Origin of the sequence: Leptospira hartskeerlii (assembly GCF_002811475.1) — a bacterium.
GTDB classification, from domain to species: Bacteria; Spirochaetota; Leptospiria; order Leptospirales; family Leptospiraceae; genus Leptospira_B; species Leptospira_B hartskeerlii.
Map to the genome: position 1 here is coordinate 403,701 of NZ_NPDL01000004.1, position 57,671 is coordinate 461,371.

58 protein-coding genes (2 of these 58 cut by a window edge) are annotated in these 57,671 nt (G+C 40.8%); 39 read left to right on the forward strand and 19 right to left on the reverse strand.

The annotated features are described in order from the left end of the window. On the reverse strand, positions 1-446 hold the 5' end (the start) of the coding sequence (locus CH352_RS09575) for a COX15/CtaA family protein (protein WP_100705064.1). The gene continues 493 nt to the left of window position 1, outside the view; only the first 446 of its 939 coding nucleotides appear in the window; it begins with the start codon at positions 444-446; its stop codon lies off the left edge, out of view. Positions 447-769: 323 nt separating this feature from the next. Here CH352_RS09575 and CH352_RS19030 point away from each other — a divergent pair, with 323 nt between their 5' ends. From CH352_RS19030 to CH352_RS09620, 10 genes are all read left to right on the forward strand, one after another. Continuing rightward, complete coding sequence (locus CH352_RS19030) at positions 770-928, forward strand: hypothetical protein (RefSeq protein WP_165780131.1); 159 nt, start codon at positions 770-772, stop codon at positions 926-928. A gap of 22 nt (positions 929-950) precedes the next feature. Beyond that, on the forward strand, positions 951-1,796 hold the full coding sequence (locus CH352_RS09580) for an SCO family protein (protein WP_100705065.1): 846 nt from the start codon (positions 951-953) through the stop codon (positions 1,794-1,796). Positions 1,797-1,822: 26 nt separating this feature from the next. Continuing rightward, on the forward strand, positions 1,823-2,848 hold the full coding sequence (coxB, locus tag CH352_RS09585; RefSeq protein ID WP_207766625.1) for a cytochrome c oxidase subunit II: 1,026 nt from the start codon (positions 1,823-1,825) through the stop codon (positions 2,846-2,848). A gap of 11 nt (positions 2,849-2,859) precedes the next feature. Further along, a complete protein-coding gene (gene ctaD / locus CH352_RS09590) occupies positions 2,860-4,443 on the forward strand; it encodes a cytochrome c oxidase subunit I (RefSeq protein WP_100705066.1) in 1,584 nt (527 codons plus the stop codon). Beyond that, a complete protein-coding gene (locus tag CH352_RS09595; RefSeq protein ID WP_100705067.1) occupies positions 4,430-5,209 on the forward strand; it encodes a cytochrome c oxidase subunit 3 family protein in 780 nt (259 codons plus the stop codon). The genes ctaD and CH352_RS09595 overlap by 14 nt, the downstream gene beginning before the upstream one ends. 161 nt (positions 5,210-5,370) lie before the next feature. Next, complete coding sequence (locus tag CH352_RS09600; protein ID WP_100705068.1) at positions 5,371-6,015, forward strand: hypothetical protein; 645 nt, start codon at positions 5,371-5,373, stop codon at positions 6,013-6,015. Between the two features lie 112 nt (positions 6,016-6,127). Further along, positions 6,128-6,691, forward strand: coding sequence for a CarD family transcriptional regulator (locus tag CH352_RS09605; RefSeq protein ID WP_100705069.1), 564 nt, complete (start codon positions 6,128-6,130; stop codon positions 6,689-6,691). 41 nt (positions 6,692-6,732) lie between these two features. After that, a complete protein-coding gene (locus tag CH352_RS09610) occupies positions 6,733-7,998 on the forward strand; it encodes a PIN/TRAM domain-containing protein (protein ID WP_100705070.1) in 1,266 nt (421 codons plus the stop codon). 128 nt (positions 7,999-8,126) lie between these two features. After that, the gene (gene pckA, locus CH352_RS09615; RefSeq protein WP_100705071.1) at positions 8,127-9,725 is read left to right on the forward strand and encodes a phosphoenolpyruvate carboxykinase (ATP); all 1,599 of its coding nucleotides are present in this window, start codon (positions 8,127-8,129) and stop codon (positions 9,723-9,725) included. Positions 9,726-9,868: 143 nt separating this feature from the next. After that, positions 9,869-10,135, forward strand: a complete 267-nt coding sequence (locus CH352_RS09620) for a phasin-related domain-containing protein (RefSeq protein WP_008595105.1) — start codon at positions 9,869-9,871, stop codon at positions 10,133-10,135. Between the two features lie 60 nt (positions 10,136-10,195). Here the strand turns inward: CH352_RS09620 and CH352_RS09625 are convergent, their stop codons facing one another. The 4 genes from CH352_RS09625 to CH352_RS09640 form a co-directional block, all read right to left on the reverse strand. Continuing rightward, on the reverse strand, positions 10,196-10,912 hold the full coding sequence (locus CH352_RS09625; RefSeq protein WP_100705072.1) for a hypothetical protein: 717 nt from the start codon (positions 10,910-10,912) through the stop codon (positions 10,196-10,198). Positions 10,913-10,915: 3 nt separating this feature from the next. Continuing rightward, the gene (locus CH352_RS09630; protein ID WP_100705073.1) at positions 10,916-12,754 is read right to left on the reverse strand and encodes a CHAT domain-containing protein; all 1,839 of its coding nucleotides are present in this window, start codon (positions 12,752-12,754) and stop codon (positions 10,916-10,918) included. 77 nt (positions 12,755-12,831) lie between these two features. Next, entirely contained in the window at positions 12,832-13,572 is a 741-nt protein-coding gene (locus CH352_RS09635; protein WP_100705074.1) for a hypothetical protein, read from the reverse strand. A 39-nt stretch (positions 13,573-13,611) separates the two neighbouring features. Continuing rightward, positions 13,612-14,517, reverse strand: a complete 906-nt coding sequence (locus CH352_RS09640) for a sigma-70 family RNA polymerase sigma factor (RefSeq protein ID WP_100705075.1) — start codon at positions 14,515-14,517, stop codon at positions 13,612-13,614. Between the two features lie 34 nt (positions 14,518-14,551). Between CH352_RS09640 and CH352_RS09645 the strand changes: the two genes are divergently transcribed. Then, positions 14,552-15,460, forward strand: a complete 909-nt coding sequence (locus CH352_RS09645) for a M23 family metallopeptidase (RefSeq protein WP_165780132.1) — start codon at positions 14,552-14,554, stop codon at positions 15,458-15,460. 49 nt (positions 15,461-15,509) lie between these two features. Continuing rightward, positions 15,510-16,574 (forward strand): histidine kinase dimerization/phosphoacceptor domain -containing protein, encoded by a 1,065-nt coding sequence (locus CH352_RS09650; protein ID WP_100705077.1) that lies wholly within the window; start codon positions 15,510-15,512, stop codon positions 16,572-16,574. Between the two features lie 24 nt (positions 16,575-16,598). On the opposite strand, the gene dnaE is transcribed toward CH352_RS09650, so the two are convergent. Then, positions 16,599-20,120 (reverse strand): DNA polymerase III subunit alpha, encoded by a 3,522-nt coding sequence (gene dnaE / locus CH352_RS09655; RefSeq protein WP_207766637.1) that lies wholly within the window; start codon positions 20,118-20,120, stop codon positions 16,599-16,601. Positions 20,121-20,491: 371 nt separating this feature from the next. Here dnaE and CH352_RS09660 point away from each other — a divergent pair, with 371 nt between their 5' ends. From CH352_RS09660 to CH352_RS09675, 4 genes are all read left to right on the forward strand, one after another. Then, positions 20,492-20,962 carry a GNAT family N-acetyltransferase gene (locus tag CH352_RS09660; RefSeq protein ID WP_100705079.1) on the forward strand — a complete coding sequence of 157 codons (471 nt, stop codon included), beginning with the start codon at positions 20,492-20,494 and terminating at the stop codon, positions 20,960-20,962. A 143-nt stretch (positions 20,963-21,105) separates the two neighbouring features. Further along, positions 21,106-21,915 carry an efflux RND transporter periplasmic adaptor subunit gene (locus CH352_RS09665; protein WP_100705080.1) on the forward strand — a complete coding sequence of 270 codons (810 nt, stop codon included), beginning with the start codon at positions 21,106-21,108 and terminating at the stop codon, positions 21,913-21,915. 9 nt (positions 21,916-21,924) lie between these two features. Next, on the forward strand, positions 21,925-23,178 hold the full coding sequence (locus CH352_RS09670) for an ABC transporter permease (RefSeq protein WP_100705081.1): 1,254 nt from the start codon (positions 21,925-21,927) through the stop codon (positions 23,176-23,178). After that, the gene (locus CH352_RS09675; RefSeq protein ID WP_100705082.1) at positions 23,175-23,891 is read left to right on the forward strand and encodes an ABC transporter ATP-binding protein; all 717 of its coding nucleotides are present in this window, start codon (positions 23,175-23,177) and stop codon (positions 23,889-23,891) included. The genes CH352_RS09670 and CH352_RS09675 overlap by 4 nt, the downstream gene beginning before the upstream one ends. Positions 23,892-23,920: 29 nt before the next feature. Here the strand turns inward: CH352_RS09675 and gatB are convergent, their stop codons facing one another. Further along, on the reverse strand, positions 23,921-25,378 hold the full coding sequence (gatB, locus tag CH352_RS09680; protein ID WP_100705083.1) for an Asp-tRNA(Asn)/Glu-tRNA(Gln) amidotransferase subunit GatB: 1,458 nt from the start codon (positions 25,376-25,378) through the stop codon (positions 23,921-23,923). A gap of 116 nt (positions 25,379-25,494) precedes the next feature. On the opposite strand from gatB, the gene CH352_RS09685 reads away from it, so the two are divergent. From CH352_RS09685 to CH352_RS09700, 4 genes are read left to right on the forward strand one after another with little or no spacing between them, the layout of a single operon-like run. Continuing rightward, the gene (locus tag CH352_RS09685; RefSeq protein WP_100705084.1) at positions 25,495-26,253 is read left to right on the forward strand and encodes a ParA family protein; all 759 of its coding nucleotides are present in this window, start codon (positions 25,495-25,497) and stop codon (positions 26,251-26,253) included. Beyond that, a complete protein-coding gene (locus tag CH352_RS09690) occupies positions 26,228-26,962 on the forward strand; it encodes a hypothetical protein (protein ID WP_207766626.1) in 735 nt (244 codons plus the stop codon). Before CH352_RS09685 ends, CH352_RS09690 begins: the two co-directional genes overlap by 26 nt. Beyond that, positions 26,963-27,649 carry a toxin-antitoxin system YwqK family antitoxin gene (locus CH352_RS09695; protein ID WP_100705085.1) on the forward strand — a complete coding sequence of 229 codons (687 nt, stop codon included), beginning with the start codon at positions 26,963-26,965 and terminating at the stop codon, positions 27,647-27,649. Positions 27,650-27,655: 6 nt separating this feature from the next. Then, complete coding sequence (locus CH352_RS09700; protein WP_100705086.1) at positions 27,656-27,937, forward strand: hypothetical protein; 282 nt, start codon at positions 27,656-27,658, stop codon at positions 27,935-27,937. Here CH352_RS09700 and CH352_RS09705 read toward each other — a convergent pair. Then, positions 27,893-28,939 carry an LIC_10230 family protein gene (locus tag CH352_RS09705; RefSeq protein ID WP_100705087.1) on the reverse strand — a complete coding sequence of 349 codons (1,047 nt, stop codon included), beginning with the start codon at positions 28,937-28,939 and terminating at the stop codon, positions 27,893-27,895. The genes CH352_RS09700 and CH352_RS09705 overlap by 45 nt on opposite strands. Before the next feature lie 79 nt (positions 28,940-29,018). Continuing rightward, complete coding sequence (locus tag CH352_RS09710; protein ID WP_100705088.1) at positions 29,019-30,029, reverse strand: hypothetical protein; 1,011 nt, start codon at positions 30,027-30,029, stop codon at positions 29,019-29,021. 135 nt (positions 30,030-30,164) lie between these two features. Between CH352_RS09710 and CH352_RS09715 the strand changes: the two genes are divergently transcribed. From CH352_RS09715 to CH352_RS09750, 8 genes are all read left to right on the forward strand, one after another. Next, positions 30,165-31,538: an ABC transporter permease gene (locus CH352_RS09715; RefSeq protein ID WP_100705089.1), complete on the forward strand. Its 1,374-nt coding sequence runs from the start codon at positions 30,165-30,167 to the stop codon at positions 31,536-31,538. Position 31,539: 1 nt separating this feature from the next. Further along, the gene (locus CH352_RS09720) at positions 31,540-32,232 is read left to right on the forward strand and encodes an ABC transporter ATP-binding protein (protein WP_100705090.1); all 693 of its coding nucleotides are present in this window, start codon (positions 31,540-31,542) and stop codon (positions 32,230-32,232) included. Between the two features lie 5 nt (positions 32,233-32,237). Next, positions 32,238-33,062: an ATP--guanido phosphotransferase gene (locus CH352_RS09725; protein ID WP_207766627.1), complete on the forward strand. Its 825-nt coding sequence runs from the start codon at positions 32,238-32,240 to the stop codon at positions 33,060-33,062. Between the two features lie 114 nt (positions 33,063-33,176). After that, positions 33,177-35,717: an ATP-dependent Clp protease ATP-binding subunit gene (locus CH352_RS09730; RefSeq protein ID WP_100705091.1), complete on the forward strand. Its 2,541-nt coding sequence runs from the start codon at positions 33,177-33,179 to the stop codon at positions 35,715-35,717. A gap of 75 nt (positions 35,718-35,792) precedes the next feature. Further along, positions 35,793-36,218, forward strand: coding sequence for a hypothetical protein (locus CH352_RS09735; protein WP_020769211.1), 426 nt, complete (start codon positions 35,793-35,795; stop codon positions 36,216-36,218). Between the two features lie 32 nt (positions 36,219-36,250). Further along, on the forward strand, positions 36,251-37,039 hold the full coding sequence (locus CH352_RS09740) for a tetratricopeptide repeat protein (protein ID WP_100705092.1): 789 nt from the start codon (positions 36,251-36,253) through the stop codon (positions 37,037-37,039). Then, on the forward strand, positions 37,020-38,339 hold the full coding sequence (gene mtaB, locus CH352_RS09745; protein ID WP_100705093.1) for a tRNA (N(6)-L-threonylcarbamoyladenosine(37)-C(2))-methylthiotransferase MtaB: 1,320 nt from the start codon (positions 37,020-37,022) through the stop codon (positions 38,337-38,339). Before CH352_RS09740 ends, mtaB begins: the two co-directional genes overlap by 20 nt. A gap of 96 nt (positions 38,340-38,435) precedes the next feature. Then, entirely contained in the window at positions 38,436-38,897 is a 462-nt protein-coding gene (locus tag CH352_RS09750; protein ID WP_125169463.1) for a hypothetical protein, read from the forward strand. A 6-nt stretch (positions 38,898-38,903) separates the two neighbouring features. On the opposite strand, the gene CH352_RS09755 is transcribed toward CH352_RS09750, so the two are convergent. Further along, the gene (locus tag CH352_RS09755; RefSeq protein WP_100705095.1) at positions 38,904-39,566 is read right to left on the reverse strand and encodes a class I SAM-dependent methyltransferase; all 663 of its coding nucleotides are present in this window, start codon (positions 39,564-39,566) and stop codon (positions 38,904-38,906) included. A gap of 177 nt (positions 39,567-39,743) precedes the next feature. Here CH352_RS09755 and CH352_RS09760 point away from each other — a divergent pair, with 177 nt between their 5' ends. Next, entirely contained in the window at positions 39,744-41,393 is a 1,650-nt protein-coding gene (locus CH352_RS09760; RefSeq protein ID WP_100705096.1) for a hypothetical protein, read from the forward strand. Then, complete coding sequence (locus CH352_RS09765) at positions 41,390-42,541, forward strand: tetratricopeptide repeat protein (protein ID WP_100705097.1); 1,152 nt, start codon at positions 41,390-41,392, stop codon at positions 42,539-42,541. The genes CH352_RS09760 and CH352_RS09765 overlap by 4 nt, the downstream gene beginning before the upstream one ends. Here the strand turns inward: CH352_RS09765 and CH352_RS09770 are convergent. Then, entirely contained in the window at positions 42,538-43,503 is a 966-nt protein-coding gene (locus CH352_RS09770; protein ID WP_100705098.1) for an alkaline phosphatase family protein, read from the reverse strand. The genes CH352_RS09765 and CH352_RS09770 overlap by 4 nt on opposite strands. A gap of 77 nt (positions 43,504-43,580) precedes the next feature. Between CH352_RS09770 and CH352_RS09775 the strand changes: the two genes are divergently transcribed. The 5 genes from CH352_RS09775 to CH352_RS09795 are packed head-to-tail and all read left to right on the forward strand — an operon-like array spanning position 43,581 to position 48,054. Continuing rightward, complete coding sequence (locus CH352_RS09775) at positions 43,581-44,582, forward strand: hypothetical protein (protein ID WP_243396192.1); 1,002 nt, start codon at positions 43,581-43,583, stop codon at positions 44,580-44,582. Then, on the forward strand, positions 44,579-46,816 hold the full coding sequence (locus CH352_RS09780; protein WP_100705100.1) for a hypothetical protein: 2,238 nt from the start codon (positions 44,579-44,581) through the stop codon (positions 46,814-46,816). The genes CH352_RS09775 and CH352_RS09780 overlap by 4 nt, the downstream gene beginning before the upstream one ends. A 28-nt stretch (positions 46,817-46,844) precedes the next feature. Then, complete coding sequence (locus CH352_RS09785; protein WP_100705101.1) at positions 46,845-47,438, forward strand: tetratricopeptide repeat protein; 594 nt, start codon at positions 46,845-46,847, stop codon at positions 47,436-47,438. After that, positions 47,438-47,641 carry a hypothetical protein gene (locus CH352_RS09790; protein WP_036089237.1) on the forward strand — a complete coding sequence of 68 codons (204 nt, stop codon included), beginning with the start codon at positions 47,438-47,440 and terminating at the stop codon, positions 47,639-47,641. The genes CH352_RS09785 and CH352_RS09790 overlap by 1 nt, the downstream gene beginning before the upstream one ends. After that, positions 47,638-48,054 (forward strand): hypothetical protein, encoded by a 417-nt coding sequence (locus CH352_RS09795; protein ID WP_100705102.1) that lies wholly within the window; start codon positions 47,638-47,640, stop codon positions 48,052-48,054. The genes CH352_RS09790 and CH352_RS09795 overlap by 4 nt, the downstream gene beginning before the upstream one ends. Here the strand turns inward: CH352_RS09795 and CH352_RS09800 are convergent. The 4 genes from CH352_RS09800 to serC form a co-directional block, all read right to left on the reverse strand. Continuing rightward, entirely contained in the window at positions 48,016-49,896 is a 1,881-nt protein-coding gene (locus tag CH352_RS09800) for a hypothetical protein (protein ID WP_100705103.1), read from the reverse strand. The two genes, CH352_RS09795 and CH352_RS09800, sit on opposite strands and share 39 nt — an antisense overlap. A 24-nt stretch (positions 49,897-49,920) precedes the next feature. Then, a complete protein-coding gene (gene rpiB / locus CH352_RS09805) occupies positions 49,921-50,355 on the reverse strand; it encodes a ribose 5-phosphate isomerase B (protein WP_086447827.1) in 435 nt (144 codons plus the stop codon). Between the two features lie 79 nt (positions 50,356-50,434). Further along, positions 50,435-51,010, reverse strand: coding sequence for a hypothetical protein (locus CH352_RS09810; RefSeq protein ID WP_100705104.1), 576 nt, complete (start codon positions 51,008-51,010; stop codon positions 50,435-50,437). 18 nt (positions 51,011-51,028) lie between these two features. Beyond that, entirely contained in the window at positions 51,029-52,120 is a 1,092-nt protein-coding gene (serC, locus tag CH352_RS09815; RefSeq protein ID WP_100705105.1) for a 3-phosphoserine/phosphohydroxythreonine transaminase, read from the reverse strand. Positions 52,121-52,278: 158 nt separating this feature from the next. On the opposite strand from serC, the gene CH352_RS09820 reads away from it, so the two are divergent. Then, complete coding sequence (locus CH352_RS09820; protein WP_100705106.1) at positions 52,279-53,952, forward strand: P83/100 family protein; 1,674 nt, start codon at positions 52,279-52,281, stop codon at positions 53,950-53,952. A gap of 50 nt (positions 53,953-54,002) precedes the next feature. On the opposite strand, the gene fliE is transcribed toward CH352_RS09820, so the two are convergent. From fliE to flgB, 3 genes are read right to left on the reverse strand one after another with little or no spacing between them, the layout of a single operon-like run. Beyond that, positions 54,003-54,383, reverse strand: coding sequence for a flagellar hook-basal body complex protein FliE (gene fliE / locus CH352_RS09825; RefSeq protein WP_100705107.1), 381 nt, complete (start codon positions 54,381-54,383; stop codon positions 54,003-54,005). 12 nt (positions 54,384-54,395) lie between these two features. Next, positions 54,396-54,857 carry a flagellar basal body rod protein FlgC gene (flgC, locus tag CH352_RS09830; protein ID WP_008594730.1) on the reverse strand — a complete coding sequence of 154 codons (462 nt, stop codon included), beginning with the start codon at positions 54,855-54,857 and terminating at the stop codon, positions 54,396-54,398. Positions 54,858-54,894: 37 nt separating this feature from the next. Then, on the reverse strand, positions 54,895-55,326 hold the full coding sequence (gene flgB / locus CH352_RS09835; RefSeq protein WP_100705108.1) for a flagellar basal body rod protein FlgB: 432 nt from the start codon (positions 55,324-55,326) through the stop codon (positions 54,895-54,897). A gap of 109 nt (positions 55,327-55,435) precedes the next feature. Between flgB and CH352_RS09840 the strand changes: the two genes are divergently transcribed. The 3 genes from CH352_RS09840 (at position 55,436) to CH352_RS09850 (ending at position 57,327) form a co-directional block, all read left to right on the forward strand. Then, the gene (locus CH352_RS09840) at positions 55,436-55,726 is read left to right on the forward strand and encodes an STAS domain-containing protein (RefSeq protein ID WP_100705109.1); all 291 of its coding nucleotides are present in this window, start codon (positions 55,436-55,438) and stop codon (positions 55,724-55,726) included. 96 nt (positions 55,727-55,822) lie between these two features. Next, positions 55,823-56,227 carry an LIC10301 family lipoprotein gene (locus CH352_RS09845; RefSeq protein WP_243396193.1) on the forward strand — a complete coding sequence of 135 codons (405 nt, stop codon included), beginning with the start codon at positions 55,823-55,825 and terminating at the stop codon, positions 56,225-56,227. Next, positions 56,224-57,327 (forward strand): tetratricopeptide repeat protein, encoded by a 1,104-nt coding sequence (locus tag CH352_RS09850; RefSeq protein WP_100705111.1) that lies wholly within the window; start codon positions 56,224-56,226, stop codon positions 57,325-57,327. The genes CH352_RS09845 and CH352_RS09850 overlap by 4 nt, the downstream gene beginning before the upstream one ends. Here the strand turns inward: CH352_RS09850 and CH352_RS09855 are convergent, their stop codons facing one another. After that, a protein-coding gene (locus CH352_RS09855) for a YbaN family protein (protein WP_100705112.1) crosses the window boundary here: on the reverse strand, positions 57,328-57,671 show its 3' portion. The gene runs 82 nt beyond the window's last position; only the last 344 of its 426 coding nucleotides appear in the window; the start codon falls outside the window, past its right edge; its stop codon occupies positions 57,328-57,330.

The following is a 57,671-nucleotide window of genomic DNA, read 5'->3' on the forward strand; positions in this document are numbered from 1 at the left end:
AGATAAGCGGCCTTAAAAGTCGCAGTACCTATGCAGAGTAAAAACAGAATAGCATTCAATAAGTGAAGATTTACAGTGGCAGGATCTAAAGAAAGAAGGACAGTCAAACCTCCCAATGTAACTTGAGAAGCGATCAGCAGGATCCCTAAGATAAAATAACCCAAAAAAGGTTTTCTTAATTCCGGAACAAATGCAGTCCAGAAAGTACCTGCGATAAGAACGATTCCTAAAAATCCGGAATAATATCTATGCCCGACTTCCATAAAAATATTAAAATCGAAGTCCGGAAAAATTTTACCGAAACAAAAAGGCCAATCAGGACATGCAAGTCCTGAGTCGGTAGCACGGACAAGAGGTCCATATAATAAGTTTATAAAAATTAAAACTGAATAGAGGACCAGAAAGAGAGAAAACTTTCTGAAATGAGAATAAGTAGAAGCGATCATTCTGTTTTTTCGGAAATCCGAGCTCTTCTTTACCATACTTGAGCGCGATTGATTTGGGGCAAGAGATTTGATGTTTGAAAATCGAAAGCTTCAATTTTGATCTGAGACTAATTCTCATGCAAAAAACATTTCAAGAATCTAAAGAACGAACGTTCTAGTATACCGACCTAAGGACAGAAGCTTTTTATGTCGGTTCTAAACGCATGAAAACCCTGAAAAACAAAAACGCTTTCAAAAAAAGGACAGGTCTCCAAAACTGGCTGGTATCTTTCGCTTTCTACAAAAAGTGAAACGTTTTTTTCTGATACTTTAGGAGTCATTCCATGAGCCAAAACGGAGACCATTACAACAAGGCAGGTTTTTGGACATTCGTGGTCGTGTTGACCGCTAACATTCTTTATTTCGTTTATCTTTCTGCATTCCACAAAGGTGTTCAAGATTATAACGAAGTAGTTCCTTCCCACACTTCGGCAGCGAAGTAAGGAAAGAATCCGGGATAGAACGTTGTTCTCCTCCAATCATCCGCAGCGGATTTTTAAAATAGCTGCGGCTCTTATTCTTTTTCTACTATCCCTACCCGTACTATCCTTCGATACCGAAAGAGAATTGCCAGCTCACGCAGTTCCTCCGGAGCTCGAAGGCGTTGGTCTGGAAGAAAAATTAGGAAATCATATAGATACCAATTTATCTTTCGTAGATGAACAAGGTAAACAAGTCCGCATAGGCGACTATCTGAAAGAAGGAAAACCACTTCTTCTTACCTTAGTGTATTATAGATGTCCTACACTTTGCAGTCTTTATCTGAATGAGATCTCAACCGCACTCAAAGAATTGAATTTAGAAGTAGGAAAAGAATTCAATTATGTAGCGGTAAGCTTTGATCCGAAAGAAAAACCGGATCTGGCGAAAGCGAAAAAAGAAGTATATGTGAAAGATTATGGAAGAGGGGACGGTTCCGGCTGGAGTTTTTTAACCGGAAATGATCCGGAAATAAAGGCTTTGTCTTCCAGCTTGGGTTTTACTTACAAATGGAATCCTTATAACGATCAATGGGTACATGTTTCCGTAGCCTATGTGATCACCCCTGAAGGACAAATTTCCAGGTATTTAAAAGGGATCCCGATGGATGAAAGGACCCTGAGATTATCTCTCGTAGAGGCTGGAAACGGTAAAATCGGCGATTTGACTGACAGTGTTGCCCTTTTTTGCTTCCAATTTGATCCATCCAAAAATAGGTATACATTATACGCATTCAATATCATGCGAATCGGCGGTTTTCTAACCGTCCTCGTTCTTGCAGCGTTCTTATTCCGCTTTTGGAAGAAACAAAACTCGTCTAGTACAGTATAAAAAAAGGAAGGAGTGATTTCGATCCGATGAACTGGTTCTCTTTTATTACGGCGACAAGCTTCATGCCGGTTCCAGCGACTAAAGAATCGGGAGATGTAGATAACCTCTATATCTTTCTTCTTGTTTCGGGCCTTATCTCTTTTATCATTCTCATTGGGGGAATGGTAATATTCATATTCAAGTATAGAAGGAAAACTGAAGACCAGAAAAGTGCGTATATCACACACAATACTCTTGCTGAGTTTCTTTGGTCCTTTATACCTTTCGTGATCATGATGGTCATCTTCGCTTGGGGATGGAGTGTATTTCACGATCTTCGCAGAGTCGGAGAGAAAGGTGATGTTGAGGTTCACGTTACTGCTCGTCAGTGGGCTTGGACTTTCAAATATGCGAATGATATCGAGATCAATAGCCCTAGCGATAAAAAGTTAGTGGAGAATGACCCGGATTCTACTCTTCTCAAACCTGAGATCGTAGTAGTTCCAGTTGGTAAAACCATTCGTTTCATTCTTACTTCTGATGATGTTTTACATAGCTTCTATGTTCCTGCATTCAGGAACAAAATGGATGCGGTTCCAGGCAGAAGAACTACTTTCACTTTCACTCCGATCGAGAAAGGGGACTTCACAGTATTCTGTACTGAATATTGCGGAACTAAGCACTCCAATATGATGGCTACGATTCGTGTGGTGGACGGAGAGCAATTCGCTGCTTGGCAGGCTGAAAAACTCGCTGCTTCTGCTGGCGCAAGCAACAAGGGACCTGCAGAAAGAGGTGAAGCTCTTTTCAAAGGAAGCCTTGGGTGTGGCGGTTGTCACTCCATCGACGGATCCAGGATTGTTGGACCTACCTTCAAAGGTCTTTATGGTAATAAGAGAGACTTCGCAGATGGATCTTCCGTAACTGCGGACGACGCTTATATCAAACAATCCATCCTTGTTCCAACAGCTAAGATTGTAGCTGGATACCCTCCTGCGATGTCTTCTTTCCAAGGAAGGATCAAAGAGGACGAGATCAAGGACATCATCGAATTCATTAAGACGCTTAAATAGGATTACGGACAATGGCCCACGAGCAACATAATTACCTGAATCACCAAAAGGGGATTTGGTCCTGGCTTACGACCTTAGATCATAAGCGTATCGGGATCATGTACTTTGTCGCGATCATGAGCTTCTTCTTTTTAGGAGGAGTTTTCGCTCTATTAGTTCGCGCAGAATTATTCACACCTGGAAAAACCCTTTTTTCCGCAGACGTTTATAACAGAATGATGACCTACCATGGAGCCATTATGGTGTTCATGGTGATCGTTCCTGGTATTCCTGCAATTTTCGGAAACTTCGTTCTTCCGATCATGATAGGAGCAAAAGACGTAGCTTTCCCAAGATTGAACCTAATGAGCTGGTACATGCTGATGATCGGAGCTATGATCACTGGATCCACTCTGTTCATGCAAAACGTAGATACTGGTTGGACCTTCTATACTCCATATTCTTCCATTAAAACCGGAATGGGTGTGATCCCGATGGTTCTTGGAGTTTTCATTATTGGATTCTCCTCCATTTTAACCGGTTTGAACTTCATCGTTACCACTCATAAATTGAGAGCGCCTGGAATGACCATGAACAGAATTCCTCTCATGGTTTGGGCGCTTTATTCGACTGCGATTCTGCAAGTATTGGCAACTCCAGTTCTTGCGATCACTCTGCTTCTTCTTATCGCAGAGAAAGCTCTCGGAGTGGGGATTTTCGATCCTCAGTTGGGAGGAGATCCTGTGCTATTCCAGCACTTCTTCTGGTTCTATTCCCACCCTGCGGTTTATATCATGATCCTTCCTGCGATGGGAGTGATTTCCGAGTTAGTTGCCACTTACTCTCGTAAGGTCATCTTCGGATACACTGCAATTGCTTACTCTTCCTTAGCGATCGCCGGGGTTTCCTTCTTAGTTTGGGGACACCATATGTTCGTTTCTGGACAATCAGAGTTCGCGGGAATTCTGTTCTCCTTTATCACAATGTTGGTAGGGGTTCCTACAGCTATCAAATTGTTTAACTGGATCTCAACAATGTATAAAGGAAGTATCCGTTTGGATGCTCCTATGTTGTTCGCTATCGGGTTCATGTTCTTATTCACCATTGGTGGATTGACCGGAGTCTATTTGGCTTCTACCGGTATGGATGTTCACTTCCACGATACTTACTTCGTGGTAGCTCACTTCCACTATGTGATGGTTGGTGGAACTCTGATGGCTCTTATGGGGGCGCTGATCTACTGGTTCCCTAAAGTTACCGGAAAAATTTATAGCGACCTACTCGGAAGAATTGCCTGGGTCTTTATCTTCACCGGATTTAACGTTACCTTCTTCCCTCAATTCATTTTGGGAAATATGGGAATGCCTCGTAGATACTACGACTATCTTCCAACATTCACAGAATTGAACCAAATGTCTACTTTCGGATCTTGGTTGATCGGAACAGGATTCTTAGTCGGACTTTTCGGAGTGTTCCACGCACTTCTGAAAGGAAAAGAAGCAGGCAATAATCCATTTGGAGGAAAAACTTTGGAATGGACCATTCCTTCTCCTCCTCCACACGAAAACTTTGACAAGACCCCAGTAATTTCCGGAGGGCCATATGAGTACCGCTAATCACACAGGTGGTTTTCATCACGCACATCATTTCAATAGCTTAGAGCATCAGTACGATACTTCTAAACAAGGGATCTGGTTATTCCTTGTTACGGAAATCCTAATGTTCGGTGGATTATTTGTGGCTTACGCCATCTACCATTCTTTGTATCCTCAGGTTTTCCATGCAGGAAGTAAGCAGCTTTCCGTGGTCTTGGGCGCAGTGAACACAGTTGTTCTTCTTTTCAGCTCCTTCACTATGGCGCTTGGAATTAACTATGTGCAAAGAGGAATGAAAAATAAAGCGATCATCGCTCTTGCGGTGACTATCGCTTGCGCTGCGATCTTCATGGTCGTAAAGTTTTTCGAATATACTCATAAGTTCCACGTAGGTACAGTTCCTGGAAAATACGCTTACACAGAAGAGTTAAGCGCTTCCGGTGAGAAGGTAACCAAAGTTGGTGCTCTACTTGCTGAAGCTAACAAACTTAGCGTAGCAGAAAGAGAACACAAACTTCATCTGGACGAAACTGAATACGAGCACCTGACTCTTTTGGAAAAAACCAAAAACTGGCCTTTGTTTTTCGGATTCTATTTCGTAATGTCCGGTATTCACGGTTTGCACGTTCTTGCAGGTGCGTTCTTGATTTTCTGGGTACTTTTGAAAGTAATCAAAAATCAAGTTGGTCCTGAATATTACACTCCTGTAGAAGGTGTGGGTCTATTCTGGCACGTGGTGGACTTGATCTGGATTTACCTTTTTCCTCTTCTTTATCTGGTGGGATAAGGTTAAGTCACAAGCAAGCGACCGAAAGGTTTGCTGCAAAAAAGCCGGGGGTTATCCTCCGGCTTTTTTATTTTCTGCCCTGAACTGCCGCTTAAAAAAACTGCAAAGAAACGGCGAATTCTGCCGATATTTGAGAAGAGACAGGTTTTCCCGGACGCAATATGCAAAATATAGATTATTCCAGAAGACTGAGACAATCCGGAACCAGAGGTTCCTCCCCACGTCAGGGAGAGTCTTTTCCAACCGTGCAAACAATCCAGCATGTGCGAGGAGGAAATTCTCCAATCCGTTCTTTTCCAAGTTCCAGATCTATCTTTTTGGTTTTAGTGGGAGCCATTTCACTTTTTACGGGCGGTGTAGTTGTCGGTCTTAGGCTGGATCAGAAGGAGCAGGCGTTTGCTCAGAACGAAACTCAGTCTTTTTATAATGCAGGAAAAAGTGTAAGAACGGAACAATCCGTAGAAGAGAGAGAAAATTCTTCTTCGGAAACAGTAAGTTCTACTACGATCGAAAATTCTCCTTCCAATTCCAATCGGAATCCTGGGCTCAAATTCCCGGCCAGATCGGATAAGGAAAATTATTTCCTATCTATCCCGACCGAAGATTCGGTTGAGGCGATGGAAATTGGAAAAAAATTGCTAAGAGCAAAACCTGAGTTCCAAGGAAGATTTTTCAGGTCTAAAGACGGTGAATTATTCCTAGGATATTTTTATGGAAAGGAAGAAGCTACCAAGGCTCTAGATTCCATTCGTCCTCTGAACGATCCAATTTTTCACAAAACTTCCATTCACAAACTTCAATTTTGATCCGAACTTTCGAACTAAGTTCAGTATCGAGCGTTTACTCATTTTTTCCTTGACTTTGCCTCAAAATTTGCTATATTTTTGGGCAGAGTTTTAACGGAAGTCTTAATACTAATTGGCTGGCAAAAAGAAACAATCTGGCTACGATCATGGCGTAGGCGACTACGTCGTATATCCGATCCACGGGGTAGGTGAAATCACCGAAATCTCCAAAAAGGTTATCCTGGGAAAGAAAAAAGAGTGCTACGTAATGGAAATCCAGGGTAGCAAGATGAAGGTGATGATCCCGGTCGATAAAGCAAAGCAGGTCGGAATTCGACCGATTATCGACAAGAAGGATATCAAAAAAGTTATCAATCTACTCAAGAAAGACGAGGTCGATACTGAAGAGGACTGGAAGATCAGGTACCAAAACAACCTGAACAAAATAAAGTCCGGATCGATCTTCGAAGTGGCGGATGTGTGCAGGAATTTATTCCGCAGGGCAAACGGTAAAGAACTGTCCATCATGGAACGTAAATTGTACGAAAGTGCGTACAATCTAGTAAAGATGGAAGTCGCCCTAAGCAAAGGAGTTTCCCAAGAAGAAGCTGGGAACCTTGTGTCAGATGTTCTAGCTAGTACATTTGCTCCGGGAGAAAGAGTTCCCGTAGCTGCAGTCGACGTAGACGAAGAATAGTTTCCGATAAAACTCGAATCTTATTATAAAGGATTTGAGTTATGGCGTATTTTTATAAAGGTCTAACGGCCGTCCTACTCTCCTTAGTGTCGTTCTTTGTAACGCAAAAACAAACTCAAGAGTTTGTATTTTCGGGCTCTAGTGCAGGGCTTGTACTCGTAATTTCTCTCGTACTTTTGTTCGGTGAAACTAAACTATTTCCAAAACTTCGCGGAGACGTTATTTTTTGTGTAGGCGTGGGTGCGTTATTAGGATTCGCCCTAGCATGGTTTATCGGAACGATTATCCGATTTGAGGAATTGAATCTTGCATTGTACCTGATCCTAGGTCTTTTCGGAGCTAGAGCAGGTAAGTCTTTTGCAAAAGAACCTGGCCTTTCCGTATTCGGAGGCGGCGGGGGAGGACCTACTTCTTTAGTAGATCCATTCGGCGTAGCTTCTATCGGTAAAGATGAAGTCAGAGATAAAATTCTAGATACTTCTGTTGTTATCGACGGAAGAATATTAGATATTGCTGATACACATTTTATCGATGGTCCTCTCATTCTTCCTAACTTCGTATTAAGAGAGATTCAGCTAATCAGTGATTCTTCCGATCCGATCAAAAGAGCAAGAGGACGCCGCGGTTTGGAGATGTTGAACAAACTCCAAAGAAAAGGTTCCATCGAAGTTAAGATCACTTACAAAGATTATTCTGACACTAGAGAAGTGGATGCTAAGTTGATTAAACTAGCAAGAGACACCGGTGGAAAGATCGTGACTAACGACTTCAACTTGAACAAAGTTGCCGAACTCCAGGGAGTAAAAGTTCTTAACCTGAACACCTTGGCTAACGCATTAAAACCGGTTGTTCTTCCTGGAGAGGAATTGGCTATCCAAGTCATCAAAGAAGGAAAAGACGAAAACCAAGGTATCGGTTATCTAGAAGACGGAACCATGGTAGTGATAGAAAACGGCGGACATTTAGTTGGAAAAGAAGTGAAAGTTACCGTTACTTCTATTATTCAAACTGCTGCCGGAAAAATGATATTCACCAAAGCTAATGGAAATAGCGGTTTTGATAAAGGTGAACGCGCCCCTGAAAAAGAAAACAGAGGTGGTGGTAAAGGCGGAGAACGCGGAGAAGATCGTGGAAATAGATACGATCGTGGGGACCGAGGAAACGAGGAAAGAGGTAACCGTAAAGATTACCAAAATAAAAACCAAAATCGCGGCAATTACCAGGACAGAGGCGATAAAAACGAGAATAAGGGAGATGATTTCGGAAATCGTAAAGACTTCCAAGATCAACAGCAGCAACAACAGTAATAACCGGTCGCTAAAGTGACAGAATACGGGTCGGATTTAGGAATTGCCTTCAAATTCGACCCGGTTCCGAATTGACGGTATCCTCACCCGAAAAAAAATCGAAATACGATCTCAATAAGGAGAGCCAAATGCAGGCCCAGACGCAAGTGAAGGGACTGAAGGAGCTCGGTTTAGAGCCCTCCGAAGTCTTCCATAACCTTTCATACGACGAAATTTTCGAACACGAAAAAAATAACGGGGAAACAGTTATTTCCTCTAACGGAACCATGATGGTAGATACCGGTATTTTTACCGGACGTTCTCCAAAAGATAAATACTTCGTAGATGAACCTTCTTCTAACAAGAATATCTGGTGGGGTCATATTAACTTTAAAGCTTCCGAAGCTGTCTTCGAAGAGCTTTATCAAAAATGTGTAAACTACCTGAGCGGAAAAAAACTCTACGTATTCGACGGATACGCTGGCGCAAACCCTGAGACCAGAATCGGTCTTCGCGTGGTTTCCGAAAAAGCTTGGCAGCACCACTTCTGCACCAACATGTTCCTTCGCCCTAGCAAGGAAGAGTTGGCTAACCTTCTCCCTGAATTCACTATCATCAACGCTTGCGGAGTGAAGAACGAAAAATACAAAGAGCATGGCCTGAACTCAGAAGTATTCGTGATCTTCAACCTTGCAAAAAAACTTTGCATCATCGGTGGAACCGAATACGGCGGAGAAATGAAGAAAGGTATCTTCTCCGTAATGAACTACAAGTTGCCATTGGAAGGAATTCTTTCCATGCATTGTTCCGCGAATATCGGAAACAAGGATGGAGACACTGCTCTTTTCTTCGGACTTTCCGGAACCGGTAAGACAACTCTTTCCACCGACCCGAACCGCAAACTGATCGGAGACGATGAGCACGGTTGGGACGATAACGGAATTTTCAATATCGAAGGCGGTTGTTACGCGAAAGTGATCAACTTGGATCCTAAGACAGAGCCTGAAATTTTCGAAGCGATCAAGAAAGACGCTCTTTTAGAGAACGTAGTTTACGACGAAAAAACGAAAGTTGTAGATTATTCTTCCGCCGCTAAAACCGAAAACACCAGAGTTTCCTACCCGATCTACCATATCAAAAACATCCAAGTTCCTTCCAAAGGTGATCATCCTAAAGTGATCATCTTCTTAACTTACGATGCATTCGGAGTTCTTCCTCCTGTTTCTCGTCTGTCTATTGAACAAGCGATGTATCACTTCCTTTCCGGTTATACTGCAAAAGTTGCAGGAACTGAAAGAGGTGTTAAAGAGCCTACCGCTACATTCTCCGCTTGTTTCGGAGCTGCGTTCATGACACTTCACCCAACTGTTTATGCTAAATTGTTAGGTGAGAAGATGCGTAAACATAATGTTCGCGCATACATGATGAACACAGGACTTGTTGGCGGAGCTTACGGAACTGGTAAGAGGATGAACCTTCCTTCTACTCGTAAAATTATCGACGAGATCATGAACGGAAACATCGACAAATCCGGATTTACGAAGCATCCGATCTTCCAAGTAGAATATCCTAAAACTGTAGAAGGTGTAGATAGTTCTATCCTGGATCCTCGCGAGGCTTGGGCTGATAAGGCTGCATACGATGAGTCTTCCAAAAAGCTAGCTGGCATGTTTATTGAGAACTTCAAAAAATATGTAGAAGGCTCTAAAGACTTCGACTTCACAGCGTTTGGACCTCAGTTAGGCTAAGGTTCTTAAAAAGTCGGATCTATTTCCGGAGGAGTAAGTGGGATTTCCCCTTACTCCTTTTTTATGTCCTCACGGTTTCGGTAAGTTGTTGACAAGCCGTTGTGCGGCGCATAATCATCATACAATACATAGGGATCAAAAGCATGGAAAAGGAAATTAAAGAAGCACTGAATTTCGCGATTGGAGCGGCAAAAACCCTGAGGGAACAAGCGGACAGTATTCTTTTAAAAGTGGAAAAAGAATTTAAAGAGCTCTCCGCAAAAGGTTCTCAGGACCAAAGCGAAGTTGCAAACAATCTTAGAAAGTATATCGAAGATGCATTACGTTCCGTGGAAGGTCTTGCTGGACAAGTTAATTCTAAAGTAGAAGAAGCAAAAAAAGAATTCGGTAAGAAAAACTCTAACGACTAAGATCTTATATCTTTTCGTTTACAACCTTCCCCATTAAATCCAAATCGCTTTTCAAAATTTTCAAAGCCTGGGATCATCCGATTCCAGGCCTAACCATTTCGCCAATCTTTCCTTGAAAGAAATTGGAGGCGGACTTTCCATATCCAGCTCGAAAGAAGTATTCCATAAGGAGATATTCTGTTCGAATTTGATCTCTAGGATTTTAAGAATAGTTTCTCTTGAATTGGTAAACCATTCGGAAGAAGGTATCCCTTTTTCCGTCAGATAACCTTCTATCAGATCTATACTTCTATAATCAGAAGAAAGAGAAGAATAAGAAAAGGAATCATCTGCAAATTCGGAGAATATATTCTCCCATTCATCCGCAAAATTTCTTTCTTTGTTCCTACAATCGTAAGCTTGGCAGATGGACGCTCCATAAAAGGAATAATTCTGGCTACGCGGATCTCCGGTATAAACTGGATGGATCATACATCCGATCCTGCTTCTGACTTTGATCTCCGGAGAAGTTCCGCTTACTTCTTCCGAAAGCATTCCTAAAAAGGGACAGTTATAGGTGAGTGGGTCCTTCTTTACGTAATTTTTTTCTGCCTCTTCTCTTACCTTTCTGAATTCCGCCATAGTATATGGTTTGGAAAAGTCTACGGAGTTTTTAAAGGTTTCTGTCCTTTCTTTTAAAACAGTTCTGAATTGGTCAGGTTTTAATTCTAGATTAAATAATCCGCAGCAGGCTCCACAGGAAAACGGAACGTTTGCAGAAGGTTGGCAAAGCCCCACTACTTATAAACCGCCGTGAGGCAGATTCCCGGATTTAGATGGGAGAAATCCCAAGAATGCTAGTTCCAATTCTTTGGTTTCTGGATTTTCTACTATATTGCAGTTGAGAGGGAAGATTTGCAGTCTATCTTCGTGGAAAACGATTACCTTTCCTCTATACTTTTCGATCTGTTCTCCTATAAAATCTTGTTTGATCATCGGAGCAGCTACTAAAGAAGATTCAGGTTTTATACCACGGAAGAATAGGTGATTGTTCGAGTTTGTAGAAACTAAGAAGATACTGATCCTCTCTAATTCCTCTAACTCAGTCAGAAGGTTTTCGAAATAATACTGGAATGTGATCAAATATCCATCAGCGGATTCTGGTTGGATCTGTCCTTTGGAATACAGATCGATCCATTGGATCATCTTAGAGATTGTATCTTTGTTTGCGAAAAGTATTTCAGGTAGATCAGTAACAACAGGAGTGATCTCTAATTTTCTGAAATCATGAAGGCATTGGAACATAAGTTCCCACCATCTCTCCGTATTATAAGCATCGTCCGGATTATTCGGGATATATTTTCCTAATGAATGATTCTGGTGATCGCTGAATAAGATCCCTCCGATCACTTTTGAAAATTCTTCGAACGCAAAGATCAAGTATTCCATCAATTGGTAAGAAGTGAGAGATTCTTCTTTTTGCTTTTCAGTAAACTTGTAGTAAGACGCCGCGATCGGGTTTGGATAAAATTTGAATATTAAAGAAGGGTTAATTATCTTATGGACCGGTTTACCTTTTGTAGGATCGGAAACCACTCTGATGATCGGTTGTCCATGTAGGCTATAATTGGTCCACGTTAGATCGCTTGGATCGTAATTCCTTCTGGCATGTTCTTTTGCAAGATATAAGGATTCGCCTATACTTTTATCAGCGAATAAGTTCGTATAAAATTGGATGGTGAAATCGATCGTATTCTGATTATCCGCGATTTCCCAGTTAGTGCCGATAAAACTTTTGATCCCGGACATCAAAAAGGATCCTGCAAAATTATTCATCAGGTCTGCGTTTAGATTTCTAGTAGCGCTCTTGTTGGATTGGCAAGAGTTGGAAAATACCATATCGGTATTGAATCCGGAGTTTTTAATCTCTCTTGCTTTCAGGATCTTTCCTTCAGAGATCAACCATCCGTTTTCCAAAGGATCATCTGAGAAATATAGATGTCCCGAGTAATGGATGATATTCTTTCCTTTGATAAGAGAAAGAAGTTTTAATTTAGTAACTTGGCGTCCGCCGATGAATTCGATCTCTAATCTGGAACTCGGCACCTTCTCACTTAGAACCCTAAAGATCTGCTCTCCTTCCTTTTGAGCCCATTCTAGATCCTCAGTTGGATCCGCGATAATAAGCATTCGGAGCTTTTCTTTTTCTTTGAAGGCGGTACTACTAGATTCTCCTCTTACCGTTTTTCCTATATAGAATTTATCTGAGAGGAAACAAGTGCCGTCATGTAGGAGTTCCCACGGGATCACTCCTAACTTCGGATCTATATTAAAGTGAAGATATTTTTCAGTAGTAAGTCTGAGTTTTTCTTGGATTACTGCAGGGAAGAACTGATCGTAAAAAGTCTCTCCCAGGATTTTTAGATCGTGCAGAATATCCGTTTCTAGAGTAGGAGTTTGTCCTGATTTTTGGTGGATTGCGACAGAAACCCGAACTAAGTTTTCGATTTCCTTAATATACTCTAGGATTAGATCTTCGTCCATTGTGGATTGAAGATGCGATTCCGATCCGCTACCGGAACTATCCAGAATATTGAATACGTTTACGGCACCGACTCTGTCTATGATTAGGTTCAGCATTGGATCTAAAAACTGCGCCTAAAGAAGTTTCCTCGCCGTGACATAAGGGGTCAGGAAGGAAACTAATTACAACGCTCTTAATCCAAAAGGATAAAGAGATCTATGGATTTAGACAAGTCTTTTCCCTGAAACTCTACTGTGTACTTTCCTTCTCTCAATCCGGAGAAATTAGTGATCCCTTCGGAGTTGAATTGGTTGGAAAGAATAAATCTTCCGTCCTTAGAAAGATTTACTCTTTGGAAATCTTCCGGTCTTGGACATTCGATTTTGACACTTAAGTAAGCGGTTTCATCGGTTTCTTGTACGACTTGGTAAGTGAACTTGCAGTCCTTATCCATTTTTTCTTCAAATACGATGAACTCGGAAGAAGAAGGCGATTTTGCTACTGCAGAACGCATAGCCGGCGCATAATCTACACGAGTGTTGATTTGAAGAGTTTCGATCAGGCTTCCGAAAAGTTGTGCTCCGGATTTTCCTAATTTAACAACGATGGATTCTTTTCCTTGTGCCTTACGGGCTAATTCCATCTCCACATATCTTTTCAGATATTCAGGAAACGGTTTAACCTGCCAGCCTTCGTTTAGTTCGGCCTTATTCAGATCCAGATCCTCTTGGAAGGATTGGAAAGAATGTGTACGTGAAGCTGAATCGAAGTAGGACTCACCGGCAGCTTTTATACTAGCCTGGAGAGCTTCTTCCATTCTGATAAGTTCGTTTTGTAGTTCGGCGTCTTTTTCTAGTTTAGCCAATACTTCAGGTTTCCCTTCAAATAGTGACTGGATGATTTCTGGCACCGAGTTTTCGCGGTTGGATTCCATTTGAGTAAGATTCTCCAATAGGTTTTAAGACGATTCTTTCTACTCAGACAATTCGGAAAATTTGAGTTTTTTTTGTATTTTTTCGATCAATCTGAGTAATGTAACGCTCACATTTCCCTCGGTTATCCCTAAAAGGTCAGCAACCTCTCTGTATGGAGTCCTTGCCAGGAAATGGCCTTTTTTGCGCTTTTCTAAGAGTTTTTTCCGTTGTTCGTATTTCTTCTTTAGCGCTTGGGAAGTTTTATCTATTTCTTGAGGAAGTAGAGGGGCTTTCTTAACAGTTACTGTCTGCTTTTCTTTCAACTCTAGAATATTTAAATAAAGAGACGTAATCTTGTCTTCCATACGAATATTCTCTTCTTCCCGCTTGGAAAGTTCGGAGCGAAGGCCCAAAATTTTCTTTTTTATATCGTCTACGCTCAGATTCGTTTTTTCGATCAGGAATTGGATCTCTTCTTCGTCTAGGTTGAGGTAATATATATAAGAAAGTTTAAAAATAACTCTCTTTTCTACACCTATCTCTCCTAGCACCTGATGAAAATGTTTGGTCAGCTCTTGGGCTTCTTCCACTAAATCAGGGCGAAGATCCGGTTCGTCTTCGATCGTGGCGTATTCTTTTCCTTCCTTGTTGATCTTTCCAAGGTTGGTCATTTTTAGCTCTCGTTTGGTCCTTTGCCAATCAATGAGCATATTACGTAGAACTGAGTAGAACCATGTTCTAAAACTTGATTTACCTTTGAAGCTAGAGAATCTTGCTCCGGTTTTCAGTCTTTCGAACGCATATAAGAAGAAGTCTCCGGCATCATCTTCACTGAGGTGAAAAATCTTCATCGGAAAATTGTAAATATCTTCGGAATAGGACTCGAAGAATAACTTGAGGGCGGCCTCGTCTCCTTCCCCGCAACGGGTAACTAGGTCGAGGGTTTTATCCTTTGACAAATTCATTCTTTATGTAACCTTGCACCTGAGAGCCAACGATATGAGACGTAGTATATCCCTCGGAATTATCTTGGCCGCGTTCCATCTAAGCACCTTTGCGCAAAACGATAAAGTAATAAATTTTCTTTTCCCAGTGAAAACCGACGGAATCGAGAATAAGGTTACCTCTGTGTTCGGAGAATCCAGGGGGGACCATTTTCATAATGGAATGGACATCGCTTCTGCGGGTGAGCCGGTTTTGGCGATGGCAGAAGGCAAGATCCTTTATTCACGGTTTGGCGAAGACGATCCATTTGGAGAAGAATTCGGAACCGGGAACTCTGTCTGGTTGGATCATGGAAATGGGACGTATTCTTCCTATTACCATTTGAAAGACGGGCGTCTCCCCGGTTTATTAGAAGAGCGTATAGTTGCTGCGGGAGAAAAAATTGCTTACACTGGGAACACAGGGCATTCCAGCGGGGCTCACCTCCATTTCGTCTTACTTAAAGATTTCGGAAAGACCATCCAAGACCCTATGAAGGTTTTGCCTATCGTGGAAGATGAGAGTCCTCCGGTGATCGGAAATTTGCTCATTCATCAGGACGATTATAAATACAGCCAGGTAAATGACGGGGACAATATTAATATTTCTCGGGCATTTCCGGTAACTGTCGGGATCCAGGACGCAGGAAAAAAATCGGGCCAGAGAAGAGGTGTTTCTCAGATCCAAGTTTCCTTAAATGGGCAATTATTAAAGAAGGCAAGCTTCTCCAATCTACATTACGAAAAGGGAGAATGGAAAAACTCGGAAGGGTTCCCGTTTTCTGATCTCTATTTTAAAGACCAATATTTGGTAGGTAATTTGGATTTTCGTAATGGAGAGAATGTGATCAAAGTTTTGGCCTGGGACTTCCGCCAAAATCTTACAGAAAAAACGTTTACCTTCTACGTAAACCGCATCCGTTAATTCGTCGAATAAGTCATCTATCCGGTCTTTTGGAAAATAGGGTGCACTTATGTTTGAAATCGTAGATATCCCAGGTTTACCTCGCAAAAAATTTCTTTTAGGAATCTCGATTGTAGTAGGCTTGATGTCTGCGGGGATCTTAGGTTTTGAATTTTTAACAGGCAATCATACATTTCGACCCGGATATACAGTTGCAGGAATTACTTCTATTCTATGCTGTTTTTTACTTTATAAGTCCAGATACAAAGAAGCAGTTTATCTTTCTTCTTTTTTGTTTACCTTGGCTTTGGGACTCGGAGTTGTTTACGGTCCTGGTGTTAAGAATGCAGCAGTTTGGTTCCCAGTTTTAGTTTTTTTCCAACTATACTTTTTTAATCGTAAGATAGCTCTCCTCGCTATGTTTTACTGTTTAGGACTTATATTTTGGAGGACAGGAATTCCGATCGGATCGACTGGCAGTGAAATTTATACCGATTCAATAGCTTCTCTTTGCATTCTTACGTTATTCGCTATTTTAATTGGTGCGAATTTAGATAAGTTGATCTTAGACAAAGATATTCTTTTAAAGGAACTCTCTCACAGGGTCAGAAATAATATGCAGGTCATTTTGGAGATGGTTTCGTTTCTGAAAGATTCCGAACATTCTATGGAAACTAGAAATGTTTTGCAGATTTTAGAAAGAAGAATATTGGCTCTTGCTTCCGTTCATGCGGTCTCCCAAGACGCGGAACATGTACAAAGCGTATCTATCGGAGAAGTGATCGAAAATTATTTAAATCGTATCGTTTCCAAATATAAAGCTCTTCCAGATTTGGATCCGATTGCAAAACATTATCAGCTAGATGTGAAAGAGGCTAATCTTCTTCTTTTAGTTTTAGGAGAGATAGTCTCCGCAACTTCTGAATCTGTTACGAATCATGTGGAAGATTTGAAGATCAGTTTCAGGAATCCTACCGTTAAAACTTTAGAGTTACAAGTAGAGGGAGCAAGTTTAGCAGAAGGAGATTGGAGTCGCTTTTCAAGAGACCTACTTAGTCATTCAGGCGGTGATCTAAAAGTGGATCCGAGTGGTGTCGGGAAAGTTTCAGCTAGTTTAGTTACTTTAAGAAAGTAAGTTTTATTTTTCTTATCTGCAGAATTAGACCTTAACTGCCTGTCTGGTCCCATTCGTTCCGTAGAGTCTTACATTATCTCCGAAACTTTCGTAGACCGTGCCTTCACCCAATAAGGTTACTAATCGATTCATTAACTCAGGATTTGGTTGAACGGAGTAATGATTATGGGCGCGGATTACCTTTTTCTCTTCGTCCCCCGAGATTAGATGGAAATATACTTGTGAATTTCCCTGATAAGCCGCGAGTAAAGTGTGCAGTTGGCCAATAATATCCGGCATTTTTCTATGTCGGTCCCCGAGTTTGATATGAAGTGCTTTTTCCATCTTATCTTCGATGGTTGTATCGTTCAAGATCTCGAAACTGTTTACTTTGATCTGTCCTCTGAGTTCGGATTCTCCCGCTTCTATCCTGTCTAGATCTCCCTTTAAAAACACTGCCTGGTCTTCTTTGATGAGTTCTTTGAACTTTTGGTAAACTTTAGGGAAGGCCACACATTCTATTTCTCCTGTGCGATCTTCTAACTTGAAGTTTACGAATTCTTCTTTTTTCTTGGTGAACTTAATCTTTAAAGAAGTGAGGATCCCTGCGATTTCTACTTTAGTACCTGCTTTGATATTATCTAGGGTTTCGATAGGAACCGAGTTTAGGCTTTTTAAGTGGCCTTTATATTTATCTAAAGGATGCCCGGAAAGGAAAAGACCAGTGACGGATTTTTCTCTTCTGAGTCTGTCCTCCATTTCCCATTCGTCTGCGTCTTTAGGAAGTTTCAATTCGTAACTAAGTCCGCTGTCTCCGAAAAGCGAGAATTGGCCTACTCTAGATCTTTCCTGTTCTTTTTGTGCGAAAGAAACTAAACTATCCATGGACTCGAATAAACATTTTCTAGTGTAGCCGAAAGAATCTAAGGCACCACCTTGCACTAATGCTTCGAGAATTTTTTTGTTCAATACTCGAGTGTCGATATTGGTCATGAACTCGGTGATCTCTTTGAAACCTCCGAGGTTCTTTCTAGCTTGGATAATATTTTCCGCTGCACCTTCTCCAACACCTTTCATTGCGGAGATCCCGAATCGAATTGTTTGGTCATCGATTACAGAGAAGGATACGTCGGACTCGTTTACATCAGGAGTCAAAACGTTGATCCCCATTTCCCGAGCGTTATTGATATATTTCGTGATATCGGTGGTTTTAGAATGATCCCCCGCTAATAATGCAGCCATATATTCAGTAGGATAATTGGCCTTCATGTAAGCAGTTTGATAGGTGACTAACGCGTAAGCCACGGAGTGGGATTTATTGAATCCGTATCCTCCGAATTTTTCCAACTGATCGAAAAGTTCTTCAGCGAATTTTTTAGCGTGACCTTGCGCTTGGGCACCATCGATGAACTTGATCCGCAACGGATCCATAAGTTCTTTTTTCTTCTTGGCCATAGCTTTTCGGAGCATATCCGATTCGCCCATGGTGTATCCACCCACAACACGTGAGATACTCATCACTTGCTCCTGATAAACAGTGAGCCCGAATGTTTCCTTTAAGATAACTTCGCAAGAAGAATGTGGATAGGTGACCGGCTTCTTACCGCTCTTACGCTCCAAGTATTCTTCTAACATTCCTGATTCCATTGGACCAGGCCGATAAAGTGCGATCAAGGCTACGATCTCGTCGAAATTAGAAACCTGGCTCCGAGCCACGAGATCAGTAATACCGGTGGATTCTAACTGGAAAATCCCAAGTGTATTCGCTTTTCTTAATAATGCGTAAGTGTTTGCGTCATCCAGAGGAATTTTATCTAAATCTAATTCAATCCCTCTTCTTTCTCGGACTAGTTTGATCGCATAGTTTAAGGTCGTTAAGTTTTTGAGACCGAGGATATCCATCTTGATGAGACCGACGGATTCCAAATTGTTTTTTTCGTATTGAGTTACGATCGAACGTACGCCTGGCTTGTCCTTCTCCGCAACTGTGGAAAGTGGAACTACCTCATCTAATGGATAAGGAGAAATTACCACGCCTGCAGCGTGCCTTCCGGGCTGTCTGTAGTTTCCTTCCAAACGTTTTGCGATCGCGAATATCTTTTTGTTTAAGTCGTCTTTTTCGCTGGCCTGTTTTAAGTCTCCAGACATAGCAAGAGCTTCGTCGATAGTGATTCCAGGTTTACTTGGACAATAACTTGTGAGTTTATTCGATTCCTCGAAAGGAAGATTCATCACTCTGGCAACGTCTTTGAGCGCCGCCTTTGCACCTAAAGATCCGAATGTGATGATCTGACCGACTCTATCCTCTCCATACTTTTGGCGGATATAACTGATCACTTCTTCTCGACGTTCGACACAGAAGTCCGTATCTATATCCGGCATATCCTTTCTGTCAGGATTCAAAAATCTTTCGAAGAGTAGATTGAACTGTAAAGGTTCAACGTTCGTGATTCCGAGGGCGTAAGCCACAATAGAACCTGCCGCGGAACCTCTTCCTGGACCTACAGGGATCCCTGTTTTTTTGGCGAAGTTTATATAGTCCTGAACGATCAAAAAATAACCTGCGAAATGCATGTCCTTGATTGTGTTTAGCTCGAATTCTACCCTTTCTTTGATCTCCGGAGTAACCTGAGGATAACGTTGGCGTATTCCTTCCCAAACCAGTTTTTCCATAAAACCGTATTCGTCGAAACCTTCGGGGACTTTAAACTCAGGCAGAAGATAATTGCCGAACTTTAATTTGAGATCTACTTTATCACGAACTTCTAATGTAGAATAGAATGCCTGAGGAAGTTCCGGGAAGAGTGTCTTCATTTCCGCAGGGCTTTTAACATAGAAGTGTTGGTTGAATCCGAACTCCATCTCGTCTTCGATGTTCTTTCTCATCCCGATGCGAAGAAGAATGTCCTGAGCTTCCTTATCGTCTTTTTTCAAGAAGTGAGAATCGTTCGTGACTACTAATTTGATCCCGGTTTTTTGAGCCAGATCATATACGCCCTTTGCTACAATATCCTGCTCGGGAATTCCGTGGTTTTGGATCTCTAAGTAAAAGTCTTCTTTATTGAAAATTTCGTTTAGTTTGCCGGCAAGCTGGAGCGACTCGGGAGCTTTTCCTTCTAAAATTTTGCGGTTCACTTCTCCCGCGAGACAGGCAGTTAGACAGACCAGACCTTCACTGTGCCTGTCCAAAAGATCATAATCGATCCTAGCCTTCTTATAAAAACCTTCGGTATAAGATTTACTCGCGAGCTTTATTAGATTTTTGTAACCTATTTCGTTTTTTGCTAGAAGAATAAGATGGTAAGCATTTCCGTCGGCAATCTTGAACTCTTCGGTTTCTGCTTTTCTGTTAGGAGAAACGTAAAATTCGCAACCAATGATGGGTTTTACGCCGGCTTTAACAGCTTCATTATAAAATTCAATGGCACCGAACATGTTTCCATGGTCAGTCATAGCCACGGAGCTCATACCAAGCTCCTTAACATGCTGCATTAGCTCTTTGATCCGGATCGCCCCGTCGAGCATAGAGTAAGTCGTGTGGAGATGAAGGTGGGCGAAGTCTTCCATACCAAGGGACATAATAGAAATTGGGTCCTACCTCCGTCAAGCGGAGTAGCCGGAAATCTCAAAAACCGGTTCTGGATTTCCGTATCGAAATGTCAGAATTTCCCAGAGGCTTCCCCTGAGAATCATAATGGGAAAAAATAGTAAAATCCATCATTTCTAAAATGGATCTTTAAGCCAATTTACCAAAGTCTAACCTGACTTATTTAAAAGACCCACTTGTAATGATTTTTGCTACTTATGGATCGGAAAATATTTCGAAAATAAGAGAAAGCGGATGAAAGTTTAAGAAAACAACGAGAGAGAAGGTATAATTTAGAAAATCGAAATAGACTTTAAAACGCGGAGTGTTTTTATTCCCTCCGAAAACAAATATGCAAAAAGAAAATTTGATCAATGTACGAATTGCCAGCCGTTCCGATCTAGAAGAGCTTTCGGAATTGTTCGACCTTTACCGTAAATTTTACGGATTTCCCTCCGATCTTGCCGCAGCCAAAAAGTTTTTAGAAGATAGACTCTTACATAAGGATTCTGTTTTAATCGTTGCAGAAGGAGGGGGAGGTTTATTAGGTTTCGCGCAACTGTATCCCGTCTTCTCCACCCTATCTTTAAAAAGAGATTATATACTCAACGATCTGTATATTAGAGAAACGGAACGTAGAAAAGGGACTGCTAAAAAGATCCTGAAGGAAGTTGCGAATCATGTTATAGAACATGGTGGCAAGGGGATGGGCCTAGAAACTCATCCAGACAATCGTCATGCAAGACATCTATATGAACGATTCGGGTTTAAATTGAACGAAGAATTTTTACATTATTATTGGGTAGTTCCTAAAGAGAAATGATACGGATCCTTTCCATTCAGGCGATTTTTTCCCTATTACTGGACTGATTATCCGCTGGATTGCCCTTTTATCACATCTCCTATTGACCTATTACGATAAATATCGTAAAACATAGCGAAGATCAAATATATTGGGAATTCCGAATGAGCAAGTTTCTCGCTTTTGTAAAATTCATATACTCGTCCAAAAAGCAAAGATTTGCGGCCGCCGGAATCTTCCTGGTTCTAGTCTTGCTACTTTCCTTTGCGTATATTAAAGGGAGAAAGGAAGAGATTTCACCCAGAGTAGGGCCGATTGTCGAATTAGTCTATTCTCTTGGAACGGTAAAATCGGAAAGAGTTTACCACTTAAAGTTAGGTGTTACTTCTTCTATTCGCAAGTTGTACGTTAAGGAAGGCCAGGAAGTAAAAGAGGGTGCCGACCTGCTTTATGCGGACACTGGAACCTTATTTAAAGCTCCTTTTTCCGGAACTGTAACAACGCTTCCATACCAAGAAAGCGAAGTGGTAATGCCCGGCGCTTCTATTCTTACGATTATGGATCTGAAAAGAACCTATGTTTTACTTTCTTTGGACCAGGATTCAGTGTTGAGAATGCGGCCGGGTCAAAGAGCCGAACTAAGTTTCGAAACGATCCGCGGAAATAAACTTACAGGAAAGATAGACCGTGTGTATCCTTCCGATGGACAATTTTACGTAACTGTAGATGTAGATTCGATGCCGGAAGGAGTTTTGCCCGAAATGACTGCAGACGTTGCGGTAGAGGTGGCAAAAAAAGATAAGGCACTTTTAGTTCCGGTGAGCGCTATCGAAAAAGGAAGGATCCATGTAATAAGATCCGGAAAAAAACTTTGGGTAGATGCGAAAGTCGGAGCAGTTGACGGAGAATGGTGTGAGATATTGGAAAACTCCGTTTTAGAATCTGATTCTGTCCTAATGAACGGAAGCCGATAGGAGATCGGTATGTTTTTTTTAGCCATCCGGCAATTGATCAGCCGTCCTCAACAAACCTTTCTTACCTTTTTCGGAATACTTTTAGGAACCGCTGGTTATGTAGTTTTTTCCGGAATGATGCTCGGTTTTCAAGAATATATCACCGATCAGCTGGTGAATAACGATGCTCAGATCAGAATATCTCCTAAAGACGAAGTTTTAAAGGAAGAAAGTTTTCGCGGAGTTTTTTTTCCGGAATCTTTCGTTCATTGGATCAAACCTCCATCCGGAAAAACAGATTCAACCCAGCTAACGAACGTTAAAGGATGGTTTTTGAAATTAGATCAGGATGATCGAGTAGAGGCTTATGCACCTCAATTGAATCGCCAATTGATTTTCAAGTTCGGAAAACAGACTATCCCTGCTAAACTTTTCGGAATAGACCCTGTCCGGCAAATGAAAGTTACCACAATAGGGAACTACGTTGAGAAAGGAAATTTGAAAGATCTGGACAGAGGAGGCGACGTTATTTTTGCCGGGGCCGGACTCATAGAACGTTTAGGCGCAGAAGCAGGGGACATCATCCAAGTAGTTTCTACGGACGGGAAAATTTCAAACGTAAAAGTAGAAGGGGTGATCCGGGTCGGAAACCGTATGATAGACGAGAGTTCCGTATATGCGTCGATCCGCACCGTACAGAGACTTACTCAAGCAAACGGTATTATTTCGGAAATAGTAGTTCGTTTAAAGGACGTTTCTATGGCGGCGGATGTTGCGACAGAGTGGTCCTTTTTGACTAGAGATAAGGTGCAAAGTTGGGACCAAGCGTATGAAAGTATTCTTTCGGTATTTAAGACCCAAAACATAGTAAGGAACACTACTACGTTTACCATCATTCTGGTAGTTGCATTCGGAATTTATAATGTATTAAATATGGTAGTGAATCATAAGAAAAAGGAGATAGCGATCTTAAGATCCCTCGGATTTGACGAGAATGATACGATCCGACTTTTCATTATCCAAGGATTGTTATTGGGACTGATCGGAGCCACTTTGGGACTTTTGGTCGGGGCAGCTGCTTGCTATTGGTTGGACGGTTATCCAATCGGAGGAAAGAATACGAAAGGTCCGGTAATGACGAATGTGATGAAAATCTCCTGGGATTACTGGATCTATATCCAGGCTTTTTCTCTTTCCGTGATCACGAGCGGTATAGCGGCATATATCCCTGCACGATCAGCATCCAAATTATCTCCGGTCGAGATCATTAGGGGTAGCGCATGAAACCAGATCCGAATACAATTCTTAGCTGTGATTCTCTAATTAAATCCTTCGGAGAACCGGCTACTTTAGCTATAAGTAATGTAAGTCTCAATATGAAAAAAGGAGAGTTTGTTTCTTTGACCGGCAGGTCCGGTTCCGGAAAGTCTACTTTACTTTACATGTTAAGCGGTTTGGATATTCCAACATCGGGAAAAGTATATTTGGATGGTAAAGATCTTTTCCAAATGGAAAGTCAAGAGGCTCATCGTTTTCGGAACCAAAACATCGGATTCGTTTTTCAGTTCCATTATCTGCTACCGGAATTGAGTGCGATCGAGAATATCTTAATGCCTACAAGAAAGATCGGAGAGGAAGGCAAGAAACGAGATTATGCTAGAAGCCTATTGAAGGATTTCGGATTGGAACAATGCAAAGATAAATATCCTTCACAAATGTCCGGAGGAGAGCAACAAAGGGCAGCAATTGCGAGAGCACTTATCATGGATCCTGGACTGATCTTTGCCGACGAGCCAACTGGTAACTTAGATACCGCAAACGGCGACAAAACGATGGAGATCTTTAAGAAAAGGAATAAAGAGAACGGTACAACCATCCTATACGTTACTCACGATCCAGAATATGCAGCTTTAGCCGATAGAAGGATCAATATGGTAGATGGAAAAATAGAATCCGATCAAAGGCAGAATTCGGGAAAGAAAAAATCTAAAACCTAATATCTGTCTTTAACGGAAGCGACCCGGGGTCAACCCTTTGGAGGCAGAGGCCCTAATTTATCCAGTAACATCTGATTTACTAAATTCGGATCCGCTTTTCCTTTGGAAACCTTCATCACGTAACCCACGATTGCGCCTAGAGCTCTGTCCTTACCGGATTTATATTTTTGTACAGCGTCTTCGTTAGCTGCAATTGCTTCGTCTACAATCCTTTCGATCTCTTTGTCATCACGAACTACGATCAGATTTTTTTCGGTTACGATTGTTTCCGGATCTTTGTCCGTTCCGAGCATTTCTTCGAAGACGGTTTTACCGATCTTCCCGGAAATTTTTCCGTCTGCGATCAGTTTAACTAAGCCACCGATCCTTTCAGGGCCTACTTTGAATTCGGAGATGGTAATACTTTCTTTATTAACAATTCCTAATACTTCGTCTTTGACCCAGTTGGAGGTCTTTTTAGCGTCACCGGAAACTTTGAGAGCGCTTTCGTAATAATCGGCGATCTCTCTTTCTGCGGTTAGGACTTCTGCGTCATATTTTGGAAGGCCTAATTTTTCCACGAATCTGTCCCTTCTTGCATCAGGAAGTTCCGGAAGAGATTTGCGAATATCTTCTACAATTTCTTCGGTAAGAATTACAGGAGGAAGATCCGGATCAGGGAAATATCTATAGTCATGGCTCATCTCTTTAGTTCTCATTGTGAGAGTTACATTAGATGCAGAGTCCCAAAGTTTTGTTTGTTGAGGGAAAGTTTTACCTTGAGAATACATATCCCTTTGCCATTCTACTTCGTAATCGATAGCGGCTTTGACTGCTTTAAACGAGTTTAGGTTTTTGATCTCAACTCGTGTCCCGAATTTATCTGAACCTTTCGGGCGAATGGAAACGTTTGCGTCGCAGCGAAGTGAACCTTCTTCCATATTACAATCAGAAACTCTAATATACCTGAGAATCGATTTTAGAGCTAAGAGATAAGAGTATGCTTCGTCGGAAGATCTCATTTCCGGTTCGGAAACTATCTCTATCAAAGGAGTTCCTGCTCTGTTTAAGTCCACATAAGACTGAGGGATTTTAGGATCCGCGGAGTGTATTAATTTTCCGGCATCTTCTTCTATATGAATGCGTGTGAGATTTACGAATCTAGGTTTATCTTCTCCCTTGACTGTAAAAAAGATTTTTCCGCCTTCGCAGATTGGTCTGTCGAATTGTGAAATTTGGTACCCTTTTGGAAGATCCGGATAAAAATAATTTTTTCGATCGAACTTAGTATGAAGAGTGATATTGGAACCGAGTGCAAGGCCGGCCATGATCGCTTTGGTCAGGGCTTCCTCATTTAAGACCGGTAAAGAACCGGGAAGTCCCAAACAAACCGACGAGACCTGGGAGTTAGGAGCGGCTCCGAATTTGGAAGGGCTATCGGAGAATACTTTGGAATCCGTGTTTAATTGAGCATGTACTTCCAAACCGATGATTACTTCGTATTCCATTAGGGCTCCCTTGACTCTATATCCGAAAGAACAGGAAATTTTTCCTTATTCTTGAAATTTTAGAGGCTTATGGAGTTATTCTTCCAAGAGGACCAGTACGGGCAACGGATTTTTGAATGAAACAAACTCTTTGTATCGCCAATCAAAAAGGGGGAGTGGGTAAAACCACTACGTCTGTCCATCTTGCTGTGGGTCTTGCCAGAAAGGGAGAAAAGGTTTTGCTTATAGACCTGGATGCCCAGAGCAACGCGAGTTCCGTGTTTTCGGAATCTTCTTCCAAGAATGGAAAGGATTCTTTTTTACTTTTTAGCGAGAAGGTCCCAATTCGTGAACTAATTACCCCGACCAGGATTTCCGGTTTGAGTTTGCTGCCTGCATCTTCTAAACTTTCTCAGATAGATGTATTGCTTTCCGGAAAAATGGACGGTTTTTTTATTTTGAAGGAAGCATTGGAAACTGTTGCGAACGATTTTGATTGGGTGGTGATTGATTGCCCGCCTAGTCTTTCTTTGATCACTATGAATGCTTTTGTGGCTGCGACTGGGCTCATTGTTCCATTGCAGATCTCTAAATTTTCTTTAGATGGGATAGAAGCGATCTTAGAAGCCAAAAATCATACGGTAAAAAGGTTTAACCCGGGACTGAAAATTTTGGGAGCATTATTGACCTTATTCCAACAAAGGACCACGATGTCTCAAACGGTAGTTCCGATGATTGAAGAACATCTTCGCTTATTCGAATCTAAAATCCCTCCTTCAGTTGCGGTAGAAGAGGCGCATCTTTTGAACCAGTCTTTGTACGAGTACCAACCCAAAAATAAAACAACCAAGGCCTACCAACAATTCACAGATGAGGTCTACTCTTTTGGCGGGTAAGAAGGACTTATTAAAAAAAGCGGCGGGGGCGGCAGTCAAAAAATCATTAGGGGGAGAAGTTTCCCCGGAAGAAAAATCTGACCCTAAAACCTCTGAGAAGCCCACGGTTCCAGAATCAATTCCCACTTCTTCTTTTGAACCATCTCATTCTGTCCCTGAACAAAGTTCCAAGTCCAAGTCTGGGACTTCTGAATCGCCCGAAAGCCGGGAAAAACAATTGCCCAAAAAAGAGCCCATTTTCAAGCTAAACAACGGTATGAGGATAGAAGAATACACACAAACGGGACTCCGTGATTCCAACGGAAATAAAAAATGGATCCGCATTTTCGGTGTCTTCTTGGTATTGATCTTTGTTTGGTGGATCTGGCCTTCTAAACACGAGATCTATATGGACGCGGATAAGATGACTCCGGACAAAGTTTCCGGAATGGGTTCCGAAAAAGAATACCATTTCACTCACGGACAGGACTTTTTCATTTATTATAAAAGAGGCGGTTGGTTCTCTCCCGATAAGATCAAACTTACGATCTATAAAGTGGACGAATCTAAGGAAGAGATCAGCATTCAAGAAAAAGAATTCAAACGCAGATTCGATAAATTCCAAACTTACTATGACGATTCTTTTTTCGATGACGAAGGCTCATACGAAGCGGAGATCAAAGACGAGAATGGAGAAATTCTCGTGACCAAAAAATTCACCATCGACTAGATGAAATTTTCAAAATTTATAATATTCTTCATTTGCTCCTTTGCTTTTTTTTGTGAATCCGCAGAGAGACCTAATGGTCTTCCTGTAGGTGCAAAGTACGACAAGAATATGAACGCTTATCTTCTAAATGAGCCAGGACTTGCCAGAATATATTATGATAATGGAAAGTTATATTTCGAATGTCCTTTAGATGAGAACAAACTCTATCACGGGTTATGTAAATCTTATCTTAGATCAGAAGAAGGTATCTCTTCTCAGGGAAAATACGAGCACGGTTCCAAGGTTGGCGATTGGGTTTGGTATTTTGCAGACGGCAAACCTTATATCAAACAAAGATTCGGAAGCCAGATCAAAGACGAATTCGCTCAGATTAACGGGGACGAAGGAAACGAAGAAGGTCCCTACGAGAGATATTATCCGGAAGGAATTCTGGAAGTAAAAGGCAATTATAAGAACGGACAAAAATCCGATTTTTGGCAGAAATATTTTAAAGACGGAGAATTGGAATATTCTGGCTATTATTCCAAAGGAAGAAAGATCCGCACTTGGTTCTATTATTTCCCGAATAGACAAACAGAATCCGTCGAAGTTTTTGATGAGAATGGTAACTTCTTATCTAGAACTATCTTTTCCCCCGCTGGAAAAGTCCTCTGTGAAGTTCAGAAAAAAGAATCTAGCTGCGGATAATCTTTAATGGATCCTCGGCATCTCAAACTGGAGAAGTTTGCAGCCTGGGGATTCATTATCATTACGGTTTACTTAAGTTTCTATCTTACGTTAAACCATTATGCTGGAGAAGGTTTGATACTTTCTCTGGTTGTGACCCATCTAGGAATATTTATCGCGTTCAGAAGAGTATTAGACAGAGTAAGCTATTCTATTTTAGCTTTTTCTCATATTATTCTTTGTTATTGGTTAGGAAAGAACGCTTTAGAGATTCTGTCTACTGTCGATGGATGGAAACAAGGATTCTAAGATCCCGAAGTTGATTGTGAGTAGATTAAATAAGAAAAGAATAAATACAACTACCAAAACCAAAACCAAAAGTATCATCAAAGCGATCCTGATAAATCTTACTTGCAGATAACTGATTCCCAAAGCCAAATTTTGGTATGTGCTTAACTCGGGACTTTTTCCGAATTTTAGGTAATTGCGAATATAAAACGCAGAAACCGCTATGACGGCACCTGCGATCAAGATCCCGAAAGGTTCTGAATAATTTTTTTGGAGAACGAATAGAGGAATATAAACTATATTTCCGATCAAGGTTCCCAATGCCACAATCCCTAAAAAGTGAAGAAGTGCGGTGGCAAAAGAATGGTTCCGATTACTTTCGGATCTAAATTCGGATTCATCTTCTCTCAAATTTTTAAGAGAATGAAAACGATCCGCATCTTCTTTAGAAAAAAGTTTTCCGATCGTGAACATCAGATAAACCATTCCTATGATCCAAGCGAATGCTAAGAACAACGATGGTATCACCCAAAGAAGATCTTCCGTTCTTCCTGAACTTGCGCCCGCCAAAGCGATATTCGGCATACTGAAAAGTCCATGAATAAAACCGAAAAAATATAGAATTCGATTTAAGAAAGCATAGAAGAATGCTCTGAAATAAAGAGAAAGAAAAGAAGTTAGAGATAATACAGCTAAAAATACGTAAAAGAAGATCTGCAATCTTTGTCCGAGTAAAACTCTTCCTAGTCTGTTTTTTATCTCTTCCGGTTGAGAATCGTTCGGTAGACTTGGATCTTCTATCTCTTTTAAGATCTTTTCCGTAAGGAGCATTTGAGAGATTGCACCACCCTGGAAATAAAATCCGGAGATAGGTTCTCTCGCAGTTCCATCTAACAAAGCTTCCATTGTAGAAGTGTCGTTGGTATTCAGAAAAGTAGGTTGTAGGAAAAGTTGAAATCCACTGACCAACAGAAGTACGAAAGGAATTATGTAAGTAATGGTCAGTTTAATGCGAGATTTCATATCGTAATCCGTCGATAGAGCTATGATTTTACATAGCTGGATTCTCTCCATCCAAAAAGTTGGGAGAGAAAGACTTCACTTAAAGTAAGAATACAAAAATCGCGATCATTCCGATACCAACAACTCCTAAAGCGATGAGCACAGTCAGAAGTAGACTGGATTCTCCCGCTTCTAAGGAAGCGTTGGAGGCTGCAGATACGCTCGAGCCGCCCGATTTGGAAACCGGTTTTTCGCCGGTGTAAAGCCGGACTTTGATGGAATTTTCTTCTTCGTAAATTTTACCGAAGACATCGTTTCCTATTTTAACAATGGTCTCATTCTCTACACCTTTGTTTTCCGTGGCGACAACCGTAGCCGGAATAGGTTTAATACTTCCATCTTCCGTTTTGAGTTTCATTGAATCTATGATTCCCATTGTAGTAGGATCACTTCCGGTAAGTTGTACTACGATCTGATCGCCAGGTTTGAGTTGGCTGACCGGAATTCCGGAAACAGGAGAAAGAATGAATTTAAACTGAACTCTTGAGGCGGTAGGTGGAATAGAAGCATCTATGCCTGTCGGAACTCCAATAGGGATTGTAGGGGCCTCTTCAGACATAGGATCATCGTGAGCTTCTTCAGAATCCAAAGTTTCAAAGGAAGATTTTCCGGAGCCTGCCTCATCAATCTTATCACGATCGATCAAAGAATACCAAAGACTGATATCCGGTTTAGAATTTCCCATTGCTTGGTTTTGGATTTGGTTGACTAGATACTTAATCTTGTCGTCTTCACGTTTATTGATATAATGAATGAGCTGCTCCATAAAATCGTCGGAGCGTCCGCTGTTTTGGAATAATTCCTGGAGTTTGTTCGTAAGGTTTTTAAGTTGTTTACCTTCGTATTTGATCTTTTGGCAGACATTAGTGACGTCTTTGAAGGTGGTTCCGGATAACGGAATGTTGATCAACTCGCTGTTTCCTACTGCGACTACGTCGAATCTGTCGATCCGACTGGAAACCGGATCAACGATTCCACCAAATAAGATGTAAAGAGAGGAAGCCCCGTCCCTAGACTGGAATAATAAGGAATATACTTGTTCGGCTGGCATAAAATTTCGAATGAAAGACCGATCCTACTATGAGGCCAAATCGGTATCGACTTTTTTTTGACATCCTGCATCGGAATCTGATAATTGTCAAACTAAGGAAATTTGCGGATTTGTTTAATTTCAACCGCCCAACTGATGAATTTCTTCTTTCATAGATCCCCCCTAATCCTACTTCTCACTTCCCGCTATATTCGAGGATCCAGAGTCACAGGACTACTTTCGATCAAGTCCAGGATTTCGTTTATCGTCATGGCAGTCGGAGTCGCCCTTCTTATCGTAGTACTTTCTATCTTCAACGGGTTCCAAAGGCAACTTAAGGAATCTCTGTGGCAAGGCGGAGAACATATTACAATTGAAAGCAGTTCCAATGGCGGGGAGATCAGAGACTACCAAAAGATCATCAAATATATACAAAACGATCCGGACCTAAAAGACAGGATCATTTCCGTTGAGGGTGGGATACAAAGCCACGGACTCATACAAAGGTATAACGTATTTTATCCGGTTCTTATCAAGGCAGTTGCTGTTCCAAGTGTGGATGAATTGATAGAACATAAACTTCATAACTTTCCCAGAGTGGTTCATTACGATAGAGAAGAGCTTGGTCATCTGAATCGAGAAAACTATATCATCCTGGGAAAAGAAATGGAGGACCTTTACAATTTCAGTTTAGGCAAACAACTTACTTTAGCGGTTCCTGGGGGAAGGTTTTCTCTCGGAAAAGGTGTGGAAGTAAGCGTTCAGAACTTCAGAGTATCCGGATTTTTTAAAACAGGGAACTATAAGTTCGATTCCAGTTTTGTTTATATGGCTTTGCCGGTTGCTCAGAAATTTTTCAAAATGAAAGATTCAGTAAACCAGATCACTATCAAAGCAAAATCTTTGGATGATCTAGCTATCAGCAAACGAAAATTGTACAAACTATTTAACAGTTTAGAGTTCGAACAAGAAATAGATGCTTCTTCTTCTTTATCCGTTAGAACAATTGCAGAAGAGCAGGAAAATCTGCTGGCAGCTCTACAGTTAGAGAAGACGATTATCTCCATTATCGTTTTCTTATTTATTATCTTAGCAGCGCTCGGAATGGTCGCTTCCGTATATTCTCTAGTGCGCGCAAAACGTAAATCTATCGGAGTTTTAAAAGCTTTAGGACTTCCTGCTTCCGATATTCTTCTCATCTTTACATTGAATGCAATGCTCGTCGGGATTTTAGCCTCTCTGACTGGAGGAGTTGGCGGTGTATTCTTAGCAAATTCACTCGATACTATTATAGGTTATATAGAAGAGATCATCAATCTGTTAGGACCTTCTTTTACCGGTTCAGATTGGACACCGGTAGAGTTAGTTCCTAAACGTATTTATTATTTCGATAAACTACCTGTGGATATCAATATACCTTTTATTTTTATGGTGACTACTGCTGCTACGATACTTTCCGGGATCGCAGGATACTTCCCCGCAAGATGGGCGGCAAGTTTGAATCCCGTCGACACCATAAGGAACGACTAACGTGAGTATTATTAAGATCCGAAATCTGGTTAAAAAGTATCATATCCTAGAAAAGGAATTTTCCGTACTCGATGGATTGGATATGGATGTGGAAGAAGGTGAGATCTTCTCCATCGAAGGAAAATCCGGGATTGGAAAATCCACTCTTCTAAACATTCTGGGAGCAATGGATAGTTTTGATTCAGGTGAGATCGAAGTCTGCGGGATCAATCTTAACAACTTAGACGAAAAGGGAAAAGAAAGTTTTCGCGCAGAAAAGATCGCATTTATCTTCCAACATCATCTTCTTCTTCCTGACTTTTCTGCGTTGGAGAATGTGAGCATTCCACTCTTGATCAAAGGTTATTCTACTTCCAAAGCCGAGAAGGAAGCGATCTCCATGCTAGAGAAAGTAGGACTGAAAGAAAGAATTCACAGTCATCCTTCTCAATTATCAGGTGGAGAAAGTGCAAGAGTCGGTGTGGCAAGAGCTTTAGTTGCGGGAAAAAAACTCATACTTGCGGATGAACCTACCGGAAACTTGGACAGAGAAAATTCCAGAAATCTAATGGGTTTGATCCAAGAACTTCAAAAGGATCTCAGATTCAGTCTAATACTTGTGACTCACGATATGGAACTGGCAGCACTCGCTCATAAAAGAAACCAGATCTTCCAAGGAAAACTCAAACCCGCAGTGGTCCCGCAAACGGTATAAATTTTATGGATAGCTGTATTTATTGCGGCTTATCCCTTCTCGACTGGAAAAATCGGGGAAAGATCGGATGTGCTCATTGTATCCAATTTTTGGGAGAAGAATATACTAAGTTTATTCCAATCCAAGCTCCTTCCGATTGGGAACCACCTTCTCATTTTACTGCAATTGATACTTGGGAAAAATTCAAAAAAACAAATTGGGAAGAAGGTTTATCCTATATAGATTCTCATCGTTTGCCATTTACATATAGGTTTCGTATCGCCAGAAATCCGAAACATTCTACATATACCAAACGTACCGAAAAAACGGACCAGTTCCTAAATTCGTTTATAGAAGAGAATGATTCCCAAATTGAAGATCTAAATTCGGGAAAAAAACATCCGATCCTAGAATTAAAACAAAGAATTCCCTGGAATTCAGGGACATTAGTGATGGGAGACGAGGATCATATTCGTTGGGAATATGTGACTGATTCTTTACTTGAGTTAAACTCTGTCCTAAAATCCAATTTTTTAACGAAATTCGAGGCGGAAGATAAGTTTGATTTTCAAAAAGGGATCGGATTCATCAATTCCTGTCCTACCAATTCCGGTTTTGGAGACAAACTTTCTGTTTCTATTCCGGCAAGACTTGCGGACTCGGGAGAGTTAAGGGATTTCAGGCTGCCTACAGACTGGGGCTTCTATCGGGAAGAATTGAAGGGCAGATTGGTCTTTTTCCGAAAAAATTTCGGCCCAAATAGAAAAAATTCCTTTTTCAATTTGGTTTCGTATTTAGCCTTACTGGTAATAAGCGGAAAAGAAGGGACAAAAGCCTCATTTGCCCCGTAATCCTTTTTGGTTAACTAGTCCGATATATTCTTTAAGGGAGATTCCGGCTCCCAGTTGGAAATTGGATGCGAATACAGTCTAACCTACAGAACCCATCAGGAAGGGCGTGCAATTATGTTGGAATTTACTAAAAGAGCAAAACGAGTAATCAACGAGATCGCGCAGGACGAAGCAAAACGTCTAGGCAGCGAATTTATCGGCCCTGAACATATCTTATTAGGTTTGTTAAAGGAAGAAGATTCGGTCGCGATAAAGATACTGAATAACCTGAACATCAACCTGAACGAACTTCGTAAAGAAGTAGAGCGCAGGACCAGGGAGAACTCCGGCACATTGTTGATGGACATGGCCCAAGGACAGGATCGATACCAAAAAATTATCGAACTCTCTAAGGAAGAAGCCAAACGTCTTAAACACAACTATGTTGGAACTGAACATATTCTTCTAGCATTATTGCGGGATAATAATAATATCGCAGGTGGAGCGTTATACTCCTTTAGCGTGAATTATAATGTGATCAAGGGAGAGATCTTGCGTTTATTAGGCGCTCCTCCTACAAGCACAGTAGGTGTATCCAGCCAGCCAACAGCTCAACCTGGAACCCCTCGCGCTGAAAAGACTAAAACTCCAATCTTGGATGAGTTTGCGAGAGATCTTACTCAACTAGCCAGAGATAAAAAACTGGATCCGGTTGTGGGTAGATCCAACGAGATCCAAAGGGTGATCCAAATCCTTTCTCGCAAAACTAAGAACAACCCAGTACTCGTTGGAGAGTCCGGAGTTGGTAAAACTGCAATTGTAGAAGGACTTGCACTTGCAATAGTAGAGAAGAATGTTCCGGATCTTCTATTCGATAAACGTGTACTTTCCTTGGATTTGGCGAGCCTGATCGCAGGAACCAAGTATCGCGGAGAATTCGAAGAAAGATTAAAGAAGATCATGAAAGAAATTTCTTCTTCTAATAATATCATCATATTTATCGATGAGTTGCATACTCTGATCGGAGCTGGTGCGGCAGAAGGAGCTGTGGACGCAGCAAACATTCTCAAACCTGCACTTGCAAGAGGGGAATTGCAATGTATCGGAGCTACTACCAGCACAGAATACCGCAAGTATATCGAGCGTGATTCCGCATTGGAAAGAAGGTTCCAAGTAGTAAAAGTTGCAGAACCTTCTGTAGACGATGCTATCCAAATCCTTACAGGATTGAAAAAAGCATACGAAGCTCACCACAAGGTGCGTTATTCGGATCGTGCTTTGGAACAATCCGTTAAGTTATCACATAGATATATCAACGATAGATATCTACCTGACAAAGCGATCGACATCATCGACGAAGCGGGAGCAAAAGCAAGACTTGCAAATTGTGCTCGTCCTCAAGCAGTAAAAGACTTGGAAGAAGAGATCAAATCACTTTCTCAAAAGAAAGAAGATCTAGTTCGTTCTCAAGAGTATGAAAAAGCTGCCGGAGTTCGCGACGAAGTAAATCGTAAGAAACAAGTTTTGGAAGAAAAGATCAGATCTTGGCAGGAGAAACTGGATGATTTCGCAGTTTCTATCGATGAAGACGATATTCTTTCCGTAGTTTCTCAGTGGACCGGAATTCCATTACAAAGAATGGAAGAGAACGAGTCTGCAAGACTTCTTCGTTTGGAAGAAGAACTCAAACTGCGAGTTGTCGGTCAGGACGAAGCGATCGAAAAAATTGCAAAATCCGTTCGTAGAGCACGCACTGGATTCAAAGCAGAACGTAGACCTACCGGATCCTTTATCTTCCTCGGACCTACTGGTGTGGGTAAAACCGAGCTTGCTAAAGCACTGGCTGAGTTCTTATTCGGAGACCAAGACGCGATGCTTCGTGTGGATATGTCCGAGTATATGGAGCCGCATGCTGTCAGCAGATTGATCGGAGCTCCTCCAGGTTATGTTGGTTACGATGACGGCGGACAATTGACTGAGTTCGTTCGTAAAAAACCGTATTCCATCATTCTTTTGGATGAGATCGAAAAAGCTCATCATGATATTTTCAACGTTCTTCTCCAAGTAATGGAAGAAGGTAACCTGACTGATACAAAAGGTCGTAAGGTAAACTTCAGAGACGCGATCATCATCATGACTTCTAACATCGGTGCTAAGGAAATTTCCAGCGCAGTACGTTTAGGATTCGAAGATCGTTCCGGAGAGACCGACAAATACAAGTCGGACCAAGCTCGCGAGCAGTTGAAAAAACATTTCAACCCAGAGTTCTTGAACCGTGTGGATGAAGTAGTTTACTTCAAACCTCTCAGAAAAGAAGAACTTATGGCGATTATGGATATCATGATCAAAGACACCAATAAGAGATTATTGGATAAGAAGATCAAGATCGACCTTACTCAAGAAGCGAAGGATCACTTCATGGATATCGGCTACGACGAGAAGTTCGGAGCACGTCCATTACGCAGAGTGTTCCAGCGTGAGCTAGAAGATTATATGGCAGTCCAAACCTTGAAAGGCGCCTACAAAGAGCCTACCAAGATCACAGTTGCTTTCAAAGAGGGTAAACTAGACTTCTTGGAAGAAGCTTGGACAGATTATAAACCTGCAGATCAAGGTTCCGACGGAGGAAGTTCTCCGAACAATCCGGAGCGTTCCGAAGAACCTGCGCTAGTGTAAAAGATCTTTGCCCCCTGAACGGAAACGAAAAGGGGGCTTTTGATCTAAATAGGGAGACTTTATTGGAGAGGGTCTATGCCGTACCTGATTCCCATTATATTTGTGCTCCTTTATCTTTTAGTCCGTAAGGTATGGTTCCATCTACGCAAGATCAGAACCGTAGCAGGGATCGAAAAAATTTCCCTATGTGTTTTCCAGCCTGATTTATTTCTTCCCGAGGTACGCGTCCTCTACAAATACTACTTCCAAGGCGGGGTCTACTTCGGATCCGGTTATATGCTGTTGACGGATTTCCTCGATCAAGAGGAATACGAGATCTACAGAAACTTGGACGGTTTACCTGTTTTGGAGACCGGGGATTTTCAGATCGTATCTGAGGAAAGAATAGAACATTTCCTTTCTATACGATATCCGAGTATAATCGTTTTCATCGACCCGGTGGAGCCATTTCATTCCTTAATTGATTGTCTAAATACAAAATCAATGGGGGTCCCCACCTAAAATTTTTCCCGCCTATAAAAAGTGACCAAAAGATGCACAAAGGAAAAATACTCCTACTTACACTGATACTATTTGTTTTTTCCGCGGGAAATAGTTTCGCCCAGAGCGAGCCGGATTATCAAACAGCATTGGCGGAATTCCAAAAAGGAAATTCTGAAAAAGCCTTAGAGATCATTCGAGTACTTCATGAACAAGGAAAAAGATCTTACGAGACTCATTATTTAGCGGCCTTCTGTCATTATAATGCAGGAAGAAATAAGTCCGCAGCCACTCATTGGTCCGAAGCTTTAAAACTAAAGCCTGGAGATCCTGCAGTAAGTGTGGATTTTGCCAGATATCTGATCCAAGCAGGTAGGAATTCCGACGCATTAGAGATCATTTATAATTCTTACCAAGCTAATCCAAAAAATAGAGAAGTAAGATTATTATACGCAACCGCTTTATTATATAATAATAAAGCTCGAGAAGCATTATATATCATCGAAAAACTAAAAGCAGAAGATGGGAATGATTACCGCCCACTCGTTTTAGAAGCTCAGGTGTATTTCTACTTAGGAAGTGCAGAAAAAGCAGAAGTCAGCTTGAAATGGGCTCAGTCTTTAGTTCCGAATAATCCGAATGTATTGAACAATCTTGGATTAGTTTACGAAAAAGCAGGAAACCAAGAAGCAAAAAGAGGGAATATCAAAAAGGCCCTCGAACAATTAAGAAATGCTAAAGAACAATTGGAATCCGCACTTAAGTTAAAACCTGACGATGAAAAAATAAAAGGTAATATCAGAAGAATAGAGGCGAGGATCAATGCCCTTTCCGCCGGGTGAAAAAAAGGTATTATTCCATACCTTAGGTTGTAGACTCAATTTTTTTGAGTCGGATGGTTTATTCTCTTCTTTGAGTAAACACGGATATTCCGTGGCCGCTGGGGAAGATATTCCTGATGTGGTGGTGGTCAATACATGTACCGTAACCAACAAAGCAGATTCAAGAAATCGTAATATTATTCGAAACGCGATTAAAAGATACCCGGGAGCCCAGGTATGGGTAACAGGTTGTTACGCACAAACTGATAAAGAATCTATAGAATCAATCCCCGGTATCGCGGGTGTGATCGGCAACGAAAACAAGTCCGATCTACCTAGGCTGATCTTGGAAAAAGAAGGCTCAGATTTTTCTCATATCCAAACTGTTTCAGATAGATTCGCATATTCTGACGTTCTACCAAACGGACATACGAGAGCTTATCTAAAGATCCAAGACGGTTGTGATCGCCAATGTTCTTATTGTAAAATTCCCCAAGCAAGAGGAGCAGGCGTTTCCCGAAATTGGAAGGATGTACTCGATCAGGTTTCCTTCTTACAAGACAATGGAGTGGGCGAGATTATACTTACAGGTGTGAACCTGGGATGGTATAGAGATGGAGAGGGCAGAAAGGCATTTCCTAAGATGCTCGAAGCAATTTTAAACAAATTAGAATATTCCAGACTTAGACTTTCTTCGATCGAGCCGCCTGATGTGGGTGTGGAACTTGCTGAACTTCTTACCCATCCTAGATTTACTCCATTCTTACATGTTCCTTTACAAAGTGGAAGTAAGGAGATCCTGAAAAGAATGAAACGCAGCTATACTCCTGAGACTTTCCGTAAAAGGATAGAGCTTGCTAAATCTAAAGTGCCTGATTTGTTCTTAGGAACTGATGTGATTGTTGGTTTTCCTGGAGAGACAGAGGAAGATTTTCAAGATTCTTCTTCTATCTTAGAAGAATTAGGTTTTTCTAAAATACATGCTTTTCCTTTTTCAGTTAGGAAAAATACTTCTGCGGAGCAATTTCCTGAAACTGTTTCTAAGGAAATCAAAAAGGAAAGAGTCCATTCTCTTATGCACCTTTCCCAAAGACTGCATCGCAAATATGCCGAAAGCCAGTTCTCTAAAAAAAGAGAGGCTGTTTTAGAAGGTGGCGGGATCGCAGTTACAGATAATTATCTAAAAGCAGTAATTCCTGAAAGCGATCTGAAAAGTTTAAGCCCAGGCCAATTCTTGACTGTAGAGATCGGAGAATATATTTCCGATGCTGCGGACAAAGAAGGTAAGGTCTCCGCTAGGATTCTTGCTGCAATCGGTTAGCGAATTTCATAAGTACCCCAATCGGGATACTTTGGGATTAAAAGTTTATATTCTTCTTCTTGCTTTTTCTGCTACGTTAGGCCTTATTATTCGCGTATGTCTAAGCCCTTAAAAATTATCCTAATCGTTTTAGTCAGTTTTACAATGCTCGGCAGTGGTTGCTATTTTTGTGGTAAGATTGCTTTGGAAAAAATGGAATCTGGAATTATGGAAACCAAAGAGAAAGTTAATGCAGATGTCAAGGCTTGGAATAAACAAGGCCACACACAATCCGAAACTCTAACCGAGGCATTCCGTAGAGTGAAGGTTTGCAGTTCCGATTTTGATCTTCCATGTATTATCGAACATAAATCGTTTTTAAATTTAAGTTTAAAAAATGCAAAGCCAAGTCCGAATTTTTGTAAAAATGTTCCTGCTCCCTTAGAGTTTACGAAAAGTATTTCTTGGAGAACAAGCCGTTGTGGTCAGCTTGCACCTGATCATCCAATGATTTGCGATAAACTGATCGATGAAGTTCAAAACTTCTGCCAGAATAAAAACGAACAAAAGAAAAAATGAAGAAGCTTAAGATCGGATTAATTCTTCCGAATACATTTCTTCTTCTCTTAGATCGTAATAGCCATATTCGAATTCAGGACCGGATTGGATCTCTAAACCGTATACATTTTCGCTGATTCGTACAGTTTTAACGATCTCTAATTTATATTGTTCTGCTAAGAACTTCATTTTATCTAACGAGATCTTATCGTTGATCCTAGGGCCGACAGGATATTCGTTTTTAACCCAGTCTAGAACGATCAATTTGCCACCCTTCTTCATGGAACGAACTAAGCCGTCCATTGCTTGGCCGGGATCAGCAAAAGTGGAAAGTACTAAAGAAGCAAAGATCACTTCAGGGACAGGGATCCACTCCGGCAATAAGGGACGATCCGCTTTCTCCATATAAAATGGTGTAAATCTCTGGATATCTTCCCGGTTTTTCCAATGTAATACTTCGTCTAGGAAGTCTTGATTACATTCTGCACCCCAGACCCAGCCCTCTTTATGGATTGATTTCAGAAGAGTTTCTGTCCAGAAACCTAAACCCATCCCGAAATCCACGATATTCTGCACATCCTTCAAGGAAAAATGCTTCAAAACGATTTCCGGAGGAGTAAGCTCACGTCTCTTACTAGAGAGGAGGAAATTCTGATATTCTGGGTCGTAATAATATTCTATATCGATCATTTAAGTGCCGGAAGTCGTATTATGTCGTATGAATGCTTTCATTAGTCAAGATCAAACCGATGGGAGAAGTTTTTGTATCTTGCACATTTTATATTATTTTCCCCACTTTCTCTTAAAAACCGAAGTAAAAATTTGCGTTGTAGCAACCGATAATCTAGTTCGGAACCTTATTTCCAGATGAAAATTCGACTCCGGATCCTATCTATATTCTTCCTGATGGCATTAGGAAATTCTATCTATGCCCAGGATACCTTTCGTCTGGACAATGATAACGCAAGTGTCGCAAATTCAATCAACGTTGAAGTCCTAAAAGACGGTAGATCTGTTCGTATCACTTGGGAAGCTCCAAGAGAGACAGGCGAGATCATCGTTGCCCGATCTTCTTCTATCATTGATAGTCCCGAAAAATGTTATATCTCAGATTCTTTGGGAAAATTTCCTAGCGGTGTAGCTAACGGTGTGAATCAGATCTACGATTATAATCTGAAACCGGGAACTTATTATTATGCGGTTATATTAGCACATCATGTAAGGAAGAAAGATGTAAGATTAGTCGCGAATCGTAACTATACTACGATCCCAATCGTGATCGAAAACAATCCAGCACCTCAAACAAATAATTATCCTCCAACTAATACTCAGAATAATTATCCTCCTGCGACGAATACGAATCAACCTCCACCCGAAGAACAGAAGTATCTGTCGGATAACGCTAGGGTTACTGATATTTCCGTAAAAAGAGAAGGTCAGTTTCTTCGTGTTTCCTGGGAACCTTATCCGAAAGGAATTCCTGGCGAGACTATATATACTATTTATAAATCTACAGAGCCGATGTCTAGTATGACATTGATGAGAAAAGCGGAGAAGTTAGCGGAAGTTTCTCATCCCGAGAATACTTTTTTGGATCAAGATCTGACTAAGTCACAAACTCTCTATTATGGTGTTTCCGTAAAACAAGGTTTAAAGGAAGTTTTACCTTTAGTTCAGAACCAATCTTTCATTCGTCAGTTTTATGTTTACGATCAGGATAAAAGAAAACCTCCTAAAGAAGACGACTCAGTAGTTACTAATCCTCAATTCGCGTACGACGAAATGCACGTGAAGGATCTAAATGCAAGTGTCGTTGAAGGTGGAGTTCGTTTGGATTGGAAGGCACCTGATCGTGCGGACGAAAATACGATCTATTCCATTTATCAAGCTGGCAAACCTTTGTCCGGCGGAGTTTCAACTTTCTTGGGCGGTAATGTTAGAAAGTTGGGAGAAGTTTCTCATCCGGATACGAACGTGATGGTCAAGATGAAATCATACTCCGGGACAATGTATTTTGGTGTTACAGTCAAACGAGGAGATTTGGAAGATTTCACCCTGACACAAGACCAATCTTATGTAGCGATAGGTGGATCAGGTCCTGCAGAGAACACACAAACCGCAGAGACTGATAAGCCTAACAAGAACGAGCCTAAAGAAGAAGAGCAAGTTCCTCAAGATAATCAGAACAACCAAAATGTTCAGAATAATGAAAAACAACCTTTGATAGTAGAACAAGAAGAACCTACTGAAGAAGAGGTCGATCGAGTTTTAAGATCAACATATTGGAAGAACGAATATGGAGAAGCTGTAAAACAATTGGCTCCTTATGCCGGTTCTAACGATATAGATATCAGAGGAAAGGCTAAGTTCTTCCTCGGAATGTCTTTTTATAAAAAGGGCGAATATAATAAAGCCCTAAAGTTCTTCGTACAAAAAGATACAAAGAACTATAATCCGGAACGAACCGAGTTCTGGACCAAACAATGTCTGGCCCGGATCGGCGGAGGAAGAAGATGAATCGTTCCATCATATTAGTTACGGGATTTTTATTCGTATGTGCAGGTCTTCTTACAGGGATTTATACTGCGGTGATCCAGGATACGGATTCCACGAACAAAGGGATCTTGGAAAAAGTCAGGGAAGGAGAGGAATTCTTAAAACATTCCAATCCTAAATCTTCAGATAAGGCCTTGGATATTTTTGCTGAATTGTCCTCCAAGGATGTGGGCTCAGATCTTTCTTTTCGGATCCAATACGATTTGGCGACGGCTCTGGATAAAACCGGAGATAAAATGAGAGCCCTTGGTATCTTTAGAGAACTGAACCAAAAAGAAGGTTTAGCTCGCGAGGAAAAGGCAAAGGTTGCTTATGGACTTGGGAATCTTCTTCTTTTATTAAATAGGGATGAAGAAGGGAAAGGCCACTTAGAGGAAGTTCTCAGAACTTCCGGAGATAATAAACTCAGATCCAACGCGTTATCCGCAATCGCAGATTATTACATGAAAAAAGGCAATTACGATCAGTCTAGAAAGAACTATGTATTGGCCTTACAAGAAGATCCTGAAAACGTAAAAGCTAGAGTAAGATGGGGAAAATCTTTGCGTAGAATGGGCAAAGATTGGTCCGCTTACGATGTGTATGAAGACTATGTTCAGTCGGATGCATACTTCGATCCTGACAAGGTTGCTGTAGATAAAGAATTCCGCTCCGGGCTTTTGGAAAAGGGAAGAGAATTATACGTACGCAAAGAATATTACTCTGCGATCGAGACCTTGAAAAAGGCATTGGATATAGGTGTCAGCGAAAGAGCTAGAGAGCAAGCATGGTACTATATCGCAGAAAGTTACGATGCTTTGGGAAAATCGGAGCAAGCGATCCAGTACCTAAACAAGATCCTAGAAAACGCAGATGGAACTCTGGACCAAGCGGCAATGTTTAGAAAGGGAACCATCTATTTCAGAGGCGGAAAGTATGAGAAAGCCGCTGCGGTATTCCAAGAATCTGCCGACAGAAATCCAGATAGTCCGGTGGGCAAAAAATCCGCTACTTGGAAAAAAGAAGCCTTGGATCAGATCGAAGATGATCTGAGATATAAGGACGGAGAAGGCGGAGGAAAAGCAAAACCGAGCGACGATGATCGCCAAGACGAGGACTGGAAATATTAATTAGCAGACGTCTGAATAAATTCCTGTTCAGACATCTGGATCTGTATCCCTAAACAATCGTAGATTGCATGTGGGATATCTTTCAAAGCGTGTATCTTGTCTTTCATTTGTTCAGTATATTTGCCGTATAGAATGGTCGGCACTGGATTTACAGTATGTACATCCACAGTTAGATCTTCCAGATTTCCATGATCGGAAGTTACAATAAGTTGGTCTTGTTCCGGATCCATTGCATCCAAAACTCCGAGTAAAAAGCTCTCCAAGTCGGAGATACATTTTTCTGCGCCTTTCCAATTCATCTTATGACCTACTTTATCCGTGATAAAGTATTCATAGATACATAACGTATGGTCTTTCATCGCTGGAATGATCTCTTTCCCGGTTTTGTATGGATCTTGGAGTTCGAGAACCGGATCATCCTTATCTATAAAATCCTTTCCAAACTTTCTGAGAAAATCTCGGCTGATGTCCATATACAGACCTTTGCCATCTCTAAGATCGTCCATATCCTTTAAAGGTTTGTCTGCTGCCATTTGGATGAGAGTTGAAGCGGATACATGTCTAGGATTTTTTTTTATATGCTCTGCAAATCCCGGAGTATAACAATTCAATAGATCCGCTTTAAATCCGTTCTCTTCTAAGATCCGAATAATGGAGTATTTTGCGATAATACGTTTTAAAGTGAATGTAGGAAATCCACTCATGTGGCGATTCAATACCTGACATGCATTGATCCCTGTCCAAAGAGAAGTTTGTCCGGTGGCGCTTTGGGGAAGCCCTTTGATTCCCATACTTGCATCCGTTTTAAGATAAGTGAGATCTTGGATGCGGGAGGGAGAATCTTCCGGAATACTTTTACCGCCTAAGGGTAAAAAAATCCCCTTCGCGTATTTGGAGAACGGATTTTTATCCGGATTGTTTTCCCCAAAACCGATCCCGTCTATAAATACATAAAATATCATTTTATTGGCCCGAGAAGTATCGATTATCCTATTGAATTAGACTGATTCTTTATGATGGAATCGCCGATACTAGAAAGGTGAACCCGCGCAAACATAGCAAAAGATCTCGAATTCTATCTCTGATACTGCTATGTATCGTATTGATTTCCATCCCTTTTTTTCCAGGCGCTTGGAAGGAGGCGGTTTTCTTCTCTCCGATCCAAATTCTTAGTTTGTATCCTAAACTTAAAAAAGAATCCTTCCTAGACTCTATCCTAGAAAGATTTCAGAACAAGTATTACGACTTGGGTTATAGATTCGAATATTTGATGAGAGAATTTTCTAAACCTGAAAGCGACAAGGATGCGGAGGCATTAGGAAAACTTTTTAGCTCTTCTATCCAATTAAAACAGATCCGTATATATGATTATAATTATAGAGCCATGTATTCTTCTGATCCAAAGGGTCCCGGATTTCATAAAGGGCTCAGATTACTCGGAATGCAGGTGCCTAGAGCAGGTTGGGTAGAAGATACTGATGGATTTTTATTATACAGAAATTCTTCCGGTGATCTGTATATTCAGATCTTGAAAGAAGATGGAGATAGGATCGTCCAAGAAGCAACCGGTTCTAAAAAATCCTTTTTGCCTCGAGACTTCTCGGAAGGAATTTTGTATTGGGTATACAAGAAGAAGGAAGAAAATTCCGAACTCTTAGAAACGAATCTGAATCCTGACAGTACATTACTTCCGGACACTTCCGAAGTCTCTAACTCGGAAGAATCTAGGGCAATGGTCCATGCGTTGTTGGATAGAAATTCCAAATCCCAAAACATTCTACTCCGTCCTATTTGGGAAAAAACGATTGCGGAAGATCTAGAAATTTTTCTATCACTACCTAGAAAGACAAGAGCAGAAGAGTTGTTACTGATCTTAAGCGCATTCGGAATTTCCTTGATCGCTTTAATCTGCGGAATACTCGCTTCTAGAATATTATTCACGATCCGAATGGAGAACCGTTTTTCGGAAAGAGAAGAAGTGATCCAAGTGAAAACCGAGCTAATTCGTTTACTCGGACAATTTAGGGAAAAGACAAAATGATAGGCTTTAAATTCAGACTCATACTCGCTCTATCTTTTATATTTTCCGTTTCTGTACTACTTTTAGAACCGTACTTTCCTTCCGGGATTTTTTATAAGTCCAGATTAGAGTCCGTATTCTCTTCTTTTAATAAAGAGATATTAGAGTTAGAAAAGAAGATCCGTGAATCGGATCCTGAAGAATTAGATACTAACAATCTATTCCTTCCTGTTCGAAACTTTTTGTCATGGGATCCGAATCTAAAAAATACTCCGAACCTGGAATTTTCGGGAGATAAAGAAAGGTATTTATTATCCCAAGCATGGGAAGGAAAGACTAGTCGTTTTCTTTCATTGGAGAATGAGCCGGTCTTATTTGTTCCATTGTATACAAAGTCGGTTGCAGTACTTGCAGTACTCGATAAGGAAAAATTCAAAATTTCCTTAGGCGATAGGGTAGAATATTTCGTTCCGGAGCCAAGGTTAGGAATTTTCCAAGACTGGGAAGAAAAAGGGGATAAAACAGATCCGAGGAAAATTTCGGAAGAAGTTTTGAAGTCCATGAAGGACGGAGGAAACGACTTCAAAGAAATCCGTCTGGGAGATAAATTATACAGAGCTTATTACGCATTCTATCCGGATGAAAAAATTGGTTTTATCCAGGGGATCTTACTCTTAGTTCCTTATGAACGTAATATTTTCTTAATATTATTTCCTGTGTTTTTCGGACTATTATTCTTATTGGATGTATGCATTCTTCTAGTTAGAAAAAGTAAATCCTCTTCTTCTTACGCAAAATCGGATGTGTCCAAACTCATCCAGACTCTGTCTCAAAGAATAGAAGAAACTAATTTTAAACAGGTAGAAGCCGCAAAATTGCATGAGTTACCGGATGTTCCCGAAATAGTCACCATTCCTCCTGTTTTGGAAACTAAGCCTAGTGCAAGCGGCACATTCTATGTTTTGCCTTTCGATTTGCCTGGAGATTCTTTTTTAACTCCTAAGTTTTTAAGAGAGAAGAAGGAGCCGATTCATGTAGAAAGAGAAGCAGCCTCCGTTTCTTCTGCAGTATCAGTTGTGGAAATGCCGGAAGCTCTTCAGAAAAAGAGAGATTCTATCTTTACGGATGAGCTAGCAAGACTTGTGGAGAAGGTCAAAACTACTTCTCCTGAAATCCCTCAGATAGAAATTTCAGATCGCCCTAAGGATTCGGGACTTTTAGCAAAAGCGCTCAGAGTGACTGGACTTGCTGAGATCGGTTTGAAGGCGGCGAGAGGTCTTGCTCCTCAACATAAATCCAGATTTTTCCTTTGGGCGAGAGCTTGGTGGGGAATTCGCAAAACCGATCCGAATGAAGAACTTCCTCTTTCTGAAAAATTCAGAGTCTGGTTGGATAAACAACCTATTCGCGAAAAAAGAAAGATCCTAGAAGTTTTAGATGAGATCCACCAAGGTTTGGATACTCCTATTTCTTCATTATTAAAATATTATCTTACGATTTTCTCTTCTCTTCATCTGAAATCTTTTAGTATTCATTTTTACGATAGAAGAAGAGGCGCGTATCTCCCTGTTGTCTCCTATGGTTTACAACCTTATAGTCGACAGAATATGATTTTCTTGTATGGAGATCAGTTCTTAGGAAAAGAAGTGGGAGATGTTTCTATCATAGACGTTACAGAAGAAAGACGTAACGATCATTTCTTCCGTAAAAAATTCGATTCTGCGGATTTAGATGGAGTGATGAGGATTATTTCCTTCCCACTTTTCAGATCCGGTTTGGATTTCAGATTTTTCTTGATGTTCCCAGATCCGCCTAATAATGATTTAGCGGAACAAATCAGGGAGAATGTGGAAAATTCTATAGAACCTGTAGAAGACGCATTTTTACAATTAGAGATAGAGCAGGCTTCTCATGCCATCCAAGACAAAAGAGACTTGGTCCAGATACAATTCTTACTTCTTCGCTGGGCGACCCATGGAGAAAGAAGCAGATGTAATCTATACAAGATCAAATGTACAGGTGACTTGGATTATCCTTCGATAGATAAATGGAGAAAAGAAGTTCTGGAAGAGATCCAGCCTAGGCTCGGAGCAGAAGATTACGGTTTTGGAGTTTCTCCTTCCGAAATTTTTGTTTTGTCTAGAGAAGAAAGAGAATCCGAACTGGAAATGATCTTGGATTCGATAGGTAAAGAGTATAAGATCACTCCTCTTCCTTATCCGGAAAACGGAAAAAATTTATACACCTATATTTAATATTTTTCTAAATCAAATAGAATCTAAAATGCGCGCTCTCTGTTGTATCATTTTGTTTTGTGCAAGTTTACCTTCTTCTTATGCTCAAGAAGAAAATAGAAGAGAATGGAATAAGGCAGCAAAACAAAAAGTTTTACTTCTTCACCAAAGTGGAAAAGAAGCGGAGAGTCTTCCATTCTTAGAAGAATACGTTAAAAAAAATCCGAACGAGTTGATCTATAAACTCTATTTGGCCCGAGCACTTTTTTGGAGAGCTGATTTAGAATTGCCAGGTCATTCTGAAGATGTGTTCTCTAGAATGGAGAAGGTCCGAAAAATTCGGGATAATTATCTGAGAGCGGCAGGTCTTTTTGAGGAGAATGTGGGCTATTTAGGAAAGGTAAGTCCAAGAGATCCTGATTTAGGAAAGTGGACCTTTTTATGGGCAATGTCAGAATGGTATGCTGGTAGGGAAGATCGGGCCATTCAGCTATTTAAGAAGTCTTTTAAACATGATTTTCGTTTGAATCAGGCAAATTATAATATCGCAGCCATTTACGAAAGCCTAGGCCAGATACTAGATTCTCAAATTTATTACGGAACCTACTTGAAAAACGAAAAGGAACTGAAAGAAGAGGAGTAATGGCCCGTGTCGAAAGAAGATTTCAGATGCTCCTCACTGAGGAAGAATTCGAATTGTTAAGGACCGAAGCGGAAAAGAGAGACCTTTCCGCTTCAGAGTTGCTTCGGTCCTGTTTTAGGAACGAAGTTTTTAAATCGGATTCTTATCAAAGGTTAGAAGCTTTGAGAGAATTATCCAAAATTTATCCGGAAGCGAAAGTTTGAAATTATTAGTATCTTCCGAATGTTTTAGGGAATTGGTGCTTGGAAATTCCTCTTCTCGGCGTTCAGTATCGAATGCGATCGAATCACTTACCAAAAAAAATCATATTTTTGTTTTGGCTCTTCCTAGTTTGGATTCAATTCTTGCAAAAGAATCTGATCCCTTAACGAGAGAGATCATTTGGACCCAAGCCAAAAATTTATTTTTGGATTTTCTTCCTATTAGAAAGGAAGAGATTTCTCTTGCGATACGACTTTCTTCCTCTAAAAATTTGGAATGGAAAGAATGGTTAGAGATCGCAACGGCTTCTTTGGCTGATTTGGATGGGATTTTATGCACGGATCCAAAATGGAAAGAGCAGAATCTAGTGAAGATCTTACTCGCTCAGGAAATAGACCTCGACGGAGTCGCTTAGAGGACTGAGTTGGTCCGGTCCATTCTCCGGATCGTATACTGCATTATAAGCAGCAACTTTGAAATAATACGTTAGTCCTTTTTGGAAGAATAAAAGTTTTTTGTCGTAAGGGTCTTTACGAGGTTTTGGCTTTTTCTTTTTGGATTTTGGACTTTCGTCTTCGTCGTCATTTTCTTCCGGTTTTTCTGCGTTCAAAGAAATGAGTCGATTGTCTATACATTGGCAAAGTTTAGGGCCGCTCATATCATTCCGTTTAGGACAAGTGGAATCATCACCCAAGATCGGATCCAGATACTCGCTCATTGGATGTTTGGTCTTTCCCTTGGTGCTTAGGACAGGCATTTTTCCCTTTGCTAATTCTTTGCTGGTGCCTTTTAAGATTCCAACCATACGATTCGGACCGACTCCGTAGTGAATGACATAGCCGCCTTTTTGTTGCACATTTCTTTCCGGGTTTTGGGTCCAGCTCAAACAAACGCGAGGCCCCTGTGCTTCGGGATCGTAATCGTCAAAGTTTACTATTTTTAAACCGGCAGGTTTGACAGGAGGAATTGTTTCTCTATAAGAAAAAGATAATGCTTCTAATTCAGGACTGGACTTGGAGCCGGAGTCAGTCTTAAATTTTACTTTTACCTGGTAATATTTGAAATTATAGAGTTTGTTTCCCCAGACCTTATCTAACGGGATCCGATAGCTGGAAGATTTTCCTTTGGGAGAATTTTCCTCTTCAGTTTCTCTGTAAGGATCGTCTTCTTTAAACTCTTCTTCTATCCTTCTGAGATCGATTGATTTCCAAGCTGGATATTCTTCCGTTTTGGAAAAAATTTTAGGAGAAGATCTGAAATATAATTCTAATACAGAGGATTTAGGAATATTCGCTTTTAATAATACTGCTTCAGGTATAGAATTGGAAAATTTGGTTTTATATACCGGAGAAATTGCAGTCCCAAACTTTGCATCTGCAGTAAATGAAGACGGATCGTATTTTTGTCCATCGTATTGAGTGGATAAGACTTCAGGATCTGGACTTCCTTTGGAGACCAAAAAATCATCCAACCACCCATAAAAACTTTCCCCGATCTTAAATGGAGTGCTGTCTTCGGGATGAAAGCCAATGCGAATAATTGGTTCTTTGGAAGAAATAGAGGCTCTGTCCGTTTCCTTTCCGTTGATGTATAATACGATCTCTCTTTGGGCAGGTTTAAATTGGATGATAAAATGATTCCAATCAGATCTGGAAAGTCTGGAATTTCCTGCGAGTTTTAATGATAAATGGGTTTTGTCCGTTTTTTGAAAAAAATTACGAAATTCTAATATTGGGATTTCATCTTTAATCCTGAGGTCCCAACCGAATTTTTTTCCCCTGGTATATATATCTTTAGAAAGTAAGATTGCTTCTTTGTCTAGGTTTCCTGGCAACAAGAAGAAGGAGATATAAAATTCTTCTTTGATATCGGAACTTGTAAGAATTCCTTTTGTCCTTCCTGAAACTTTGATCCCGGATCTTTTACCTACAAAGCCTGCCGACCTCTTTCCGGAATGTGCTTTTGCAAGGTCAGGAAGATAAGAAGAAGATAATATTCTGTAACCGCCGGCTTTATCATTCAGATCGGAGGCTTCCTTTTCTTCAAAATCTAAAAATAGGTCGGAGCCTTCTTTACGGTCGCGGGGGCTTAATTCTAATTTAGAAGTTCCGTTTTCGGTACTTCCCAAACGGACATATTTTAGAACGAATGCACTTAGAGAGAATGTATTGGACTCGGCGGAGATAGAGCCGGAGAAAAAGGAAACAAGACCGACCAAACCTAAGAGATAGACCGGATAAAGGATCTTGTTTCGCATTCTTAAAAAGATATTTTCCGTTTCTTAAACGATGGTGTCTAACTGACCCACCCTTCTTTCATGACGTCCTGCTTCGAAAGAAGTATTGAGCCATTTTTGAGCGATGCGAGTTGCAAGTTCTTTACCTAAAACTCTACCGCCTAATACCAGTACGTTTGCATTATTATGCCTACGAGACATTTCTGCAGTGAACTCGTCATGGCAAAGAGCAGCTCTGATCCCCTTATGACGGTTTGCTGCGATAGAAGCTCCGATCCCTGTCCCGCAAAGTGCGATTAAGCCATCCACTTCTTTGGAGAGTACTTTTTTGCAGGCGTCTGCGATTACTAAAGGATAATCCACTGAAGTCTCGTCCTTTACGCCTAAGTCCAGGATCTCAATCGAGTCCGCCAATTCTTTGCGAAGGAATTCTTTGAGTTCGAATCCGCCGTGATCGGAAGCGATGCCAATTTTTTTCATGATCTAAAGGTACCGTACCTATGTGAATTCTCCGATTCAAGCAATTTACAGCAAGGATCGGAAAATAAGGAAAATATCCTTAATCAAAGAGCCCTTCTCTCAGGAAATCGGGAGCGGTCTGGTAGAATTCCCAATGTTGGAAGAAGAGGGCCATATAGGTGTTTTGGAAAGTGGACAAGGGAAGAAGTTTCTCAGTTAGGGATTGGTACTCTGCCTGGTGCAGTCTTGCCAAAAGTTCTTTTTTGGCCTCTAAAAAACTACGTAAATTTTTCTCTTCGTAAGCGGAGAGACGGATGGTCTTTTCGTCCGAGAGTAAAAAATTTTCGTAATAAGAAAACATAAGTTCTTTCGTTTCTCTATGGTGAGAATGATCTACGAGTAGGGTCGTTTGTTCTTCTTTGGAAAGCCCGGACATACGGATACATTCTAAACTTTGGTACGCTGATTTTGCCTCTTGTAAGGCAAGATTTTCTGCGATCTTGGTCCTTTCTTCCGGAGAAAGTTTAGAAGTATAAAATTCCTTTAATTCTTTGGAAGTCCCACCCTGAGACAAGCAATGACCTATCTTCAATTTTGTAGGAAAGAATAATGGAGAAGCGGATATCTGAATGATACCCGCGCAGAAAAATATTAGGATCAGAAGAATGTGTTTCATTCTATTCTTACGGAAGAATTAAACCTTCTTCTCGAATTCCTTCATGTATTCTACAAGGGCGATTACACCTTCTTTAGGCATGGAATTATAAATAGAAGCTCTTAATCCACCGACCAATCTGTGACCTTCTAATCCATGAAGTCCTTTTTCTTCTGCTCCTGCTAAAAACTTAGATTCTAAATTTTTGTCATGAATAGTAAAGACCACATTCATTACAGATCTTGAATTCGGTTTTACCGGAGCATTATAGAAGGAAGTGGTTTCCAAATAATCATACAGGATTTTGGCCTTTTCTTCATTGATCTTTTCGATCTTCTCTACTCCACCCAGGTCCTTTAGCCATTCGAATACAAGTTTGGACATGTAAATGGAATATGTAGGAGGAGTATTATACATGGATTTGTTTTTTGCAGTCAGTGCATAATCCATCAATATAGGAACAGTTCTACCGGAACGTCCAAGTAGATCCTTGCGGATAATAAGAACGCTCAAACCGGAAGGTCCTATATTCTTCTGTGCTCCCGCAAATATTGCACCGAATTTACTCACATCTATCTTTCTAGAAAGAATTTCAGAAGTCATGTCCGCGATTAGCGGAGCCTTAGTAATATTCGGAATCGTTGCATAACGAGTTCCTAATAAAGTATTATTAGAAGTGATATACACATATGCGGCTCCAGGATTTACCATGGAGTCGTTCAGTTCAGGAGACTCAGTATATTTATGATCTTCTCCATCGTAAATTTTTTTGACTGGATTGAATCTAAGTGCTTCTTCCATGGCCTTCTTAGCCCAGATCCCTGTGACCGCAAAGTCAGCGGACTCTCCATCTTTGAGAAGATTTAAGGGTAGAGCGGAGAAGTGGAGGCTAGCTCCTCCGGAAAGAAACATAATTTCGTAATTTTCCGGAACAGATAATAATTCTCTGAGCAAGGAAAGGGAGGTATCCAGGACTTCTTCAAAAAGTTTTCCTCTATGGCTGTCTTCCATAATGGACATACCGGACCCGCGGTAGTTCAGAAACTCGGAAGCCGCCTTCTCCATGACTGGAGTGGGAAGCATCGCAGGACCTGCGCAAAAATTGTAGATTCGGCGCTCAAATTTACTCATGAGGTTAGGGTAAAAATCAGGTCTTGGGAGGCAACTTTCTTACTGCTTCCACTTCCTCGAACTATGGAAAAATCCTTGGCAGAGTCCTATCTAGAATCATAAGATAGCCATTCGTCTCTCCCTACTTTGGGGGTTTCGTATTTCTAAGGAGTTCCATAATGTCACGGATTCGACTGGCCGTATTTCTAATCTTCCTCGGAAGTTTTAGCTTTCCGATCTTCGCCCAAGAAGGGCCTAAACTTGGAGAAAAGGAAGTTCGTTCTTCCGGAAAAGTGAATTTCGTCAATAGATCTGCTGCAAGAGCGGACGAAGAGACAAAAGGAAGTAATGCCAAAACTGGAGCTGGATTGTCTGAAGCATTAAAAAAGAATCCGAGCGCTCCTGCTTCTTCCGACGGGATCACTGCGATCCGTATTCTTCCGGATGAGAAAGAAAAAAAATTCGGAGCCGATCTGATCAGTATCGGTAAAGACGCAGACTACGGACATATCAATTCCATCCAAAGGATACTTTCCGGATATGTTAAAGCAAATTTCGGATATTCGGATGCAAACTCAGATACATTAGCGACCTATATACTTTATTATAATGCGATCCATCGTAAGGCAACGGATTACGTTAAGCGTAAATACAATACCGAAGTTGTAAAAAACGCACAGAACGATAAGATCGGTATCGGTAGACGTTATACAGAATGGCCTGGAAAAACTCAGATCATTATTCCTATCGTAACCAATATTCTTTCCGATGATGGAAAAGATCTGGATACAGACGAGCTAGAGAAAGAAGTCAATAAGGACCTGGACAAAAAGAAAGAAGGCCAAGACGATAAAAAAAGAATGAACGACCTTCAAAACGAGAAGGCCGAAGAAGAAAAACGTAAACTCCAGGACAAAAAAGAAGAGAATCGCAAAAAACAAGAAGATGCTTCCAACAAAGAAAGGAATGCTGAAAGAGAGATCCAGGAACTGAACAAAGATCCTGTTAAAAATAAACAAAAGATCACTCAAAAACAAGAAGAGCGTAAACAGGCCCAGCAAGAACAACAAAAGGCCAAAAAAGAAGAACAACAATTAAAGGAGAAAGAGAAGGAGATCTCTAAAAAAGAAGAATCTCGTAAATCGGATTCTAAATCTTCCTCATCTTCTTCCGATTCCAAAAGTTCCTCTTCCGGAGACTCTAAGAAATCCGAAGCTAAGTCCGACGACAATAAATCCAAAGAAGAACTCAAACAAGAGCTGAAAGAAACCAAAAAGGAACTGGAAACAGTTAAAGAAGAACAGAAGAAAAAAGAAGAATTCGACAAGAACGTTGTCGGAGGAAAAATTCTATTCCTCAAAACCTTAAAGTACACTTCAGACGGACATTATAGCAATGAGCTAAATGCATTAGATCCAACCAACGATGATGTAATCTTCAAAGGTGACTTTAATAAGATCTGTGGACGCACATTTGAAGTAGTGGATGGAAAAGCACTCGTAGTAGGTTATGAGTCCGATCACTCTGCCGCTCACAAACTTATACTGATCGATCAAGAAACATTAAAGCCTGCAGTTTGGTCTGCGGATTCTGTATTCTGGCGTTCTCCGATGATCATCAAGGGAGAAGAGATCTATGCCTTTGAAGAAAGAAACGGAAAATATTACTTAAGCCGTTACGACAAAACTTTAAAGAAAACTGCCGGAAGCGAAGAAGAGATCAGCCCGAACTCCAACGTAACCTTCTTCGGTGAAAAAATTTACGTTACCGGTAAGGAAGAAGGTTCCGGAAAAACTGAAATTGCAGTGTTCGGCAAAGCGGATCTGAAATTGATCAAGAAGATCAAACCTTAAGATTTGCCGGAAGCACGAAGAAGAGAAGGCGGGCTAAGCCCGCCTTTTTTTTATCTCATGGAAGTAAGATCTCTGTAAGCCCTTACAACTCCATCTGCTAGAGTTTTAGTGAATGTAAGTGCAACTCTTGCTTTTTCGGAAGCTACCATCACTTCATGAGCATCTACACTGTTCGGATCATATACCATTTTTTGGGTGAGTTCGTCAGCTTCTACTTGAAGGTCGTTTACGGATTTGAATGCATTTCTCATTGCTTCTGAAAAACTTTCAGCAACATAGTCCGGAGCTACCGGCTCTTTTACGTCTCCGTAATGGCGTTGGTCATCTATCTTTACGGAAACTTTGTCTCCCTTAGGAGAAAGAGGAAAACGAGAATCGGAATAACCTGAGTTATAGGTGTACCAAAGTTTGGAATTAAAATCTACGTTCATTCTTCTCTCCTATTAAGCTCTTCCGATCTCTAAGGCCTTGTTGAACATCGCCTTAGATCCGTTGATCATCTGGACGTTTGCCTCGTAAGATCTGGAAGCAGAGATCATGTCCGTCATTTCGGTGACTATATTTACGTTCGGCATTTCTACATAGCCTTTTTTAGGTCCGATTTGGATCGCGTCAGGGTGGGTAGGATCGTAAGTTAATCTTAAAGGACTCATATCCTTTTCGATTTTCATGACTTTCACACCTTTACCTTCTCCAGGAGAAAGGCCAAAAGGATAAACAGGGCTTTTCCATTTGGTTCTAAGATTTACAGGAGTCAGGATCACTCTGTCTCTACGAAAAGGGCCGTCACCGTTTGTATTTCTAGTAGTAGTCGCGTTCGCGATATTGTTCCCGATCACATCCATACGGAGTCTTTGTGCGGAAAGTCCGGTGGCGGAGATATTAACTGCGCTAAATAGTCCCATCTTCTTCCTCTAAACCTTAGCTATGTCTCTATTGAGATTAAGCCAACCTCATTACGTTCTTCAAATCGCGGAAGTTCGCATTCATTCTTTCGACCATCATCATGTATTGCATTTGAGAATTGGAAGCTTCCATTACTTCTTTCTCGGGATCTACGTTATTTCCATCGGCTCTGACTGTGGTCAGATAATCTATATTTGCCTTAGGCTGTACGGATTTATAATCTAATGGAGTAAAAAAGGAAATATGGCGCTCGTCTTCGATCCTAGTTGGGATCGCTTTAGAAGCTTCTATCTTCTCGGATTCCAGGGCTCTTTTGATCATGGATTCGAAAAGTACTTCGCTTCTTTTAAAATGGGGAACATCCGCGTTTGCGATATTGTCTGCGAGGACTTTCCTTTTCATAGAGGCGGCGTTCAATCCTCTCTCTAACAAGTCCTGAGTCTTCATGAAATGTGTTTTTTGGAACATAAAGCTCTCCCGTATAAAATTTCGGTTGAATTTCAAAATTCCCGAAGATAAAAAAAGAAATCTGGCCGAAAATTTCTAAGAAAAGGCCAAAAAAGGACTCAAATTGAAAATGGGTGAAAATTCGGAGATTATCGAGATCAAGCCGGAGCTGACTGCCCTTTTTAACGACTATTACGCATTTCGAAACCAGTTGATGGACGCGATTGCCAAAAAACCGGCTAAAATCGTCTTGGACCTGAGTAAAATTCCTGTGATGAATTCCATTTCCATCAGTTCTCTGGTTTGGTTTTGCAAAAACGCCAAGTTAGAAGGGATAGCGATCGATATAAGAGATATACATCCTGATTTAATGAAAACTTTCGAAGTTCTTAAGATCGACGAATACTTTCAAACGATCTAAAATCGCAGCTCGGTTCTCAATTTACATCTGTGTCCCTAGGTTATAGGCCTTGGGAATTCCCTGGACATCTTTACCACGCGGTATAGCTTGGCTTCCATGAAAAAAATTCTTTTTTCCTTAGCGGTCTTATTCTTACTCATAAGCTGTCAACCTCCACTACAGGAGAGAATCTTAGGTATATGGGAAAGAACTTCCGTTTGTACAGCAGACGGACAGTGCAAAAATTCTGAGCCAGGCAAGGCTCCTAAACTTTCTATCTTCAGACCTGGACTTGCGATCTACGAAAATCCGGAAGATCCTGAAAACCAACGTAGAATAGAATATGAGTTTTATGAAAAAGAAACCAAATCCAGAGAGCCTGAGCTTATATTTAGATTTTTGAATCTAGGATTCGATATTCGTTATATTGTGAAAAAAGCGAATAAGGAAACTCTAGAACTTTTGAATCCTGACCTGAACAACACCGAAGTTTATAAAAAGTTAGGTCCCGCTCCCGAATGATCTTTTGTCGGAAGAATATTTCTGCGTTACTTCTAGGTTCGATACTTCTACTCGGAGTTGGCCTAGGATCTAAAGAAACCGAAACTTCCGACGAAAGCCAATCCATAATTGCCCCTTCTCCCGAGGGGGAATTGCCTCTTCCTCCTCAACCTACAGACCAAAGCGAAGTTTCTAGAAAAAAATATCAGATCTTAGCTTTAAATACGGAGACAATCAATCTATTAAGATCCAATGCTTTAGCTCGTGCGCAGGCGAATATAGAACGTTTGAAAAAGTTGGATCCGGATTGTTTGGAATATCATTATCTAAGCGGAGCATATTTGTACGTTATAGGAAGATATCCACAATCCAAAAAAGCGCTTTTGAAAGCGGTGGAGATCAATCCAAGTCACGATCCATCCTATTATCTTCTCGGAATGATCTTTGTAAGAAGAAATAAATGGGAATCTTCAGTTTCATATTTTCAGAAAGCAGTTGAGCTCGCGAATTATAACCCTTTTTACAGATTGAATATGGCTCTGGCTTATTTCGAAACAGGGCAATATTTAAAGGCAAAAGCGGAAGCGGAGAAGGGAATAGAACTCAAACCTAATTACAGAAACTTAAAGTTGATTTTGCTAAAAGTGAATTTTCTTTTGGGAAATAAAGCGGATGCTTTGGCTCAGTGTAAGGAATTTGCAAAAGAAGGTTTTGTTCACAGAGAATTTGCTTATATCTACGCAAGACTTGCAATGGATATAGATAAAAATTTCCGTAAGGCGATCAAACTTTATAATCAGTTCCCTGATCTTCCTTTTAACGAAAAAAGATTTTTGGCCCATGCTTACTTTCATACTTCGAATTACAGGGCTTCCGCAAATATTTATTCTATAATTTCAGGTTCTAAGATCCTCTCGGAAGAAGATAGGGTAAACTATCTCAGATCTTTGGTGTATATCAAGGATTACAGAAGATTAGAGTCTTTTGTAGCTTCTTGGATGTTAGAAGAGCCAGAAAAAAAAATAAAGATCCAAGAAGCTTTGGATACTGCGGAACTGCTTCGAGAGAACGATCCGAAAGTGTATCATATGCTTCCTTCTCGTTCTCCATATAATAACTGATTATTCCGCTATTTCTTCCTTTTTAGTGGGAAAGCGAAGAATATAAAAAATTACACATATACCAATTATTGCCATTCCAATCCGAACATAGATGATCGGAGCGAATATCGCACTGATAGTCATAGTGATCACGATTGTAGAAACGGAGATGATCTTTGCTTTAAGTGGGATCGCCTTATGGATCCTCCAATCTCTGATAAAACTTCCGAAATATTTATTATTCATCAGCCAATTATAGAATTTCTGAGAAGCTCTTGCGTAACAAGCTGCGGTTAAAAGTAAGAATGGTGTAGTAGGCAAAACCGGTGTAAAAATCCCGATAATTCCCAAAATTAAGGATATAG

Excerpts from the sequence above, each read along its gene's own strand:
- fliE (WP_100705107.1), bottom strand. The coding sequence starts at position 54,383 with ATGAACGTAGATTTTAATTCCAAACTTTGGTACACCTATAACTCAGGT.
- CH352_RS09635 (WP_100705074.1), bottom strand. The coding sequence starts at position 13,572 with ATGGAATCCAACCGCGAAAACTCGGTGCCAGAAATCATCCAGTCACTA.
- CH352_RS09595 (WP_100705067.1), top strand. The coding sequence starts at position 4,430 with ATGAGTACCGCTAATCACACAGGTGGTTTTCATCACGCACATCATTTC.
- CH352_RS09705 (WP_100705087.1), bottom strand. The coding sequence starts at position 28,939 with ATGAAATCTCGCATTAAACTGACCATTACTTACATAATTCCTTTCGTA.
- CH352_RS09735 (WP_020769211.1), top strand. The coding sequence starts at position 35,793 with ATGCCGTACCTGATTCCCATTATATTTGTGCTCCTTTATCTTTTAGTC.
- CH352_RS09645 (WP_165780132.1), top strand. The coding sequence starts at position 14,552 with ATGAGACGTAGTATATCCCTCGGAATTATCTTGGCCGCGTTCCATCTA.
- CH352_RS09760 (WP_100705096.1), top strand. The coding sequence starts at position 39,744 with ATGAAAATTCGACTCCGGATCCTATCTATATTCTTCCTGATGGCATTA.
- CH352_RS09785 (WP_100705101.1), top strand. The coding sequence starts at position 46,845 with ATGCGCGCTCTCTGTTGTATCATTTTGTTTTGTGCAAGTTTACCTTCT.
- CH352_RS09620 (WP_008595105.1), top strand. The coding sequence starts at position 9,869 with ATGGAAAAGGAAATTAAAGAAGCACTGAATTTCGCGATTGGAGCGGCA.
- CH352_RS19030 (WP_165780131.1), top strand. The coding sequence starts at position 770 with ATGAGCCAAAACGGAGACCATTACAACAAGGCAGGTTTTTGGACATTC.
- CH352_RS09640 (WP_100705075.1), bottom strand. The coding sequence starts at position 14,517 with ATGAATTTGTCAAAGGATAAAACCCTCGACCTAGTTACCCGTTGCGGG.
- CH352_RS09810 (WP_100705104.1), bottom strand. The coding sequence starts at position 51,010 with ATGAAACACATTCTTCTGATCCTAATATTTTTCTGCGCGGGTATCATT.
- CH352_RS09600 (WP_100705068.1), top strand. The coding sequence starts at position 5,371 with ATGCAAAATATAGATTATTCCAGAAGACTGAGACAATCCGGAACCAGA.
- gatB (WP_100705083.1), bottom strand. The coding sequence starts at position 25,378 with ATGGAATACGAAGTAATCATCGGTTTGGAAGTACATGCTCAATTAAAC.
- CH352_RS09675 (WP_100705082.1), top strand. The coding sequence starts at position 23,175 with ATGAAACCAGATCCGAATACAATTCTTAGCTGTGATTCTCTAATTAAA.
- CH352_RS09670 (WP_100705081.1), top strand. The coding sequence starts at position 21,925 with ATGTTTTTTTTAGCCATCCGGCAATTGATCAGCCGTCCTCAACAAACC.
- CH352_RS09700 (WP_100705086.1), top strand. The coding sequence starts at position 27,656 with ATGGATCCTCGGCATCTCAAACTGGAGAAGTTTGCAGCCTGGGGATTC.
- CH352_RS09690 (WP_207766626.1), top strand. The coding sequence starts at position 26,228 with ATGAGGTCTACTCTTTTGGCGGGTAAGAAGGACTTATTAAAAAAAGCG.
- CH352_RS09820 (WP_100705106.1), top strand. The coding sequence starts at position 52,279 with ATGTCACGGATTCGACTGGCCGTATTTCTAATCTTCCTCGGAAGTTTT.
- serC (WP_100705105.1), bottom strand. The coding sequence starts at position 52,120 with ATGAGTAAATTTGAGCGCCGAATCTACAATTTTTGCGCAGGTCCTGCG.
- CH352_RS09755 (WP_100705095.1), bottom strand. The coding sequence starts at position 39,566 with ATGATCGATATAGAATATTATTACGACCCAGAATATCAGAATTTCCTC.
- CH352_RS09740 (WP_100705092.1), top strand. The coding sequence starts at position 36,251 with ATGCACAAAGGAAAAATACTCCTACTTACACTGATACTATTTGTTTTT.
- CH352_RS09685 (WP_100705084.1), top strand. The coding sequence starts at position 25,495 with ATGAAACAAACTCTTTGTATCGCCAATCAAAAAGGGGGAGTGGGTAAA.
- CH352_RS09800 (WP_100705103.1), bottom strand. The coding sequence starts at position 49,896 with ATGCGAAACAAGATCCTTTATCCGGTCTATCTCTTAGGTTTGGTCGGT.
- CH352_RS09610 (WP_100705070.1), top strand. The coding sequence starts at position 6,733 with ATGGCGTATTTTTATAAAGGTCTAACGGCCGTCCTACTCTCCTTAGTG.
- CH352_RS09790 (WP_036089237.1), top strand. The coding sequence starts at position 47,438 with ATGGCCCGTGTCGAAAGAAGATTTCAGATGCTCCTCACTGAGGAAGAA.
- rpiB (WP_086447827.1), bottom strand. The coding sequence starts at position 50,355 with ATGAAAAAAATTGGCATCGCTTCCGATCACGGCGGATTCGAACTCAAA.
- CH352_RS09730 (WP_100705091.1), top strand. The coding sequence starts at position 33,177 with ATGTTGGAATTTACTAAAAGAGCAAAACGAGTAATCAACGAGATCGCG.
- CH352_RS09840 (WP_100705109.1), top strand. The coding sequence starts at position 55,436 with ATGGGTGAAAATTCGGAGATTATCGAGATCAAGCCGGAGCTGACTGCC.
- CH352_RS09665 (WP_100705080.1), top strand. The coding sequence starts at position 21,106 with ATGAGCAAGTTTCTCGCTTTTGTAAAATTCATATACTCGTCCAAAAAG.
- CH352_RS09780 (WP_100705100.1), top strand. The coding sequence starts at position 44,579 with ATGATAGGCTTTAAATTCAGACTCATACTCGCTCTATCTTTTATATTT.
- CH352_RS09765 (WP_100705097.1), top strand. The coding sequence starts at position 41,390 with ATGAATCGTTCCATCATATTAGTTACGGGATTTTTATTCGTATGTGCA.
- CH352_RS09725 (WP_207766627.1), top strand. The coding sequence starts at position 32,238 with ATGGATAGCTGTATTTATTGCGGCTTATCCCTTCTCGACTGGAAAAAT.
- CH352_RS09850 (WP_100705111.1), top strand. The coding sequence starts at position 56,224 with ATGATCTTTTGTCGGAAGAATATTTCTGCGTTACTTCTAGGTTCGATA.
- flgC (WP_008594730.1), bottom strand. The coding sequence starts at position 54,857 with ATGGGACTATTTAGCGCAGTTAATATCTCCGCCACCGGACTTTCCGCA.
- CH352_RS09650 (WP_100705077.1), top strand. The coding sequence starts at position 15,510 with ATGTTTGAAATCGTAGATATCCCAGGTTTACCTCGCAAAAAATTTCTT.
- CH352_RS09695 (WP_100705085.1), top strand. The coding sequence starts at position 26,963 with ATGAAATTTTCAAAATTTATAATATTCTTCATTTGCTCCTTTGCTTTT.
- CH352_RS09770 (WP_100705098.1), bottom strand. The coding sequence starts at position 43,503 with ATGATATTTTATGTATTTATAGACGGGATCGGTTTTGGGGAAAACAAT.
- flgB (WP_100705108.1), bottom strand. The coding sequence starts at position 55,326 with ATGTTCCAAAAAACACATTTCATGAAGACTCAGGACTTGTTAGAGAGA.
- pckA (WP_100705071.1), top strand. The coding sequence starts at position 8,127 with ATGCAGGCCCAGACGCAAGTGAAGGGACTGAAGGAGCTCGGTTTAGAG.
- CH352_RS09660 (WP_100705079.1), top strand. The coding sequence starts at position 20,492 with ATGCAAAAAGAAAATTTGATCAATGTACGAATTGCCAGCCGTTCCGAT.
- mtaB (WP_100705093.1), top strand. The coding sequence starts at position 37,020 with ATGCCCTTTCCGCCGGGTGAAAAAAAGGTATTATTCCATACCTTAGGT.
- CH352_RS09845 (WP_243396193.1), top strand. The coding sequence starts at position 55,823 with ATGAAAAAAATTCTTTTTTCCTTAGCGGTCTTATTCTTACTCATAAGC.
- dnaE (WP_207766637.1), bottom strand. The coding sequence starts at position 20,120 with ATGGAAGACTTCGCCCACCTTCATCTCCACACGACTTACTCTATGCTC.
- coxB (WP_207766625.1), top strand. The coding sequence starts at position 1,823 with ATGAACTGGTTCTCTTTTATTACGGCGACAAGCTTCATGCCGGTTCCA.
- CH352_RS09710 (WP_100705088.1), bottom strand. The coding sequence starts at position 30,029 with ATGCCAGCCGAACAAGTATATTCCTTATTATTCCAGTCTAGGGACGGG.
- CH352_RS09630 (WP_100705073.1), bottom strand. The coding sequence starts at position 12,754 with ATGCTGAACCTAATCATAGACAGAGTCGGTGCCGTAAACGTATTCAAT.
- CH352_RS09750 (WP_125169463.1), top strand. The coding sequence starts at position 38,436 with ATGTCTAAGCCCTTAAAAATTATCCTAATCGTTTTAGTCAGTTTTACA.
- CH352_RS09715 (WP_100705089.1), top strand. The coding sequence starts at position 30,165 with ATGAATTTCTTCTTTCATAGATCCCCCCTAATCCTACTTCTCACTTCC.
- ctaD (WP_100705066.1), top strand. The coding sequence starts at position 2,860 with ATGGCCCACGAGCAACATAATTACCTGAATCACCAAAAGGGGATTTGG.